This window comes from Coprobacillus sp. (assembly GCF_984815275.1).
On sequence record NZ_CFJNYH010000014.1, the window covers coordinates 1 to 57,671 of the forward strand.

Annotated in this window: 67 protein-coding genes and 3 tRNA genes; 6 read left to right on the plus strand and 64 right to left on the minus strand. The window is 30.6% G+C overall.

The annotated features are described in order from the left end of the window. Positions 1-25 precede the first annotated feature (25 nt). From AC5M21_RS06385 to AC5M21_RS06450, 14 genes are all read right to left on the minus strand, one after another. Positions 26-502, minus strand: coding sequence for a hypothetical protein (locus tag AC5M21_RS06385; protein ID WP_008790727.1), 477 nt, complete (start codon positions 500-502; stop codon positions 26-28). Between the two features lie 285 nt (positions 503-787). After that, positions 788-863 (minus strand) — tRNA-Ala (locus AC5M21_RS06390). Positions 864-884: 21 nt separating this feature from the next. After that, positions 885-961: transfer RNA gene (locus tag AC5M21_RS06395), tRNA-Ile, on the minus strand. Positions 962-980: 19 nt separating this feature from the next. Next, positions 981-1,057, minus strand: a tRNA-Ile gene (locus AC5M21_RS06400). 134 nt (positions 1,058-1,191) lie between these two features. Next, positions 1,192-4,170: a GGDEF and EAL domain-containing protein gene (locus AC5M21_RS06405; protein ID WP_008790728.1), complete on the minus strand. Its 2,979-nt coding sequence runs from the start codon at positions 4,168-4,170 to the stop codon at positions 1,192-1,194. A gap of 4 nt (positions 4,171-4,174) precedes the next feature. Continuing rightward, a complete protein-coding gene (locus AC5M21_RS06410) occupies positions 4,175-5,593 on the minus strand; it encodes an extracellular solute-binding protein (RefSeq protein ID WP_017144119.1) in 1,419 nt (472 codons plus the stop codon). Between the two features lie 64 nt (positions 5,594-5,657). Next, positions 5,658-6,326 carry an N-acetylmuramoyl-L-alanine amidase family protein gene (locus AC5M21_RS06415; RefSeq protein WP_017144118.1) on the minus strand — a complete coding sequence of 223 codons (669 nt, stop codon included), beginning with the start codon at positions 6,324-6,326 and terminating at the stop codon, positions 5,658-5,660. Positions 6,327-6,460: 134 nt separating this feature from the next. Further along, complete coding sequence (locus tag AC5M21_RS06420; RefSeq protein ID WP_008790731.1) at positions 6,461-6,784, minus strand: hypothetical protein; 324 nt, start codon at positions 6,782-6,784, stop codon at positions 6,461-6,463. A gap of 137 nt (positions 6,785-6,921) precedes the next feature. Next, on the minus strand, positions 6,922-7,545 hold the full coding sequence (locus tag AC5M21_RS06425; RefSeq protein WP_008790732.1) for an HAD family hydrolase: 624 nt from the start codon (positions 7,543-7,545) through the stop codon (positions 6,922-6,924). Beyond that, positions 7,532-7,870 (minus strand): inorganic diphosphatase, encoded by a 339-nt coding sequence (locus AC5M21_RS06430; RefSeq protein ID WP_008790733.1) that lies wholly within the window; start codon positions 7,868-7,870, stop codon positions 7,532-7,534. The genes AC5M21_RS06425 and AC5M21_RS06430 overlap by 14 nt, the downstream gene beginning before the upstream one ends. A gap of 2 nt (positions 7,871-7,872) precedes the next feature. After that, a complete protein-coding gene (locus AC5M21_RS06435; RefSeq protein WP_008790734.1) occupies positions 7,873-9,381 on the minus strand; it encodes a 4Fe-4S dicluster domain-containing protein in 1,509 nt (502 codons plus the stop codon). 91 nt (positions 9,382-9,472) lie between these two features. Beyond that, complete coding sequence (locus AC5M21_RS06440) at positions 9,473-10,537, minus strand: GNAT family N-acetyltransferase (protein WP_008790735.1); 1,065 nt, start codon at positions 10,535-10,537, stop codon at positions 9,473-9,475. 570 nt (positions 10,538-11,107) lie between these two features. After that, positions 11,108-11,446: a DsrE family protein gene (locus AC5M21_RS06445; protein WP_017144117.1), complete on the minus strand. Its 339-nt coding sequence runs from the start codon at positions 11,444-11,446 to the stop codon at positions 11,108-11,110. Positions 11,447-11,448: 2 nt separating this feature from the next. Further along, positions 11,449-12,435, minus strand: coding sequence for a DmpA family aminopeptidase (locus tag AC5M21_RS06450; protein WP_008790737.1), 987 nt, complete (start codon positions 12,433-12,435; stop codon positions 11,449-11,451). A 145-nt stretch (positions 12,436-12,580) separates the two neighbouring features. Between AC5M21_RS06450 and AC5M21_RS06455 the strand changes: the two genes are divergently transcribed. Further along, complete coding sequence (locus AC5M21_RS06455; protein WP_117598824.1) at positions 12,581-14,758, plus strand: DNA topoisomerase III; 2,178 nt, start codon at positions 12,581-12,583, stop codon at positions 14,756-14,758. 31 nt (positions 14,759-14,789) lie between these two features. On the opposite strand, the gene AC5M21_RS06460 is transcribed toward AC5M21_RS06455, so the two are convergent. Further along, on the minus strand, positions 14,790-15,290 hold the full coding sequence (locus AC5M21_RS06460) for a putative immunity protein (protein WP_017144116.1): 501 nt from the start codon (positions 15,288-15,290) through the stop codon (positions 14,790-14,792). Between the two features lie 215 nt (positions 15,291-15,505). Here AC5M21_RS06460 and AC5M21_RS06465 point away from each other — a divergent pair, with 215 nt between their 5' ends. The 3 genes from AC5M21_RS06465 to AC5M21_RS06475 are packed head-to-tail and all read left to right on the plus strand — an operon-like array spanning position 15,506 to position 17,476. Then, the gene (locus AC5M21_RS06465; RefSeq protein WP_008790740.1) at positions 15,506-16,348 is read left to right on the plus strand and encodes an AraC family transcriptional regulator; all 843 of its coding nucleotides are present in this window, start codon (positions 15,506-15,508) and stop codon (positions 16,346-16,348) included. Between the two features lie 13 nt (positions 16,349-16,361). Further along, positions 16,362-16,763, plus strand: coding sequence for an SRPBCC family protein (locus AC5M21_RS06470; RefSeq protein WP_008790741.1), 402 nt, complete (start codon positions 16,362-16,364; stop codon positions 16,761-16,763). Continuing rightward, positions 16,760-17,476, plus strand: a complete 717-nt coding sequence (locus tag AC5M21_RS06475; protein WP_008790742.1) for a DNA alkylation repair protein — start codon at positions 16,760-16,762, stop codon at positions 17,474-17,476. Before AC5M21_RS06470 ends, AC5M21_RS06475 begins: the two co-directional genes overlap by 4 nt. Positions 17,477-17,504: 28 nt before the next feature. Here AC5M21_RS06475 and AC5M21_RS06480 read toward each other — a convergent pair whose 3' ends face one another. The 5 genes from AC5M21_RS06480 to AC5M21_RS06500 form a co-directional block, all read right to left on the minus strand. Beyond that, positions 17,505-18,098 (minus strand): uracil-DNA glycosylase family protein, encoded by a 594-nt coding sequence (locus tag AC5M21_RS06480; RefSeq protein WP_008790743.1) that lies wholly within the window; start codon positions 18,096-18,098, stop codon positions 17,505-17,507. Positions 18,099-18,231: 133 nt separating this feature from the next. Continuing rightward, positions 18,232-19,281 (minus strand): BtrH N-terminal domain-containing protein, encoded by a 1,050-nt coding sequence (locus AC5M21_RS06485; protein ID WP_008790744.1) that lies wholly within the window; start codon positions 19,279-19,281, stop codon positions 18,232-18,234. A 3-nt stretch (positions 19,282-19,284) separates the two neighbouring features. Continuing rightward, complete coding sequence (locus tag AC5M21_RS06490; RefSeq protein ID WP_008790745.1) at positions 19,285-20,091, minus strand: MerR family transcriptional regulator; 807 nt, start codon at positions 20,089-20,091, stop codon at positions 19,285-19,287. A 173-nt stretch (positions 20,092-20,264) separates the two neighbouring features. Further along, on the minus strand, positions 20,265-22,334 hold the full coding sequence (locus AC5M21_RS06495; RefSeq protein ID WP_008790746.1) for a DUF11 domain-containing protein: 2,070 nt from the start codon (positions 22,332-22,334) through the stop codon (positions 20,265-20,267). A gap of 46 nt (positions 22,335-22,380) precedes the next feature. Beyond that, positions 22,381-22,701: an alpha-helical endospore appendage domain-containing protein gene (locus tag AC5M21_RS06500; protein WP_008790747.1), complete on the minus strand. Its 321-nt coding sequence runs from the start codon at positions 22,699-22,701 to the stop codon at positions 22,381-22,383. A 181-nt stretch (positions 22,702-22,882) separates the two neighbouring features. On the opposite strand from AC5M21_RS06500, the gene AC5M21_RS06505 reads away from it, so the two are divergent. Continuing rightward, positions 22,883-23,926: an alpha-helical endospore appendage domain-containing protein gene (locus AC5M21_RS06505; protein ID WP_008790748.1), complete on the plus strand. Its 1,044-nt coding sequence runs from the start codon at positions 22,883-22,885 to the stop codon at positions 23,924-23,926. A gap of 425 nt (positions 23,927-24,351) precedes the next feature. Here AC5M21_RS06505 and AC5M21_RS06510 read toward each other — a convergent pair whose 3' ends face one another. From AC5M21_RS06510 to AC5M21_RS06535, 6 genes are all read right to left on the minus strand, one after another. Beyond that, on the minus strand, positions 24,352-24,657 hold the full coding sequence (locus tag AC5M21_RS06510; protein ID WP_017144115.1) for a hypothetical protein: 306 nt from the start codon (positions 24,655-24,657) through the stop codon (positions 24,352-24,354). Positions 24,658-24,683: 26 nt separating this feature from the next. Beyond that, positions 24,684-25,280: a tocopherol cyclase family protein gene (locus AC5M21_RS06515; RefSeq protein WP_236916387.1), complete on the minus strand. Its 597-nt coding sequence runs from the start codon at positions 25,278-25,280 to the stop codon at positions 24,684-24,686. Between the two features lie 320 nt (positions 25,281-25,600). Next, positions 25,601-26,239 carry a hypothetical protein gene (locus AC5M21_RS06520; protein ID WP_008790751.1) on the minus strand — a complete coding sequence of 213 codons (639 nt, stop codon included), beginning with the start codon at positions 26,237-26,239 and terminating at the stop codon, positions 25,601-25,603. Positions 26,240-26,639: 400 nt separating this feature from the next. After that, complete coding sequence (locus AC5M21_RS06525; protein ID WP_008790752.1) at positions 26,640-27,320, minus strand: hypothetical protein; 681 nt, start codon at positions 27,318-27,320, stop codon at positions 26,640-26,642. A gap of 393 nt (positions 27,321-27,713) precedes the next feature. Next, complete coding sequence (locus tag AC5M21_RS06530; protein ID WP_017144114.1) at positions 27,714-28,214, minus strand: GNAT family N-acetyltransferase; 501 nt, start codon at positions 28,212-28,214, stop codon at positions 27,714-27,716. 62 nt (positions 28,215-28,276) lie between these two features. After that, positions 28,277-28,810, minus strand: coding sequence for a PadR family transcriptional regulator (locus AC5M21_RS06535; protein WP_008790754.1), 534 nt, complete (start codon positions 28,808-28,810; stop codon positions 28,277-28,279). A gap of 121 nt (positions 28,811-28,931) precedes the next feature. On the opposite strand from AC5M21_RS06535, the gene AC5M21_RS06540 reads away from it, so the two are divergent. Next, positions 28,932-30,317: an MATE family efflux transporter gene (locus AC5M21_RS06540; protein ID WP_008790755.1), complete on the plus strand. Its 1,386-nt coding sequence runs from the start codon at positions 28,932-28,934 to the stop codon at positions 30,315-30,317. A 575-nt stretch (positions 30,318-30,892) separates the two neighbouring features. On the opposite strand, the gene AC5M21_RS06545 is transcribed toward AC5M21_RS06540, so the two are convergent. From AC5M21_RS06545 to rpsE, 38 genes are all read right to left on the minus strand, one after another. Further along, positions 30,893-31,270 (minus strand): VOC family protein, encoded by a 378-nt coding sequence (locus tag AC5M21_RS06545; RefSeq protein WP_008790757.1) that lies wholly within the window; start codon positions 31,268-31,270, stop codon positions 30,893-30,895. A gap of 185 nt (positions 31,271-31,455) precedes the next feature. Next, the gene (locus tag AC5M21_RS06550; RefSeq protein WP_008790758.1) at positions 31,456-31,875 is read right to left on the minus strand and encodes a YolD-like family protein; all 420 of its coding nucleotides are present in this window, start codon (positions 31,873-31,875) and stop codon (positions 31,456-31,458) included. A 16-nt stretch (positions 31,876-31,891) separates the two neighbouring features. Further along, complete coding sequence (locus AC5M21_RS06555) at positions 31,892-33,397, minus strand: Y-family DNA polymerase (RefSeq protein WP_008790759.1); 1,506 nt, start codon at positions 33,395-33,397, stop codon at positions 31,892-31,894. Positions 33,398-33,989: 592 nt separating this feature from the next. Next, positions 33,990-34,289, minus strand: a complete 300-nt coding sequence (locus tag AC5M21_RS06560; protein ID WP_008790760.1) for a YciI family protein — start codon at positions 34,287-34,289, stop codon at positions 33,990-33,992. A gap of 686 nt (positions 34,290-34,975) precedes the next feature. Further along, the gene (locus AC5M21_RS06565) at positions 34,976-35,449 is read right to left on the minus strand and encodes a GNAT family N-acetyltransferase (RefSeq protein ID WP_008790762.1); all 474 of its coding nucleotides are present in this window, start codon (positions 35,447-35,449) and stop codon (positions 34,976-34,978) included. Between the two features lie 458 nt (positions 35,450-35,907). Next, positions 35,908-36,228, minus strand: a complete 321-nt coding sequence (locus AC5M21_RS06570) for an isochorismatase family protein (protein WP_083807019.1) — start codon at positions 36,226-36,228, stop codon at positions 35,908-35,910. Between the two features lie 12 nt (positions 36,229-36,240). Beyond that, entirely contained in the window at positions 36,241-36,864 is a 624-nt protein-coding gene (locus AC5M21_RS06575; protein WP_493531480.1) for a phosphatase PAP2 family protein, read from the minus strand. Positions 36,865-37,326: 462 nt separating this feature from the next. After that, positions 37,327-37,596: a helix-turn-helix domain-containing protein gene (locus AC5M21_RS06580; RefSeq protein WP_236916388.1), complete on the minus strand. Its 270-nt coding sequence runs from the start codon at positions 37,594-37,596 to the stop codon at positions 37,327-37,329. A 452-nt stretch (positions 37,597-38,048) separates the two neighbouring features. Then, positions 38,049-39,026, minus strand: coding sequence for a MerR family transcriptional regulator (locus AC5M21_RS06585; protein ID WP_008790774.1), 978 nt, complete (start codon positions 39,024-39,026; stop codon positions 38,049-38,051). A 391-nt stretch (positions 39,027-39,417) separates the two neighbouring features. Beyond that, positions 39,418-39,738 carry a type IV toxin-antitoxin system AbiEi family antitoxin domain-containing protein gene (locus tag AC5M21_RS06590; protein ID WP_008790775.1) on the minus strand — a complete coding sequence of 107 codons (321 nt, stop codon included), beginning with the start codon at positions 39,736-39,738 and terminating at the stop codon, positions 39,418-39,420. Between the two features lie 372 nt (positions 39,739-40,110). Continuing rightward, positions 40,111-40,422, minus strand: coding sequence for a hypothetical protein (locus AC5M21_RS06595; protein ID WP_008790776.1), 312 nt, complete (start codon positions 40,420-40,422; stop codon positions 40,111-40,113). A gap of 36 nt (positions 40,423-40,458) precedes the next feature. Further along, complete coding sequence (locus AC5M21_RS06600) at positions 40,459-40,656, minus strand: MerR family transcriptional regulator (protein WP_008790777.1); 198 nt, start codon at positions 40,654-40,656, stop codon at positions 40,459-40,461. A gap of 264 nt (positions 40,657-40,920) precedes the next feature. Beyond that, positions 40,921-41,445, minus strand: coding sequence for a GNAT family N-acetyltransferase (locus tag AC5M21_RS06605; protein WP_008790778.1), 525 nt, complete (start codon positions 41,443-41,445; stop codon positions 40,921-40,923). Positions 41,446-41,673: 228 nt separating this feature from the next. After that, entirely contained in the window at positions 41,674-41,979 is a 306-nt protein-coding gene (locus AC5M21_RS06610) for a hypothetical protein (protein WP_236916389.1), read from the minus strand. Positions 41,980-42,154: 175 nt separating this feature from the next. Next, positions 42,155-42,421, minus strand: coding sequence for a hypothetical protein (locus AC5M21_RS06615; protein WP_017144106.1), 267 nt, complete (start codon positions 42,419-42,421; stop codon positions 42,155-42,157). 426 nt (positions 42,422-42,847) lie between these two features. Beyond that, positions 42,848-43,240, minus strand: a complete 393-nt coding sequence (gene rpsI, locus AC5M21_RS06620) for a 30S ribosomal protein S9 (protein WP_008790781.1) — start codon at positions 43,238-43,240, stop codon at positions 42,848-42,850. Positions 43,241-43,256: 16 nt separating this feature from the next. Continuing rightward, positions 43,257-43,694, minus strand: a complete 438-nt coding sequence (gene rplM, locus AC5M21_RS06625) for a 50S ribosomal protein L13 (RefSeq protein WP_008790782.1) — start codon at positions 43,692-43,694, stop codon at positions 43,257-43,259. A 105-nt stretch (positions 43,695-43,799) separates the two neighbouring features. After that, positions 43,800-44,933 carry a hypothetical protein gene (locus tag AC5M21_RS06630; protein ID WP_008790783.1) on the minus strand — a complete coding sequence of 378 codons (1,134 nt, stop codon included), beginning with the start codon at positions 44,931-44,933 and terminating at the stop codon, positions 43,800-43,802. Beyond that, a complete protein-coding gene (locus tag AC5M21_RS06635) occupies positions 44,926-45,402 on the minus strand; it encodes an RNA polymerase sigma factor (protein WP_302280670.1) in 477 nt (158 codons plus the stop codon). The genes AC5M21_RS06630 and AC5M21_RS06635 overlap by 8 nt, the downstream gene beginning before the upstream one ends. 79 nt (positions 45,403-45,481) lie before the next feature. Then, positions 45,482-46,390, minus strand: a complete 909-nt coding sequence (locus tag AC5M21_RS06640; RefSeq protein WP_008790785.1) for a histidinol-phosphatase — start codon at positions 46,388-46,390, stop codon at positions 45,482-45,484. Then, positions 46,377-47,111: a tRNA pseudouridine(38-40) synthase TruA gene (gene truA, locus AC5M21_RS06645; protein WP_008790786.1), complete on the minus strand. Its 735-nt coding sequence runs from the start codon at positions 47,109-47,111 to the stop codon at positions 46,377-46,379. Before truA ends, AC5M21_RS06640 begins: the two co-directional genes overlap by 14 nt. Continuing rightward, on the minus strand, positions 47,108-47,908 hold the full coding sequence (locus AC5M21_RS06650) for an energy-coupling factor transporter transmembrane component T family protein (protein ID WP_008790787.1): 801 nt from the start codon (positions 47,906-47,908) through the stop codon (positions 47,108-47,110). Before AC5M21_RS06650 ends, truA begins: the two co-directional genes overlap by 4 nt. Continuing rightward, on the minus strand, positions 47,901-48,752 hold the full coding sequence (locus tag AC5M21_RS06655; protein WP_008790788.1) for an energy-coupling factor transporter ATPase: 852 nt from the start codon (positions 48,750-48,752) through the stop codon (positions 47,901-47,903). The genes AC5M21_RS06650 and AC5M21_RS06655 overlap by 8 nt, the downstream gene beginning before the upstream one ends. Continuing rightward, complete coding sequence (locus tag AC5M21_RS06660) at positions 48,728-49,558, minus strand: energy-coupling factor transporter ATPase (protein ID WP_008790789.1); 831 nt, start codon at positions 49,556-49,558, stop codon at positions 48,728-48,730. The genes AC5M21_RS06655 and AC5M21_RS06660 overlap by 25 nt, the downstream gene beginning before the upstream one ends. 100 nt (positions 49,559-49,658) lie before the next feature. Next, positions 49,659-50,531, minus strand: coding sequence for a MurR/RpiR family transcriptional regulator (locus tag AC5M21_RS06665; protein WP_008790790.1), 873 nt, complete (start codon positions 50,529-50,531; stop codon positions 49,659-49,661). A gap of 83 nt (positions 50,532-50,614) precedes the next feature. After that, positions 50,615-50,989 carry a hypothetical protein gene (locus AC5M21_RS06670; RefSeq protein ID WP_008790791.1) on the minus strand — a complete coding sequence of 125 codons (375 nt, stop codon included), beginning with the start codon at positions 50,987-50,989 and terminating at the stop codon, positions 50,615-50,617. Between the two features lie 172 nt (positions 50,990-51,161). Further along, positions 51,162-51,524 (minus strand): 50S ribosomal protein L17, encoded by a 363-nt coding sequence (gene rplQ / locus AC5M21_RS06675; protein WP_008790792.1) that lies wholly within the window; start codon positions 51,522-51,524, stop codon positions 51,162-51,164. A gap of 32 nt (positions 51,525-51,556) precedes the next feature. Beyond that, entirely contained in the window at positions 51,557-52,501 is a 945-nt protein-coding gene (locus tag AC5M21_RS06680) for a DNA-directed RNA polymerase subunit alpha (RefSeq protein WP_008790793.1), read from the minus strand. A gap of 41 nt (positions 52,502-52,542) precedes the next feature. Then, positions 52,543-52,938 (minus strand): 30S ribosomal protein S11, encoded by a 396-nt coding sequence (gene rpsK / locus AC5M21_RS06685; RefSeq protein ID WP_008790794.1) that lies wholly within the window; start codon positions 52,936-52,938, stop codon positions 52,543-52,545. A 14-nt stretch (positions 52,939-52,952) separates the two neighbouring features. Beyond that, entirely contained in the window at positions 52,953-53,318 is a 366-nt protein-coding gene (gene rpsM / locus AC5M21_RS06690; RefSeq protein ID WP_008790795.1) for a 30S ribosomal protein S13, read from the minus strand. A gap of 16 nt (positions 53,319-53,334) precedes the next feature. After that, complete coding sequence (gene rpmJ, locus AC5M21_RS06695) at positions 53,335-53,448, minus strand: 50S ribosomal protein L36 (RefSeq protein WP_017144105.1); 114 nt, start codon at positions 53,446-53,448, stop codon at positions 53,335-53,337. A 30-nt stretch (positions 53,449-53,478) separates the two neighbouring features. Further along, positions 53,479-53,700 (minus strand): translation initiation factor IF-1, encoded by a 222-nt coding sequence (gene infA, locus AC5M21_RS06700; protein WP_008790796.1) that lies wholly within the window; start codon positions 53,698-53,700, stop codon positions 53,479-53,481. A 17-nt stretch (positions 53,701-53,717) separates the two neighbouring features. After that, on the minus strand, positions 53,718-54,464 hold the full coding sequence (gene map / locus AC5M21_RS06705; RefSeq protein WP_008790797.1) for a type I methionyl aminopeptidase: 747 nt from the start codon (positions 54,462-54,464) through the stop codon (positions 53,718-53,720). After that, entirely contained in the window at positions 54,464-55,111 is a 648-nt protein-coding gene (locus tag AC5M21_RS06710) for an adenylate kinase (protein ID WP_008790798.1), read from the minus strand. Before AC5M21_RS06710 ends, map begins: the two co-directional genes overlap by 1 nt. 22 nt (positions 55,112-55,133) lie before the next feature. Further along, the gene (secY, locus tag AC5M21_RS06715; protein ID WP_008790799.1) at positions 55,134-56,435 is read right to left on the minus strand and encodes a preprotein translocase subunit SecY; all 1,302 of its coding nucleotides are present in this window, start codon (positions 56,433-56,435) and stop codon (positions 55,134-55,136) included. A gap of 1 nt (position 56,436) precedes the next feature. Beyond that, the gene (rplO, locus tag AC5M21_RS06720) at positions 56,437-56,877 is read right to left on the minus strand and encodes a 50S ribosomal protein L15 (protein WP_008790800.1); all 441 of its coding nucleotides are present in this window, start codon (positions 56,875-56,877) and stop codon (positions 56,437-56,439) included. Positions 56,878-56,891: 14 nt separating this feature from the next. Then, entirely contained in the window at positions 56,892-57,083 is a 192-nt protein-coding gene (rpmD, locus tag AC5M21_RS06725) for a 50S ribosomal protein L30 (RefSeq protein WP_008790801.1), read from the minus strand. A 14-nt stretch (positions 57,084-57,097) separates the two neighbouring features. Beyond that, positions 57,098-57,664, minus strand: coding sequence for a 30S ribosomal protein S5 (gene rpsE, locus AC5M21_RS06730; RefSeq protein WP_008790802.1), 567 nt, complete (start codon positions 57,662-57,664; stop codon positions 57,098-57,100). Positions 57,665-57,671: the final 7 nt, after the last annotated feature.

Below are 57,671 nucleotides of genomic sequence, written 5' to 3' on the forward strand. Positions count from 1 at the left end.
AGGTTCTGTTTCAAAATTTATTTTATTATTTCTTTTGTTGCTCCTGTTGCATTTGAGCGACTGGATCAGCAACTTGTTTCATGGATTGAACGATTTTTTCAACCTCTTTGATATCTACTTCTTTAACGGTCTCTGCTTTATAGCTTTGCACTAATTGAGCAAATCCATTACCACCACTCACGTAATGTCCTACGACAACATCTTCAAAATCAACAAATACTTTTCCTAGAGGGTTGTTATTCATTTTATGAGTTAAGACATCTAACAAACCTTTATTAGGACCTGTAGCTGTAACGTTAACAGTAATTTGTTTATTATTGAAGTGATTTGTGCACTTCACAGCAAACACGTTATACTTGGTATTTCTACCATCAACTTTTGCACTCTTTTCAGATGGAGCATATCCATTAAACTCCATAATAAGTAAACGCTCACTTAATTTATTGACAACAAAGTCAGTTAAAGCTAATTCTCTTTCGATAGTATTTACAATTTTCAACATATTTTCTTCACCTATTTAACCTTTTCTATTTTCTTTTTACTAGTTTCTATTTACTAGTTTCTATTTTCTTAACTTTTCAAATTTTTATTATTTTTTTGATTTGTAACGAGACTTAAATGTTTTGATATTTATATTGCTAATCTATTTGTTATCTCCTTTCTACAGCAATACACTTGATTTAATATCTGTAGAAATAAAGATTTATAATTACATTCATTTTTATAAACAAAAAACTCATGCAAACTATGTTATCTAAAACATAATTCACATGAGTATGTGTCTTATTGGTGGAGCTTAGCGGGATCGAACCGCTGACCTCCTGCGTGCAAGGCAGGCGCTCTCCCAGCTGAGCTAAAGCCCCAATTCCTATATAATTTATATATGGTGGGCCTGAATGGATTTGAACCATCGACCTCACCCTTATCAGGGGTGCGCTCTAACCAACTGAGCTACAGGCCCATATAATAACAGAAATTAATGGTGGGCCTGAATGGATTTGAACCATCGACCTCACCCTTATCAGGGGTGCGCTCTAACCAACTGAGCTACAGGCCCATTAATGACTGCCCTAATATATTAGCATAGCACCTATTTTTCGTCAATACTTTTTTGTATTTTTTTCAATTAAAATCGACTCTTCAAATTTACATATTCTTTCTATTTACTTAAGAAAAGAGATAAGTGATCACTTACCTCTTCATATCATTTAATTCTAATAATGCTTTCACTGCATTTTCATCTGGAACTGGTGGTACAAATTCCGCCTTTGCAAAATAGAAGCCTTGAACATAATCTATATTCAAATAGAAGGCTACAGTTAGCTCTTGATATGTCTCAACACCCTCAGCAATGACTTTCTTATTTCTTTCATGACAATAAGCGACAATATTTTCTACAATTTTCTGTTTGTCAATATCTTTATCAATGTCTCTAATTAAATCCATATCAATTTTAACATAATCAGGATTGACGATTAAAAGATTACGATTACTATTATAACCACTTCCATAATCATCCAAAGCTGTCTCAGCATTCCAGTGTGTTAAGATTTCTTTTTTAGCTTCAAAACAATTTTTATTATGTTCCTCATCTTCTGTAACTTCTAATACAACTTGACCTAGTATATCTGAATATTTCTTTTCCAAATTTTCTATTTCAAATAATGGTAGAATTTGATTAGATATAGAATTAATAAAAATCTTCTGTGTTGAAGAAACATCACCATTGCGATAATATTCTGCATAAGCACGCAGTGCTTCTTGCCATGTTAAAGTCTCTATTTTATTTAACTGAAGTTCAAGTTTTGCAAGTGAGATAATCTCTTGAGTATCCCTCAGTGTTGGATGTGTTGAACGCATTAAAGCTTCATAACCAAAGACATTTCCTGTATGCATCTCAATAATAGGTTGAAATGCATATTTTATCATTCGACCATCAATCAATTGATAATAGTCTAATCTTTTCTTCATAATATATGAATTATTCTCATAATCTGTAACATTAAACATTGCTATTTCACCCTTACCAGAATGTTTAACAGAATACATAGCATAATCAGAATAACGTTGGAGTTCTTCAAATTGAGTACTATCGCTTGGATACCATGCAATACCACCTGAAAGGTAAACCTTCACTTCTTTATGATTAGATAAAGTCAATATACTTTGAGCAATACCTTGTTTAAGAATTTTTAACTGCTCATTTATATCTTCTTTTGTATCATAACCATAATAAAATAGATAGAATTCATCACCAGATGTTCGTGAAACAATTGTACTTTCAGGTGAAAACTTTTTAAATATATTTGCTGCTCCTTTAATATACGCATCTCCACAATCATGGCCATATTTATCATTAATAGATTTCAAATTATCTAAATCCATCATAACTAATGCCGCAATTTTTAGTTTTTGAACATCTATACTGAATAATCTTTTCATTTTTCGTTGAAATGCACGACGATTGATGAGTCCTGTTAAAACATCATGATCTCTTTCATGTTCAATAACTTGTCGTTCTTTAATCATATCGCTAATTTCTTCAACCAATCCAACATATTTATGTTGATTTTGTGTATAACGTAATCGTAAATATATATTTTCATTTTGGGATTGAATATGATAGATATATTCATTTGCATTTTGAGTTGGTGATGCACAATTATCAAACACTTGAAATAGTTTTTTAAATTCTTTTGGAGTCATCGTCTTTGTATCAACATGATTCATCATAAAAATATCAAAGAACCCATCAGTTAGAAATAATTCATCCTTATCAAAATCCACTTCAAATCCAGCTAGATTTGTATTAGCCAAACGAATAATATTTGTAAAACGTGTTGCAGAATCTAATACATCATTACTCATCTTTTCAATTGCTTGAATAAGCTGATCAATCTCAATAATATTTGTTTTTTCTATATTAACATGTGATACTGCCTTTGAAGAATAAGAAATGCGACGAGCCAAATCTATAACTGGCTCCGCAATAAATCTTGCAAGAACAAATGATAAAGCTGCTCCTATGAGAATGATAAATGCTATAACAACATAAAACACACTCATAAGATGTTCTGTAAAACCATATAGTTCGCTCTTATCAATAATCCCCATCAATACCCATTTTTGACTTTCATATGGTGTATTACTATTATAAAGTTTTAATATATGAGGAGAGCAATAGATTGAATTATTGATATAAACTTCATTTTCACCTGACACATTAAGTATCGAAAATTGATCAATTTCACGTGAATAATAAGGTCCATTTAAAAACATTGATTGATATGTATTCTCTTTTGTTTGTAATGCAAGCATATAGCCACCATTACCACTATTTGATAATTCATCATAAGCTAATGTTTTTTGTAAATAAGCAAATGAAATATCAATTCCTATCATACCATATATTTTTTGATTATAAATAAGTGGTAAGACATAAGAAATTCGATAATTCTCACTATTATAGAGTTTATAAGGCTGTAGCCAGCATCCAACATCTTTTATATCAAAATCTGGATTTTCTAAAACCAAATGAAAGTTTTGAAATAATTCTTTATATTTATTCATATCTTCTTGACGAAATTCAAAAGATGGTTGCCAAGATGTATCAGTTGGTATATTTAAATTATCAATCAATTGCACTGGACAACGCGCCAATAACAAATCAGAATTTCCTGATTCATATGAACCTTCTGGATCATTATCCATAACATAAAAACCAGGATAATGCTGTGTATCACTTGCTGTGAATTGACCATCACTTAAAAGAATATACGCACCTGTTGTTCCATGATTCCTCAAAAGTGTAATCACTTCACCTGATACTTTCTTTAATAGCAATTGACTATCATCAGATGAATGAGAGAGTTTCTCTAATGATATTTGATTTGTTTTTACTAAATTTTCAGTAATAGCATTAATTCTATCTATTTCCACATCTAAATTAGACCATTTTGAAACCATTGAAGTTTGTAAATCATGAGAACGATTTGAAACCTGTTGATCAAAAAGATTTCGACTATTATCATCTAATTCACCAAGAATATCATAATAACTCGCTATTCCTACAATAAAACATGCAATTAAAGAAACCAGTAAACACATTGGTATAAAAATACGTCTAAATAATGAGTTCTTCTTTATTTTCGAACTTTTCTTTTCTCTCATCAGTCTATCCTACGATATCCTTTAATCCCTCATATACCTCTTTATACCATTTTTCAAAATTTTCATTATTATCGTATGCTGCAAAAACTTCATCCTGACTCTTACCTGATTCCAAAGCATGTTCAACTTTTTGACGATCTGATTTTGCTTTATCTTGTAAACATTTTTCTAATTGGGAACGAAGTTCAGTTCCATTTTCAAAGGCTTTTGTTGTGTAAAGTTCCATATTATTAACAGTATTCACTGAAACCTCTATAACTTCTTTCATTAAATCAGAATGAATATCTGTTGTTTTTTCAATAGTATCAATTTGATTTGCTTTTTTTGTTACTGGAAGATACCCTGAATCTATTGAAAATTGAATGTTTTGTTCCTGCTGTGTAAACCACTTTAAAAATTCTACAGAGCCTTCAATATGGGCAGCATCACCATTTGTAACAACCATACCTGCCCCTTGTTGAACTGCATATCTTTTCCCATCTTTAAACAACGGAACTTCCATAACCTTGACTTCTATTGGATAGCTTTCTTCATCATTGACAATAACTTGATTTGGAAAAAATGTTGCACCAGAAGAAGATCCAACAAAACTGATAATGTTTCCAAGTTTCACATCATCACTTCTAAATCGACCTTCAGCAGCAAAATATCCATGAATATATGGTGTATAATAATAATCCCATAATTTTCTAACAGCTGTTTTATCAAAGTCTAATGTTGCTTTACCATCTTTGACTTGAATAATATCATGACCTAATTGCTTCAATCCTATAACAATATAATTGGCAAACGCATCTCTACCAAAAAATGCTTTTCCATCATTTGGTGTTGATGTCAATCCATCAGTATACTCATAATACTTCTTTGAGACCTCAACCAATCCTTCAATTGTTGATAAATCTTCTATTTGAACTCCAGTGGCATTCGCAAATTGATTAAAATCAGTCATATTCAACATCATAATTTCTGTTGATTTCGCAGTTGGAAAAATTTTTAATCCCCCATTAAACTGTCCTTCTTCAATATAACCAGGAATATATTGAGAAAGTTCTTGTTCTGTAAAATGTAAACTTAAATCCTCAACAATTCCTAAAGCATCAACTTGATATGCAGTATCAGCATATGCTGCAAAAATATCTGGAACTTCTTGAGCTCCCACTTTTTTATTTGCTGCATCTCGTACACTTTGACCAAGTTCATTGACATTACCAAAACCTGTAACTTCAACAATAATACCCTTTTCTTTCCCTACTGTTGCATTAAATGATTCAACCAAACCATTAAATGATTCCATTTGCTTGCCAGTATAATAGTTCCATAATTTAACTGTTATTGGCTTATCTGGGTCCAAATAAGTTTTTGATGTACACCCCATACACAAAAGAAGTGCTAAGCAACATATCATTTTTAAACTTCTTTTCATAATAAAACTCCCCTTCATTCATAACTTAATCATACCATTATTCAAAGGAGTTTACAATATTTTCCTATCCCCCAGAGGACAAGGACTTCTGATAATTCTCAATTCCATCACTTATAGCCACTGCTAATTTCTTATGATATTTAGCGCTTTTTAATTGTCCACGTTCATTTGCATTAGAAAGGAACCCACACTCGACCAAAACGCCTGTGGATTGTGTAGCACGCAAAACATAAAACCCACAAGAAGAAGTAGGCTTCTTTGTTCCTGTAACAGGTTTCATACTATCATGTATACATTTTGCCAAACGCTCTCCCTCTTGGCTTTTTCTATAATAAAAAACTTGTGACCCCCAAGCCCCTGAAGATGATGAATTTAAATGAATACTTAAAAAAAGATCAGGTTTATATTCATCTATCTTCAAAACTCTTAAATACATATCATCTTGTTTTGAATAGTTATAATTACGTCTTGTCATATCCTGATCATCAGTACGTGTCAGATAAACAGTTGCCCCTCTAGACTCCAATTCACTTTTTAAAGCATAACAAATCTTCAAATTTAATTCATCTTCATTGACTTTTCCAACACTTGCGCCATTATCTAATCCACCATGTCCAGGATCTAACACAATAACTTTTTTAGCTAGACTTTGTGATGATGAAACACTGACAACTGGTTTGTACATCAACGAACACAATGCAAACAACATAATAAACGGTATTACTTTTTTCATATCATCACCCATATTATCATATGTTTTGATTACAATCGTATTCCATAAATCAAATATTTTATACTTTCTCAAATAAATACTTGTGAAAATTTAAAAAAGCATCTAAAATTCAATAATTCTAGACGCTATTTTTATTAATATTCTATTTCGTCAGCACCAAAAAGAGTTTTTACACACGAAAGCGCTTCATCATAATGAGAATATGGTACATAAAACTGATAAGTCTCTAACATTGGTCCTATCTTCAATGACATTCCTGCTCCCATTGAACTGGCACAATAATAAGGAACATGATGTTCTTCTAAGAGTTCTTTTAACATATCGGCATCGGCCCAAAGTTGTTTCTTTTCTATCAAGAAACAATCATCATCTAAATGTGCCTCTTTTAATTTTTCACCACATTGTAAACAGATATCCTGATCATAAATCAAGTGACATTTTTGACAATAATATTTCATTATTACTCACTCCTTTTCTCACTCATATTTCAAGTATATTTTTATAGATAAAATAAGTGCTGATATAACTTTGGATATTCCTGAAATTCTCTTTTTTCATCTATATAATCCTGATGTTCTTTTAAGTCATAGATATCTTATAAAAGTTTTAATAACTCTAATGGTGTTTCAAATATATAAGTTGGCTCATCTATTCCCTTACTAGAAACACTTCCCCACTTTGCATATCCAAAGTCCATATGTGCATTTTGTGAAGCCAAATAATCTGAAAGAGCATCACCAATATAAATTGCCTCACTAGGCTTGACATTAATCCTTTTCAAACACTCAAACAATGGTTCTGGATCAGGTTTATGTTTATCTGTATCATCAGCTAATATAGCAACCTGCATGTATTGATCTAAACCTTTATCAACAAAATCAATTTGATACTGTTTTGTTGTTTTAGCAGAAACAACAGCTTGAATAATTTTCCCATCAAATGCTTTAAATACATCTTCAAAACCATCATATAAAGTTGCTCCTTCTTCATATTCATTAACATATTGAACCCATCTTGCATAAGTTTTTTCTTTATCTTTAACTTGTAGTTCTTCCATAACCTTCATACCAGGATATGGTGCAAACTTTAATACGTCTTCAAATGTCCAGTCTTCGCCTGTTTCTTCTTTAATAATTTTTATTAATGGATACATATTCATATTTAATGTATTTAAAACTGTTCCATCTATATCATAAATAATTGCTTTATATTTTTTCATCTGTTTCTCCTACTTTTCTTATGAGTTTATGTTCGAAATATTGTTCTTGAAAGGCAATGGCACTTTCAATCTCTTCATCAGTATATTTATAAGACGATGCTACGACCCACTTGTCTTCAACATCATTTATCCTATGAATAACAGCAATCACTTCACCTTCAAATTTATCAATAGGTTTTTCAACCCCAAGAATATATGCATCTTGTTCTTCACCATCACCACCCATAACATCAGGTATATAACCATAATTAATAGGATAATATAAATCTGGATGTTCAGGATGATAAGTTCCCATTTTCCTATCAACAATCACTTTTACGCTCATTGTTAATCCTCTACAAGTTCTTTTAAACGACCTGCATACTCACTTTCCTGAGACCCCTTCATATCAGAAGAATTCTTAAATTTATTAACTGCGCCTTTAGCTCGTACAATTGACTGTAAAGTTCCTGCTCCTGCAATACATCCACCAGGACAAGCCATACCTTCCAATAAATAACCATCATAAATACCTTTTTTTGCATCTTTTAACATTTGTCTGCATTTCTGTAAACTTTCTTCAGCATGAACTTTGACATCTAAATCTGGATGTTCTTGATGAATACAATTGACAACTGCCTGAGCAACACCACCACTTATAGCAAAGCCACGTCCATCAGCACTTGCTCCAGTTAATTCTTCTGTTTCAGTAAAATCATCAAAATGAATATCTTTGGCTTCAAACATTCCCATAACTTCTTCAAATGTCAAAACAAAATCAACATCACTTCTTACAGATTTTCGAGATGCTTCCAATTTTTTAGCAGCACATGGACCAATAAATGCAACTTTACAATGTGGGTGGTCCTGTTTAATCATTCGAGCAGTTAAAACCATAGGTGTTAATGCCATAGATATATAAGATTTAAATTCTGGAAAGAGTTTTTTCGCCATAACTGACCAGGCTGGGCAACATGATGTTCCCATAAAGGGCTGTTGATTTGGAACCTTTTCTAAAAAATCTTCTGCTTCTTCAATAGTACACAAATCAGCACCTATTGCAACTTCTACAACATCTTCAAATCCAATGGCTTTCATTGCGCCTTTTAATTTCTCAGGTGTCACTTTTGGACCAAGCTGTCCAACAAACGCTGGTGCAATAGCAGCAACAACTGAATATCCCTGATTCATTGCTGTAATTAACTGAAAAATTTGCCCCTTATCACTAATTGCTCCAAATGGACAATTCACTAAACACATACCACATGATACACATTTATCATAATCAATATCAGCATGACCATGTTCATCTGTTTGAATTGCATCCATACCACAAGCCTTAGCACATGGACGTTCCATTTTCATAATAGCACCATATGGACAATTCTTTATACATAATCCACACTTAATACATTTTTCTTGATCGATAATACTGCGCCCATTAATAATGTCTATTGCTCCTTTTGGACAGACCTCTTTACAAGGATGAGCCAAACATCCCTGGCAAGCATCTGTCACCTTAATCACATTATCTGGACAAGCATGACATGCAAACTTAATAATATTAATTAAAGGTGGCTCATAATACTTTTCAGCAATAGCACTTTCACTAATTCCAGTTGATAAAATAGTATGTTGATCAACAGGTCGCAATGGTAATCCCATTGCTAAACGTAATCTTTCACCAACGATTGCACGTTCTAGGAAAATACTTTCACGATAAGTCGCAACTTCTCCAGGAATAATCTTATATGGCAATTCTTCAATGACCGAATAATCTCCATCATATGCCATACGAGCAATTTCAGTAAAAATCTTTCGACGAATATCTGTAACTGATGAATAGACTCCTCTCATAACTCCATACCTCCTATTTCTCTTATATCATAACATTTTTACGTTTCAAGCAAAATAGAAAGAGTCTATAAGATAAAAAAAGAAAGACATTTTAACAAGTCTTCCTTACATATGTGATTATTTGGTCATCATAATTTCTTTTTTGAAATCGTAATTTTTCCAACAAACGTTGTGAAGCTATATTTTTCTGAAAAGGTTTAGCATAAACATATTGAACATTCTTCTCAATATACAACTGCTGTATAAACTTTTCAAGAGCAATTCCCATAATACCCTGATTCCAATAATGAACATCTAGCCAATAAGCAAGTTTTACAACATTTTGGCTATCAAAAAATCCACCTATACATCCAACAATTTCCCCATCCAAAAGAACAGCTTTCACATCATCATGAGACTGACTCAATATTTCCACCATTTTTACACATTCATCTAATGTTTTTGGAAAACCTTTATCCATATATTGATATAGTTCATGAGAAAAAGAGTGTTTATAAAATATTTCTCCATCATTTTTATTCCAACAACGAAATGTGATAGGCAGATACTTTTGATAAAGGATATCTCTTGCATCTTTTATATTTTGATGAGGATAGAGTAATTGATGATTTTCAAAAAGATAACGAATATATTCATAACAAGCTTTATCTAATGATATTTCAAGTCCTTTTTCAATGCGTTCTAGATAGGGTGGTATTCCTTCTTGATCCCAAGCAATTTTATCAGCTAAAAATAAGATCATATCATATGATGACGGACTCGCTTTTAAAGTTGTATGACAAGCAATAGCACTTAAAATACGTTCATCCCAAATATCAAATATATCTTGTGCAATCCATTGAGAGACCATTTGATGTAGCAAAAATGGATATTTCTCTTCTGCTTTATCTAATAAATAATTATTTTCAATAGCCATTTTTTTCATATCATTTGGATTTATTATCACACTTATGTCATGTAATAATGCACTTTGTAAACAGATATCCTCATTCACATGAAATTGTTTAGCTAATTGTTGGCTCTTTTGAGCAACTGCTAATATATGTTCTTTTGTTTTAATCTTATGATGTGAATCTAATAACTGACAAACATTGAAAACAAGACTTTCATTCTTTTCTATCATATTTACATCTACATACGCATTAAAATCAATCATCTTACTTACTCCTCTTCAATTTTATGAATAATAATGACAACAACTTGTAATGAGATATCTTTTCCTAGACAATCCAAACATTCTTCCCAATATATATAGAAAAACTATATGATCCAACCTATTTTCTCAAATGATAAGATATAGGATGTGTCTCTATATCAATGATTTGTTTCAATCAAAAACTTAACATTGATTTCTTTCCTTCCAAAATGAATTTAATGATTTCTTCTGTTTCAAAATGATCATAATCACCATCAGGATAATAATATATAATCCTCTGTGCCTCATTTCTCTTTTAGCACTCTAATCATTTTTCTTCACCATAAATCTTGATAAATTTAGCAAATGTGCGGACTCTTAACTTATTGAGCATATGATTATCACATGGAAACTTATAGCATTCAAAGCAACCATTAAATCTTTCTTTTTGACAGCATTGAAAACACTGACACTACTCTTTATCTTTACATCCAACTTTGCGACAACCTGGACAATCTTCTGCTTCACTACAAAGACAGCAAGCTAATCCACAATAAACCAATCCTTTTCTTCATTCACTATATTTTCTCCTTATGGCTTAATATAAGCAAATCCCTGATTTTGTTTGACAGCCAATTCAACAACGCCAGCTCTCACCACAAATACACCAAATATAAGTTGATGAGATGATAATGATTGTGCATTTAAAGCATTTTGACATGCAACAACCGTAACACCATTATCAATCATAAAAAGGATATCATGCTCAATATCACTCTCTTTTTTTAAATCAGTGACTGCAATACTATTTGCTAAAACCTCAATTTCAAATAATTCATTATTTTCTTGCGCATATGATAACATGTTTTTCACATTTGCTATACATTTTTGCCATTTCTCTAATTCGTCTACATGATAAATAACTTTCATATTCATTCTCCCCCATTATATTTATTTTTCATCATATCCTTAAGACTATATCGTATATGCTGATCTCTACCAATACATGTCTTAGAATACAATAAAGAATTCATAATTGCCTCTTCTCCAGCATCAATGGCTGCCCTAAAAACAAAATCAATACAATTTTCATGAATCTCTTGAATTGTCAAAAAATCCTGATGATATTGATGTGGTATCACTTGAGCTGTTGAAAAAGCAATCGCAATATCTCCACTCCCATTCCCAAGATGTGAACCTAAACGACTTAAGGGTACACTCATTCTTTTACAAACCCTTTTTAATTGTCGTGATGACATTGGAATATCAGTTGCAATAACCATTATAATTGAACCCTGCTCAAGAATATCAGAACTACACTCCTGATGAAAAGGTATAAAATCTTTCATTAAACCAAAATTGGATAGTACCAAAATACCAATAGTATAGTCTTTTTGATTCAGTGTCACAATACGTGAACCTGAACCAATTCCACCTTTCATCTCAAAACATGACATGCCACTTCCAGCACCCACGCTTCCCTGCTCAAATATAATATTAGCATTTTGAATGGCTTCAAAAACATGTTGCTGCGTAATTGCACATGCTCTAATATCATTTAAATAACCATCATTGCATTCACCAACCACAACATTAACTGTACCAGTCTCTTTACCGATTGTTTTATCAATTGATAACATATATTGAACCAATGCCTGCTGAACAGTTCCTACACTTAATGTATTTGTCAATGCAATAGGACTTTCTAATGTTCCCAACTCATTTATCTGGAGCAATCCTGTTGTCTTTCCAAAACCATTAATAACATGACTCGCAGCAATCAATTTGTTTTGAAAGATATTATCATGACTAGGTAACACCACAGTCACACCTGTATGCAAATGTTCACTTTCTAAAGTACAATGTCCAACTCTTATACCCTTTACATCTGTAATTGAATTATGTTTTCCTTTTTTCATATATCCCTCTCTTTTGATCTCAATGTATCTTATTATCAATTATACTTAATAATTCGACAAAAAACAATCAACACTTCTTCACACGTTTTTCTTTAAAAGATAAGAAGATGTGTTACAATAGAGAATAAAGAAATGAGGGATTGATATGTCAAAAACATTAGTATTAGCTGAAAAACCATCTGTTGGTAGAGATATTGCAAGAGTTTTAAAATGTCATAAAAAAATAAATGGAGCATTAGAAGGAAATCAATATATTGTGACTTGGGCATTAGGTCATTTGGTAACATTAGCTGATCCAGAAGCTTATGATAAAAAATATAAAAGTTGGAACATGGATGATTTACCTATTATGCCTAAAAAAGTTTCACTTGTTGTGATTGGAAAAACAGCGAAGCAATATAATGCGGTTAAAACCCAAATGTTACGTCAGGATGTCAAAGACATTGTCATTGCGACGGATGCAGGTCGTGAAGGTGAGTTGGTTGCAAGATGGATTATTGATAAAGCTCATGTCAAAAAACCTTTAAAACGATTATGGATTTCATCAGTAACAGATAAAGCTATTTTAGAAGGCTTTAAACATTTAAAAGATGCTAAGAATTATGAATCATTATATCAAAGTGCTTATAGTCGCAGTATTGCAGATTGGTTTGTTGGTATTAATGCAACACGTGCTCTCACATGTAAATATAATGCACAATTATCTTGCGGAAGAGTTCAAACGCCTACCCTTGCTATGATTGCAAAACAAGAAGATAATATTAAACATTTTGTATCTCAAGATTATTATGGAATAAAAGTTCTTGCAAATGATGTATGGTGGACTTGGCAATCTGCGCAAAAAGAAACACGTATTTTTTCACATGAAAAAGTAGTAACACTTCAGCAAAAAATTTGCAATCAACCACTAAAAGTGACTGATGTGAAAAAAACCTCTAAAAAAACTTATGCACCTTTGCTTTATGATTTAACAGAACTACAGCGTGATGCAAATAGGATATATGGATATTCCGCTAAAGAGACGCTTTCAATTATGCAAAACCTTTATGAATATCATAAGGTTTTAACATATCCTCGAACTGATTCTCGTTATTTAACAGATGATATTGTTGAAACAATTAAAGAAAGATTAGAAGCATCACGAGGTGGTGACTATGATAATATCATTCATAAGATTTTAAAGAAACGAATAAAGAAACAATCACACTTTGTCAACAATAGCAAGGTGAGTGATCACCATGCGATTATTCCAACTGAAGAACCAGCAATGTTAGGAAGTTTTACTGATGGAGAAAGCAAAATATATGACTTGGTTTTAAAGCGTTTCTTATCTGTTCTTTTACCTGCATATGAATATGAACAAACGATAATGACTGGTTCTATAGCAAATGAAATATTTATGACTAAGGGAAAAACTGAAAAAGCTATGGGTTGGAAAGAAGTTTATGGAAAAACTTTAGATGAGGATGAAGATGATCAAACGCTTCCAATTATTCAAATACAACAAACATTACAAGTCACTGAGATAAAAGAAACAACAGATCAAACACAGCCACCTGCTTACTTTAATGAGGCTACACTTTTATCAGCAATGGAAAATCCAGTTAAATTTATGCAAGCTTCTTCTAAAACTTTAAATGAAACTTTAAAGAACACTGGTGGTTTAGGGACTGTTGCGACTCGTGCTGATATTATTGATAAGCTATTCAATACCTTTCTTATTGAAAAAAGAGGACAAGATATTCATGTCACTGCCAAAGGAAGACAATTATTATCACTTGTTCCTAATGATTTACGTTATCCAGAATTAACTGCCAAATGGGAATTAGAACTCTCACAAATTGCTCAAGGAAAGAAACAATCACAAAAATTCATACAAGACATTCGTCAATATACAGAAGTTATTATTCAAGAAATCAATGAAAGTCAAGCAACTTATAAACATGATAATTTAACAACAAAAAAATGTCCTGAATGTGGTCAACCACTTCTTAAAGTCAATGGAAAAAAGGGTGAAATGTTGATTTGTTCCAATCGTGAATGTAAGCATCGTGAAACTTTATCTTTGGTAACAAATGCAAGATGCCCTAATTGTCATAAAAAATTAGAACTTGTTGGTTCCGGTGATAAACAAATGTTTGTCTGTAAAACATGTGGTTATCGACAACAAATGAGTGCTTTTAAAAAAGAGCGTGAAACAAAGAAAAACATGGCAAATAAGCAAGATGTCAAAAAATATTTAAAACAACAAAAACAGGCATCAACTAGTGTTGAAGATTCACCATTTGCTGCTCTTCTTGCTTTAAAGGACAACTTAAAATAGAAAGAAAAACATTCATCGACTGAATGTTTTTTTAACAATACCATTTGACTTTCACAGGATTGACTTCATCATTAACAGCAATCAATTGAAAAGAATAAAGGATGTCCTTAAATTTTTCTTTAGCAAGTTGATCATATTTTTGCTTTGATTCAAATAATCCGACTTCACTATACACAATTGCAGCAACTGCATAAAAAGTAAATCCCAATGCATTTGTTGGTGTATCATATGTTGCACATGCTGTTAAAATAGCACGTATAGCTGCCATATTAACAGGATCATGAACATCTTTTAAAATGACTTTTGTATCTTTGAGAACTTTTTTTAATTCTTGAGATGTTCTCTCTTGATTGATATATTGTCGTGAAGTCTGGATTGCTATTTTCATATCCTCAACAAAAGCATGATGACATAACATGAGTACATGTTCTTCCACATAATCCAATGCCCATTTTGCTAGTGTACTTGCACTTTGGGTTTCAATCATATTCATTAAAGATACAAGAGTTGTATCATTAATATTTCCTAACATTTTTCTTAAGCCTGCCATAATATTTAAGATGATTCTATAATAATCTATATAAGAATCATGCGACTCCTTTCTTTATTTATAATCATAACATATTTTAAAATCACTAATAGTTAACTTTTATTCTTTATTTTCTATAACTCTCTTTTTTTATATCTTTAATGAGAGGTCATTTTAATTATAAAGTGTTATACTAGAAGTAGATGATGGAGGTACATATGGAATGGATTGATCGTTTTAATCAAGCAATTGATTATATAGAAGAACATCTCATAACTGAAATAAATTATGAAGAACTTGCCAAAATAACAAACTGCTCTAGATATCATTTTCAAAAAATATTTCTCTATATGACAAGTATATCACTCAATGAATATATTCGTAAACGTCGTATGTCTCTTGCTGCTGTTGATCTACAAGATCTCAAAATGAGAATTGTTGATATAGCTTTTAAATATGGTTATGAATCACCCACCGCCTTTAATCGAGCTTTTCAATCAATACATGGAATTGCCCCCTCAACACTCAGAAAAGAAGGAATTGAACTTGTTGCTTTTCCACCCCTTCATTTTTCATTTTCTATTCAAGGATTAGAAGAACTCCATTTTAGAATCGAAAATAAACAATCTTTTCAGATTATCGGAAAAAGTTTTCCTTTAAATAAAGAACTATCAGAAAATTTCTTAAAGATTCCTAAACATTGGAATCAAGCTTTAGCTGATGGCACATTAAAACAATTAATGGAAATAAACAATTGTATGCCAACAGGACTATTAGGAGTCAGTATACATTATCACGACGACTGGAGATATTTTATTGCAGTAAGTTCAACACTATCCCATCCACAATTTGAAGAATATACAATTGATAAGGCAATGTGGGCAGTCTTTTCAGGTCAAGGCAGCAATAAAACTCTTCAGGATTTAGAACGCCGTGTTATTACAGAATGGTTACCAACCTCAGGTTATGAGTACGCTGATATCCCAGATATAGAAGTTTATATTAAGGCGGATCCTCAAGATGCTATTTATGAATATTGGTTGCCAATTATAAAAAAATAAAGGAGTTATAAATATGGTCATGACAAATATTAAAGCAACATTTGCATGTGATATCAAAACAGTATGGAAAATAATCACTTCACTTGAAGATTATGCCTGGCGAAGTGATATTTCAAAGATTGAAATTGTAAAACCACATCAACAATTTATTGAATATACAAAGGATCTTTATCCAACGATATTTACAATTACAGTATTTGAACCTTATCAACGTTATGAATTTAAAATGGAAAATAGTCGTATGATAGGTTATTGGACTGGTTTATTCAATCATAAGGATGGTTTCACAACAATTAATTTTACTGAAGATGTTACTCCAAAAAAGACTTATATGAAGCCATTTGTGAAAGGCTATCTCAAAAAGCAACAACAAACATATATTCATGATTTAAAGAAGGTATTAGAGACTCTATGAATTATCAAGACATTATTCATCAACTTCATAACTTATCTTCTGAAAAATATAAATCGCATATCATAAAAATGGGAATTCCTGCATTAAATTGCTTAGGCGTTCCTCTCCAAGATATTCGTCAGCTTGCAAAAACAATTGGACATTCAAATCAACTTGGCTTTCAATTATGGAAAAGCCAATATCATGATGCGAAATTGCTAGCAGTTTTGATTTTTGAATATAAGCAGATGACATTTGATGATATTAATCTTCTCATAAAAGATGTTATATCTTGGGATTTATGTAATCATCTTTGTAAAAATCTTATTATCAAGATAAAGGGATATCAGTTACTGATTCCACAATGGGTAACATCTCAGCATATTTATGTCAAAAGAGCAGCTTTTGTTTTATTAGCATGTGATGTGATTCACAATAAAAACATCCTTGATTCAACTTTAGATACTTATCTTCATTTTATTAGAGATTATTCACATGATGAACATATCCATATTAAGAAAGCAATTTCTACAGCTTTAAAAGAAATAGGCAAAAAAGATTTTGACTATCATGAAAAAGCATTATTATTATCATATGAATTGATTCAAGATGGAGATAAAGTCCAAAGATGGATTGCTAATGATGCAAAAAAAGAACTTGAAAAACTTGTGAAAGTTCAAGGGCGATCAAGATTAATATCACGTCATTCATTAATGGGTAAAGAGGAGCATTAAAGGACAAAATGATTTTGTCCTTTTTGTCTTAATAAATAATTTTCATCATTGTTTGAATATCCTCAGAAGCCATTTGGAATTTTGATTTTTCAATCAGTATATTAGCCCCTGTCATAATATATGAAGGAATGATTCTTACATCATTAAAATAGAATTCACTATCTCTAAGTTTGTATGTAGACATAGCTGGAATAACATTTTTCTTTGTTATTTTCTTTGTAATCATATTAAAAGCTTTTTTAGAGACATCTCCCATCAGCATAATTACCCTTACATTTGGAAATAAAGCAATTTCTTTTTCTAAAAATAGCAGATTAGCTTCAATAACTTCTCTTGGAATGGTGTATTCTGTTTTTGGTATCTTTACAGCATTTGTGATATAAACCCCTAAATCAAGTATGTCCTTAATTGAAGATACATTATACCCAGCTTTTTGAAAAAGTGGTATTGTTGTTTTGAGATAATCTGCATCATATTGTCCATAAAAATCCTGATATGGATCTGCTGGTACAACTTCATTAATCATGATTGCTTTTATTGATAGAGGATCAACATCAATATCATTAAATTGAAAATGTTTTGAGGTATCATTGATTTTCTCTAGTTCTTTTTTTATATTCACATTTTCTGCTCCTTTCTTTTTCCTAAGATTACTCTCTATTGATTATAAACTATTTTATCATAGTAAACTTGACAGAGTCTGTCATGAATATGAATAAATTTGTCTAAAAACTCTAAAGAAAATAAAACCTTAGTTAAAGATTATGAACCGTTTTTTGGAGTCTTATATAAAGATTCTTTTCAATCATATAAATATCTTGGATTGATTGGGACATCTTTTTTAAGAGTCTTACATCACCATCTAAAGATAACTGCCACAAATCATCAGCAAGCAAATCCCACTGATGTGAAACATCTATAAATTGTTGGCCTATACTATTTAATATGTCAGCATTCACTATTAATGAAGCCTCAATTAGAAATTCACCATAGAGTTGGCGAAAAATACCTCCTCCAGTTCCCCCATCATGAGAAATTTGAAAATAATTCGTTACTCCTGCTGTACGTAGCTTATAATCACTAAACTGTTTCCATTTAAGAATCTCTTTAGAAAATTTCCAAATTCCATTGATGCCTAATAACTGTGCTGGTGGATTTAACATAGTTTCACAAGTTTCCAAAATGGCTTCTTTTATTGTTAATTTATCAATCTTTTGATAATCATGAAAATCAAACATCAAATACTTGTATGAAGCTGGAAAAGGTCTATGTGAACTACAACGTGCTCTTTCTAACTCATCATAATGAACAAGATGATAGTCTTGATTGATCTTACCTGTAGGAACTCTAATAGGAAAATCATGATTATCTCTATCACTAACCCAAAATTCTCTTGTTTCGTCATCATATCCATATAAAACAACCGCATGTCCCCCAAAATGACTATTTGGATTCATACCAAGATAATGTAAATAAGGCATATCAACATAGATTAATACTGGATGATTTTCATCTATCATTTTCTTTGTCATGTTAAATATACGTGTATAATCTTTACCAGATTTACACTTAATTGTGATATGTAGACGCTTGGCTAATTTTTCTTCAAATTCAAATACTTTCGTTCTCCCATTAATCATTGGAGATATAGATTGATTTAAATATAAAAAAGATAAACCCGATGCAATTCCAAAAATCATAGCTTCTGATATAGGATAATCATAATAAGAAAGAACTTGTTTCAGTGCATTTGTAATACAATGTTTACCTCCTTGAGGTATAAAATCCTCAATAATTTTTTTCATACATTACTCCTTTGTTGTTTCTAAAGGTAAAAGAATTTCAGTTACATAATTATCAGGATTCCCCTTGAAGATTGTACCTGGTCCCTTTATATAGATTTCTCTTGATGGTGTGAATGTTTCTATATGATGTGTATTCACATACTCAAACATTGCCTGATATGCCAAATATAAAGTCTCATAACTTCCATAGTGTGTAGTTCGTAAAGCTTTCACTTGAGGTAATATCTTACAACGAATGGCCTTATTATCAATCTCTTTTTTTATAGGTACACATAATTCTATATCAGCACTTTCGACACACTCTTCATCAAAATAACAATTAAAATGATACCCATTTTTGTTATTTTTAACTGCTTTATAAAGTTGTGGAACATATTTATCAAGTTCTGTATATTGACCTCTAAAGTGAATAGAGGCAACCAGTATTTCATCTATTGTCACAGTATCAATTTGATAATGATTGCAACATGTTTTGTTATGAAAGGTTGATAATTGTGTGTTCATTCTTTTTATAAATTCTTTTTCTTTAGAAATATTTGTTTCTATAATTTTAATTTTTTCATTTAATATATACATAAGATCATCATGACTGTGAACATTTTCAACTACATCCTTAATTTCCATTATTGAAAAATCTAAAGATCTTAAGTATTTTATCAATTGTGCTTTTTTAAGATTATCATCATTATAATAACGATATTGATTCTCTTCATTTCTAAAAGCTGGTTGAAGAATCCCTTCTTGATCATAATATCGTAATGCTTTTACAGTTAATCCAGAAATTTTAGAAAACTGATTAATTTTGTACATATTTACCTCCTCTATTGAGAGTATAAACTATCCCCCACATGGTAATGTCAAGAAAATTATAACTTAATCCTATTCTTTTCTCAAGAATGGAACTTGCTGGTATCAATTATTCATAAAGAAACTGAATAGGTTGGCACCTATTCAGTATACTTTATAATCATTATTGTTTAGCCTTAACAATCTATATGAGATATGCTTTGAAGTTTTGCCTGTAGAACAGATTCTAACCTTGCAACTGATCCTACTAAGGATTTTACAGAATCATTTAACATTAATAGTTGATCAGAACGTATATCATCTATACTTACAAATTTTTGAATTTTTTCACCTTCAGCATTTAAAATATGAGAAAGTGCTGTTTCTTGCATTGCAACTGATTGAATAATGTCTGTAATCGCCTGACATCTTGCTGTCAAAATATGAACAACAATTGTAGAAGTGTTATTATCTGGATTTGGATCAGGCGTAGAAGATACGACAGTGGCTGTATTACTAAATGAAGACATTGCACTTGTACTTACAGTTCCACGTATAGCAATAAGTCTTGTTTCTTGATTCATAAGCGTTCCAATATTAAGACTCCCTGTCCAAGGTAAGAAAGTGACTCCACCATCAACTGAGTATTCTGCGTTTAAAAATAATGAAGGAATAGTATCATTTAAAGTAACACTTTCTGCTGATGATGGTCCTGCATTATGAATACTTATTTCAAATGTCAACAGTTCACCAGGAGTTACAGGATTAGGACTGGCCGTCTTTATCACAGAAATATCTGCTAATGTTTGTATAGTTACAGCAACTTCATTAGAAGTCACTTCAAAAACTCCTGGAATACCACCTTCTACTGGTGTGTAAGAATATGTGATATTTGCACTATTAAGAGTTGGATTAACAGCTGGTACAGAATCAGCTCTTGCTTCAAAAGTAACAGTAACACTTCCCCCTCCAGGAATATCTGGTAAAGCGAAACCAACGTTAGGATTAGCCGTCATAAATGATATATTATTAATAACAACACTTCCTGTTACAAATGTTAATACGTCTGGAATTGTATCCTGAAAAGATAAATTTGTAAGTGGACTTGTACATTGATTTGTGAGTGTTATGCTATACTCAACAGTTTCTCCCACATTAACAATTGATTTATTTACTGTTTTCACAGGAATAAATTCACGAACTAATATCTCTGTTAAAGAAATATCATCAATAGCATAATCATTTCCAATAACCTCTGGCCCCTCACTTAGGAATTCAACTGTTAAACTCGTATTATTTTGAGAATTAATAACTGTCCCTATTTGCTTCCATTCTGGAGCATTTGTATTAACTGGGATAAGTGCTCCTAAAGTTGCATCATATATTATATTGTTATTTTCATCTAAAATACGAACTCCCAATTCAGGATTAGGATATCCTGTTACCTTAAACAGATTTAATATCCATGCTGTGAAAAGATAATTCGTATTTGGCTGAACCAAAACAAGACTTCGAAAAAAGACCGCACCTGGATTAAAACCATTTACAATCATCATTCTACCAGTCTCATTTCCAACAGTGTGATCAGCTATTCTCCACCAGGCACCAATGGTGGAACTCATTGAATCTGTCATTATATTTTGAACAGTGTATTCTCCATCTAATGGTGTAAATTGAGATGGATTAGGCAATACATAAGTGAAATCGGGTGTTACTCCTGGATATGGTTCACTAGGTGCACCAGTATTGGCTGGTGTTCCTGCAGTAAATTCACCAAAAGTCCCATTATCAGCATCTGTTATTAAATTCACATCAGTTGTTATTGCACAGTTATCTAATATTTCTTCAATAGGTGTATAAATGACAGGTCCATTTAAGAAATTCTGATTTATTAAATCAGTTCCTGTGACTGTTACTAAAAGTGTATCTGGTGTTAATGAATCTAGATTTGTTGATCCAATGGGTGGATTCATAACAGAAGTAATAGGTGGATTGACTCCTTCTGGTATTGTTCCTACAATAGCATTATTAAAGTCACCAGGGCTTGCTACACCACCAGTAGTTCCATATGATTCAACAATTCTATATTGACCATTTGGTACATTTATAAAGACATAGTTCCCATTTGTATCAGTAAGCACAGTTAATCTTACATTCGTTGTAATGTTTTGTAGAACAACAGGAATATTTGATATTCCTGAATCCCCAGATGTGATTGTTGCACTTCTATCTCTATCAAAAACAATTCTACCTGAAATATTTGCCATAGTATAATTCACCTCCTTCCTCGTTATTATTTGAATTGAAAGGAAGTTAAGATGTTTTATTTCCTCCTAATAAATTGAATTGTGAGACAGTTTCAGTGATAGGACTATCTAAATCAAAAAGTTCGAGTTTTGCTTGAAGTAGCATTTCTAATCTTGCTATGGTATTTGTCATATTCTCAACAGATTTATTAACCATGAGGAGTTCCTCAGGTGTAACTCCTTCCATTGCAACAACAGCTTGAATTTTTTCTCCTTCTGCATTTAAGATATGTGAAAGGGCTGCTTCCTGTAATGCTACTGATTCTATTAAATCTGTAATAGCCTGTTCTCTTGAACCCGTTCCAGGAGTAATAACTGGCATTCCCATAATAATCACCTCCAATCCTTTCAGTTGAAGTTTTTGGCTTAAAATCTACCATAATCCTTCATCTTATACTATGCAAAATACAAAAGGATTGTTCAGTATAAAAATAGTCACCTTCCATTATTTTCTTCATATAATAAAGTGATATATCATCAAAGAAATTGTATAAATTGGAGGTATTAAAATGGATATACTCAATTTAGAATTGATAAAAACTTTACCACAAAATCATCACTTACTTTATAAAGGAATGGCATTTGATGGTCAATTTTATTATTTAACAGTTCCTGAAGAAAAAATGATTTATGTAATGGATAACCAATACAACTTTATAAGAAGCCATAATGTTTCAAGACCTTTTGCTGCAATTTGTTATAATAACAAAAAACAATGTTTCTTTGCAGTAGATATAAGAGAAAAAGATTATATTTATCAATTAAATAATCATTTAGAAGAAATAAATTATTTTTATATAGATAAACCAAAGACAACAACATCAAAAATTCATAATCTTTCATATAATTTAAATCATGATACTTTAGTTGTTGTTTATAATGAATTTGTATTAGAACTATCAGATAATCATTCAATTGTTCACATCATTGATGATGAGAACATAAATCACTATTGTCAATTGACTATTTTTCCTCCATTCCATATTTCAATTATTCAATCCAAAGGAAAACAATATTTATGTCTTTCTACAACTGATAAATGTTGCATAAAAAAATATTGTATTCCCCATGAATATAGAATTAATGACTTTATTTTAAACCAAACTTCTGACTCCCAAAATCTTGAGCTTATTATATTAGCAACTCAGTGCTCATGTCAGCCATGTTTACTTCACTGTATAATCAATATAGAGATATGTCCTTGTAATGATTGTGAGCAATCAGATAAGTGTCAAGAGACAAAAAGATGCAACTGTCAACATTCAAATCATTGTTGTATGCCTTGTATTAATCAAAGTATCTGTGATTTAATTGAATCAATTGCTCTTCAAGAAACTGCACTTTCTCATATTTTAAATGCTGAAGGAGAAAAATTGCAACACGCTATAAAAATGGCTAATAACATATGTGAACTCATAGAGATTGATAACTCTGTTCAAATGACAATTAACAATGTGATGCTACTAGAAAATGTATTATATACAAAACTCAATACATTACAAAATCTGTGTTTACCGAAATGTTCTTGTTTAGAAAAATGCGGACTTCAGTAATATGCAAAACATAAAAGATGTTCATAATTGAACATCTTGAAGTCCATTATACTTTCTTAAATAGTTAGACTTTGTAACTATCGTATGGTATGTTGCCCATTTTTTATCTTGAAAAGAAAAGGAATCTTTTATGACATTATCTTTTGAAAATCCTAATTTCTAAAACTTTTAGTCATATAGTTTATATCAAAAACATTTAATAATACCAATAGAACATCTGTTTTTTCAAAAGCATATTGTTTTGATTCCTTTTGAATTTTAAGTCATAAATCATTTGAGTTTTACTCTGTTATTAGGTATAGTATACGATTTGTACACTATAAAGCATAAATATTTATAATCCTTATGATCAATATAAGTTCTTAATTCCATAATATATTCTTTCATCCTATATTAAGTTTTATTATTTTACAATAGATAAGTAACTACACAAAAAAGTTATCATTTTCTATCCCACAATGATCAAATAAAAGATTCTCCTTACATTGTTGATGTTCGTATATCTTCATTTCAACTTGCCCTAATAAACTCTCTTCAACATTACGCAACATAATACCATTTTCTGGTGCATCTAATGTATAAGTTAATCCTGTTTTGATTTTGAATTCAATTCTATACTGATGTTGTTTAATCACTAAATAATAGATATCACCAATGATTTCTCTCTGGGTGATACTTGCTCCATAATATGAAGCAATCTGATATTGTTGACCATCAATAACTATAACCATTATAATACCTGTGAATGGAAAAAATTTCAGTGGAATTGTGGCACACGATAGAAATAGAATTGCTTTTTTTGTAAGCAGCAGTTTGATTGAACCCATATATATTTCTTTGGAAAAGAATTTCCCCAATCTTTTTCTTGATAAATAATACCTTGAATATTATAAATCTGATTTTGATATTTCATGTAACCATGTGTTTGACTTTCTAAATTAAGAATCGCATGATTACATTGCATATTTTTAAGATACGCAAATGGTCCCATAATTGTTGGTGCATATTTTGTTGTTTGAATATGCAAAGGCATATCTAACTCTAAATCTATGACTGTTGATAATTTTGAATCTTCAATATGAATATAATGTTTTTTAAATATTGAATTTTTTATAGATATAGAAAAAGGCTCTTCTTGATATACAAAATCTTTTATATCATAACTTACCTTTTCCATTGATTGACATAATGTATGAAACACTTGAATAAATGCTTCCTGTTTATCTTGTGTTTTTGCTATTCCAATAATAACAGCAGCTGAAACTTGATTATCTACCACACGAAAATACCAACCTTCAAAGGCTGGTATTTTATGACTTTGATGCAATTGCCATTCTTGTTCATATGAAATCATAATATCACCCCAATAATGATATGTATCATCACAAGTTATTATTCCTAAAGATTTCATTTGAAATAAAGTTTTATGTATGAGTTTCTTCCATTATTTTCTCCAACACACTTTCTAATATGATTCACAAAATTCACAATTCTATAATTCCAGATTTACTTTCTATTTATCTTTAAATTTTATTTCAAGAATTCCTATGGAATATCATTCTAACAATGTTTGAAAATTAGGAACAATTACACTACAATGTAAAACTTCATCTTCTTCCTAATAAAACTCATCATATTCAAACCATACAATTGATTATGCTGGTTCATACCCTATTAATATGTATACTTTTTTAGAATCTGCTTTGCTTTCTTAGCAGTTGTTGTGTTTTTAGCGTTTAAACATGTCTTGATAAAATCTAACAACCTTTCATCTTTCTTTCTATCCAAGAGAGACTCAAAATATTCCATACTATAAAAATGAAAACGATCTTTTTGCTTATCAGTATAATCTTTTATCATATTTTCATCTAAAAACAATGAAATAATTTCTTCCTCTAAATCAGGACGATATTGACTCATAATAATAATATCCTTCATTGCTTCTAGACCTGTCAAAACTTTAACATCTTTAATTTGAGAAAAATACTCTTTTTTAATCTTATCAAATTTATTTTGACTATCGACAGGAATCAGATTTGTAATAATCCAATGAAAAATATTACGATGATAAGAATTCTTATGATAACGCAAACTTACAAATAAATCCCAGTATTCATAAAAGAGTTCTGGATTCGTTAAACTAACTGCATTGATTAAATAATAGCTACGATAATAAACATTAATATGTGTTTGTTCTATGAGATTTTGAATAAGTTTCTCACGTATATCCTTACTTTCTACAACTACTGATATATAATCATCTATATGAAATTCTTTTTCTTGAAATGCTTTCAATATCTCTTCGTAATTCAATAATATATCCTCCTTTATTATTTCCATACATATTTATGATCATGTAATGAATAAATTATATCTTTTTACTTTTGACTATAAAGTATTATAGGCAATCTCATCGTATGATGAAATATTTTTTCTTTTTTCAAATAAACCATATCAACTAATTGTTTTCCATCTTCATACATTGAATGGCAATCATCATCTCAAACAAACATTTCAACCATATATCCAATTCTAATTTTTTATATTTGGAAACTAATGTGTTCTATGAAAACTATAATTTATCATAAAAGTTCTCTGCACATTCTCAATTCTCAACTGTGATATGAACATGATCAATGATTGAATGGATAGTATTCCCTCCATAAACTTATATATATTTTTCACTTTATATAAGCCATAAATCATCTAATTCTCAATAATTATAATAGTATGCATTATTACAAATAAACTCTATATCTGCTTGATGACAGTAATCCTCAAATGTCTTCGTTCTATTATCTTCTTCAAATTGATAATAACATATATAAAGCGTTTCAAAATATTCTAATTGCTTTCTGAATTTCTCATTAACATCTTTTTCTGAAATAATCTTTTTGCATTGTTTCACTGCATTTTCCATAGCTTCTTTTGTAATAAGACACCCATTTGGGAAATGATGTGATCCCCAGGCTAGAATCTCAATCCACATATAAAAAAATAATTCAACTGTTTTTGTATCACACTTTTCACTTAAATAAGCTTTTTCAAGCATATTCCTTGCATAATTTACACCAAATTTATCATTTTTATATAATTCATAAAACCATCTTAATTGAGGCATTTTGTTTTCTAAACACTCTGAATAAAGATAGTCTCTTAAAAACACATCCAATGCATAAGGAATTCTCCCATTACCACGCTTACAAAAATCATATCCTTGTTCATCACAGAGCTCCTTTGTGAAGTGAAATAATACATCACGCAGCTTATCCTTATCCCATTGAGAAAGAGAGATAACATAATCTTGAATATACTTATTCGCTTGTTTTTTTAATCCTCTTTCATATAACTGATAATATTCCAACAAACTATTTATAAATACATGATAATCCATTATTCCACCTCAACTCTCTATATCCTACATTTTCAGATGATAAACTTAAATCCTAGAACAATAAAAATTTTATCTTTTATTATTTTTCTACAACTTGTTTACGAGTCAATCAAATCATCCCTACACGATACACATAAATAAGACCTTCATAATTTTAATCACATATTAAGAATTATAAAATCACTAATAATCATTAATATTATATCATTACTCCAGTATTTAAGCATTTCTTTTTTTATATTCCCACTATTTCACTATGTTCAAAACGTAATGAAATACAAAACATAAAAGTAAGAAATAATCTCCTCTATAATTTCAAATCAAGAGATTGCTTCTTACTATTACTTATTTAATCTTCATTAAAGATGATAAAACTTGATATTGTAAAAACTATTAGAAAATAAGTTCATAAGCAAGTTTCGGACTATCTTGGAAAATAACTGTACCACAATATTTATAACCTTCTCGTTCTAAAATATGTTGCATTGCTTTATTATGGGGATCTGTATCCACGCGAATAGCAAATACATTTTTAGATATACATAATTTTTTTACAAGCTGAAGAGTTGCTTTTGATGCTCCTTTTCCTCTCCCCTCTTTTCCAAAAGCCATCCTATGGATAACAGCGTAATCATGAGAGCTAAACCAGCTTCCATTGATATTGTTATAAGCAGGTTCACCAGCAAAATCAATGCAAAGATATCCAAATGGTAAATTATTGAAACTTAGTATATAACCTCTTTCTTCTTGAATATCTTCAATGACTGTATCTATATTTGGATAATTTTCAGTCCATTGTATAAAACCTTGTTGATTCTGATATTTTCTAGCATCATTAATAAAAGTAAAACACATTTTCGCTTCATTCATTTTTGCGAGTCTCATTTCAATCATTACATACCTCCTTACAGTCATATTTTTCAGAGCAAACTTATTCATTTAGACAATTTTAATGATTATGACAATATATATTTGGCTTTCATTTCAGTTAACCATGTTTCAATTGCTTGCACTAATATATATTGTTGTTGCAAAACGGCTAAACCTGTTTCAGGAATATCAGATAATGCTACTTTTTCATCAAGATTTTCTTCTAAATACATTTTAAGAGTTTTAATATTGTCTTCAATACGTATTAAGCAAGATTTTTGACCTTCTAATGGAAGACTAGATAAATTAACAATAACCGCATTGAAATCTAAAAAAAAGTGAATAGGATGTGATGCAATCTCATACATAAGAGTTTCAAATTTCTTTTCTCCATTTTTAGTAAGTGAGTAGATTGCTTTCTCTGGCATTTTTCCAACTTTGACACAATGGCTACTGATATAACCTTTTTCTTCAAGTTGAATAACCTTTTTATAGATTGATGGTGTACTAATTTTTACCCATTTAGAAATATTACGATACTCTACTAATTTTTGAATATCATAAGCACTTAGTGATTCTTTCTTTAGTATTCCTAATACAATTAAATCTATAGTTGCCATAAGTTCCTCCTTTTTTATTGACAAATAGTATAATTTATAGTAGTATAACTTTCATCTTCTGTATACTATAATTTATAGTACTATAAGTTATTTCTTATGTCAAGCGAAAGGAGAATGACACATGAATCAAAATAACAAAAAATTGGAATTACTAGGCAGTATTCCAATTCAAAAAGCACTATTAACTCTTGGATTACCAACTATGATTGGTATGCTCATCAATGCACTCTATAATATAGTTGATACCTACTTTGTTGGTGGACTTGGAACACATCAAATGGGTGCAGTTACGGTCGTATTTCCACTAGGGCAGATTATTGTTGGTTTAGGACTATTATTTGGCAATGGGGCCGCTGCTTATCTATCAAGACTTCTTGGATGTGGAGATAAAGACACTGCCAATAAGGTTACAAGCACAGCTCTCTATAGCAGTCTCTTTGTTGGAGCAATTATGATTATTTTCTCAGTCATCTTTTTAAAACCCATTCTTAAACAGATTGGTGCCATTGATAATGTTATGCCTTATGCAATGACCTATGCTCGTATTTACATTACATTCTCTATTTTTAATATATTTAATGTCACAATGAATAACATTGTCTCAAGTGAAGGATCTGCAAAAACAGCAATGAGTGCATTATTAGCAGGTGCTCTATTAAATGTTATATTAGATCCAATTTTTATTTATACATTTGATTATGGAATTGCTGGTGCTGCCATCGCTACTGCTATTTCACAAATTGTCTCTACTTTCGTTTATTTACGTTATATTCTACTTAAGAAAAGTATCTTTAATTACAGTATTAAAGAATGTCAATTTTCTAAACAGATTATGTCAGAAATTTTAAAAATAGGAATTCCTACGCTTATTTTTCAGTTACTCACAAGTCTTTCTATAGGAATGATGAATGATGCAGCAAAAAATTATGGTAATTCTGCACTTGCAGCCATGGGTCCATTAACGAAAATAATGTCAATGGGAAGTCTAGTTGTCTTTGGGTTCTTAAAAGGATTCCAACCAATAGCAGGATTCAGTTATGGTGCAAAGAAGTTTGATCGTTTGTTTAAGGCTATTAAAATATCTATATTATGGTCTACGATATTTTGTGGAATTTTTGCTTTAATTAGTATAATATTTCCTACACAAATGATGTCATTATTCACTAAAGGTGATATAGAAATGGTTAAGATTGGTTCAGTTGCATTAAGAGCTCAAGGAATTACTTTTATATTCTTTGGCTTCTATACAGTGTATTCATTCCTATTTCTTGTTATGGGGAAAGCAAAAGAAGGATGTATTTTAGGTGCATGTAGACAAGGTATTTGCTTTATACCTCTCATACTTATCTTACCAAAATATTGGGGATTATATGGTATTTTGTATGCTCAACCAATTGCTGATATACTCTGTGCTGTTATCACTGTATTTATGGCTATTAAACTTCATAAAGACCTAATTACAGCAAAAAAACAGTTTCTTTCAAAAAATACAGTATCATCGATTTGATGTGAGTGGTAATCATGAATTTAAATTATAAATTGAAAAAACCAATCATCTGGATAAAATTCAATGATTGGACTTTTTCATCTTGAGTTACTATTTCCTTTATTCTCATCATTCACTTCCGTATATTCTTTTATTGTATAACAACATTTTCAATGACTATATCTGCTTGACTCAATAGAATGATTTTCATTATATTTATCTATTTCATAAATCAATTTATACAGAGAATAGATATTTTCACTTTCATCTCTTTCCAATATTCAGTTTTCTCAAAAAATAGGATAAGATCTAAGAGATTAGTAATCTTATCACCATCCCATACATGATTGTGCCAAAATACGCCTGCTTCTTTCATTGGTCCAAGACTTTCTTGATACAAAGTATAACGAATTCTAGAATTTTATATAATCAATACTATAGATAAGTCTTTACACTTTCACTCATTTTATTTTAAATATTGACAAGGGCTTAAATTTCTTAATGACCATCAAAAAACAAATTATTTTATTTCAAAATGCATATAAGTAAAATTCGAAATCATCTATGTTATATTCATAAAATATAGATATTTTGTTTTATGTGCTCAAATACCAAGTATATCCAAACTTATCAAGTACTTCCGCTCCACCATCGTTATCATGCGGAACTGGATGTGGTAGAAATTCCTGAACAAGTGTACCACCTTCTGCGAGTTTTTCAGATACTTCTTCAATCACTTTTCTAGATGGTAACACAAAACAAATTGCCATACCTGAAATCACTACTGCTCCTTCTATATCTGCTCCCATAATACACCCATCATATTTAGTAAAAGTAATAGTTGCATGCATAATAGGATTATTAGGATTATTTTCTCGTCTTACAAAAACAGTTTTTCCACCACCAAAAACTCTGGCATAAAATTCAAATGCTTCTTCACACTTTCCATGAAATGTTAAATAAGGAGTTAACAAAAGAACCACCTCCTGTTTGTTGAACTTCATATATATTATTATATATTTAATAATTCATTATTTCATTGTAAAAATAAGACATAGGTTTAAATATTGAATATTATAAGATAAAAACACATCAATGAATATCATTTTCTTATTGAATTATAAAAAATCAATACCATCTCTAGATTTATATTCACTAATTAAATTGAAGATAATTCAATGTCATATATATCATTAATTATTATCTTGCTTCCATTTGATAATAAAATAATATTTTCATAATCATCTATCTTTTTAACATGTTCTATAACAGTGATATATTTACCACCTTCTTTTTTAGAATCTGGAATAAAATATGTTATTGTTACATTTGGACAATTCTTTATATTTTGACGAATTCTCTGTAATGCATTATTAATTATTTCTTGTTGACAGGTATCTAACTCTTTCTTTTCAGTCGTTAAACGTTCTGTTTCTACAATACGTTCCTTATGGCCTGTTAATGCTGCAAATGGTGCAAATTGCGCTGCTCTATCACGTGTGGACATTTGTGGGTGCTTCTTTGAAATATGACGTGGCATATTGATAATATCATCATATTTATGAATATCTTCTTTCATACGACACCTCCAATATTTAGGCCTTATGCCCTCCAATAGTTCCATTACGTGTAATTGCTGTGGCACCTTCTTCAAGGTCCATAGCCTTTAAAACAGAATTCTTTCCATATTTTTTCTTTATTTCTAATGTCGCTTGTTGCAGTCTTTTATCTTTTTCCAATTCTTCTTTTTGTCTTTTTCGTTGTTTTTCTAAAGCATCATAGTCTACAAACAAATCCATCTGTTCAATGACTTCTTGATTTGCAACTAAACTTTCATCGAGAACATGATTCGCAGAAATATGAATTCTTCTAATATAAAGTCTTTTATCTACAATTTTGTCATAAACATCTAATACTTTATCAATCATTAATAATGAAGATGATGTTGACATTCCAAGATGAATTGTTTTGTGGGCATGTTTAGGTATTTTACGACCATAGTAATCTGTTGTGACTTCACCTTTATATTTGGATTGATTATGTGAAAGATTGCCTTTATCATAACCTACTGTCAATGTTATCTGATCTGTAACAAGTTGCTTATCAACAAGATTAAGAGCAAGTTGGTCAACCATCTCTTTGACAACTAGCCTTGCTTTCTCAAAATTGTAAGGCTCACTCAAAACTTGCCCACTACCAATACTTTGATGATCAGGTTTATATGACTTAATATCTTTCATAGAACATGATTCATATCCCCATGCATGGTCAATCAGCAATTCTGCATTAATGCCAAATTCATCATATAATATATCTTCATTATGTATAGAACATCTTGCAATGTCTCCCATCGTATATAATCCTAATTTCTCTAGTCTTTTCGTATATCCTCTGCCTACTCTCCAAAAATCTATTAATGGCTTATGATTCCATAAATATTGTCGATATCTCAATTCATTTAACTGAGCAATTCTTACACCATCCTCATCTGGTCTAACATGTTTAGCAACTATATCCATAGCAATTTTACATAAGTACAAATTTGTTCCAATCCCAGCTGTTGCTGTCATTCCAGTTGTTTGAAAGATATCTATTATCATTCTTTTTGTAAACTCTCTTGCTGTCATTTTACTATTTTTCAAATAGCTCGTTATATCTGCAAATATCTCATCAATTGAATAAACATGAATATCCTGTGGAGATAAGTATTTTAAATAGACTTGATAAATTCTTGCACTGTAATCAATATAAAATGACATTCGAGGTGTTGCAATTATATAAACAAGTTCTAAATTGGGATTTCTCTGTAATTCTTGTTCATCAAAAGATGTACCCGAAAATTGATGTTTTGTTGCTTTTTTCATTCTTTGTTTATTAACTTCTTTTACTTTTTGTACAACCTCAAACAATCTTGCTCTCCCACCTATACCATACTTTTTTAAGGAGGGTGAAACTGCTAAACATATTGTTTTTTCTGTTCTACTTGAATCAGCAACAACTAAATGAGTTGTCAATGGATCAAGACCTCTTTCCCTACACTCAACAGATGCATAAAAAGATTTTAAATCAATTGCCACATAGATATGATTATTCCTTTTCACCTGTTACCTCCTAAAAATATCATATTTGTCTTTTAAACCATACATAACATGTTATACCGTTTCAAAGTCATATTTATAAATTTAATGAATTATCTCACTAAATTGCAGTTTAAAAGAGTTGGTATAATCATCTCATATCTATTATTGACAAACACTACTAAAAAAGTCACCCATATTATGAGGTTTTAATAGTTTTATGTAACTTGTAAGGGAAGACAATAGAACAATATCTTTTTAACCCATTATGCTTAGTATTTAAGTATACATGATATCACATATAATACATTATCACTTCTCTTAGTAATTTGTGATAATTTCTTTGTTAATATATCTTTATATGTAACCTATTCTCTTGTCGAATATTTAATAGAAATCAACTCCATTTTTATAAACAAATCATATCATATAAAGTTGCATATATCAATATATTATGCAACTTTATAAAAATGAATAATTGATCATGTCTCATGTCTTGAAATAAAAAATGGTATTTCATCAACACCCTAAAGATGTGGATGAAATACCTATCAGAATAAAATAAAAACTTAACTATAATCATATTTTTCTATTAAAAATGACTTTTTATCTGAATTTACAGCAAATAGTTATTTTCTCGATTTGCAACTTGGAAATCAACTAATTTGTATGTTGCATATCCTCCGATAATCAAAGGTTCCATGAGACAAAGTTTTTCTGCTTCTTCACGACTTTCTGCTTTTAAAATATACATACCAGCCATCCCTGGATAACCTTTAAAAACACCACAAATTTCCAACTTCCCCTCATCATCTAACCTTCTTATGTTATCAACATGTTCTGTGACAACTTTTTTTGTTAACCTATTATAACTTTTGCTCTTCTCAAGCATTACCATGTACATCAATTTACCCATACAACTTTCTCCTCCATGAATTCTAATTTTTTTATAAAACCGCTACTGTTTTTCATTGTGCCCAATAATCTATACAAGGATTATTTTCAGCACCAATAATACTTTCTCTTTCAAAATCATAATCAAGAAAAGCTTCACTATTTAAATAAAAAACATTCTTAAGATAAAATGTAATTATAGTTTTAAAACACAGTTCTACAGAAGCATGCATTTTTTGAAAGCCATCGTCTGGCGAATAATGGAAAATAGTTTACTTATTGCTATTTGTTATCATATAACAGATATAGCAAGATGAATAGTCAGCTAATAGAGGAATAATTGTTCTCATTTGGAATTCTCTTATATCGTCTGAAACTAACATTTGTAAGAGAGTGTAATACTCACTTTCTAATTATATAATATGTATCAACCTATAACCAGGTATAAAATCCATATATTTTTGATTTTCTGTATTTCTATATGTTCCTGCTACTTCTCCATATATAGTTTGAAAAACTTTAGGAACAATAGAAATGATCTTATTCAAGGTTTAACTCCATGTCTGACTTGCAATCTCCAAACTATCTTTATAACCATTTCTCATTTTATCTGACAAAGAAAGATACTCCTTTACTAATGCATTTATCATTATTTTGCAATTCCTCCTTAACTTCTCATTTCCTATCAATAAGATGGAATTCGTATTATTAAAAATGACAAAGCATAATATATTCTTCCTCATTTTCATTTACAATTACAAATCCTATTTTTTGATACAGTTTAATAGCATAGTTTTCTTTTTGTACAGCAAGCGATGCTTGTTTATACCCTCTGAATCTCAAAATACGGAGCATTTCTTTCATTAAATCAGTACCTATTCCCAATCCCCGATAATCTTTATATAGGGCTATCGCAAGAGATGGGGTATCATTGTCTATATGTCCATAATCATTCATAATGCGTCCCCATACTAGACCGATAACTTTCTTATCAATTTCTGCAACCAAACCTATATCATCTTCTCTCTTTCCAAAGTCAGTTATATATATCTGTAATTCTGGCCGATTAATAATTGATCTCGATGGTGCAGGCACACCCTCTGGTACAAAGATTGCTTCGTACAAAAAATCTTTAAGCAAGCTATATTCACTCTCTCTTATTGTTCTTATTTTATAGTCCATAACCGCCTCCTGCAAAATTCAATTTATTAAATTATTTTTAATAAAACTTCAATGACAATAGTATGAATACAGATTCCTCAAATTATAGTCATCACTATTACTGGATTAATAGAAATGATATGACTTAATAAAATCATTAACCCCCAATACTATAGATGCACCACCTTCTATTCTACAATGTAAAATAATATTTTTCACTCCACTATATATCTATATAAATGGGATCCTTCCTTTTATGATTATAACCAGACCAAAAACATTAAATAAACATCCTATAATAAAAGTAATTTTCATAATCTTAATATTCTTCAAATTCTTATTTATCAATCCAAAACCAAATATATGTTTCTCCCCCAATAATTTAAACTGTTTATTTTTATGTCATCACAACATTCTCCAATATCAGGCTGTGAAATCATCAAACCACATAATATGCTCACTTTCACAAATTTATATTTTTAGACTATTTCTGAACTCAAAATAACATTTGCAAACTTCTTGTTTAATGAAGCCATATATACATTTTGAATAAGCGTCGCTGGTAATGTAACACCATTCCATTCTAAATCTTTAGTTGCACAACCATCCGATATCAGTGTAATTTGATAGCCATAATCTTTAGCAGCTCTAACAGTTGTATCAATATATATATGTGTCATCATCCCACAAACAACTAACTCTGTTATCTCACTCTCTATCAGTTTATGATGCAAATTTGTTTCATAAAAACTATTTGGATAATGTTTTTCAATAACTGTTTGTAAGTGGTAAACAAGGATTTCGCCTTCTAACTATTCAAGGGATTTATTTATAGAATTATAGAACATTACTAAACTTGTACTCAGCAACACACCACCAATAATATCCGTAAACCAATGCACACCTGATATTAATCTTCCAATCACCATAAGTGAGGTAAATACCAAAATAGCATACTTAACAACTTTTCTTACCTTTTCATTATGAATACGCTTATTCATTTGTATAATGGCTGTTGGCATAACACACATCACTAATAGTGTTGTTGATGAAGGATAAGACGCTTCTAGATAACCATTAATCAATACTGGTCTATAATTGATTGCAAACACCTCAAATAAAATATATGTGGTAAATACTATGATGTAGAAACCTCCAAGAATCAAAATATCATAATCTACCTTGAACAAGTTTTTTCTTTTTATTAACTGTACAAGTCCGAGTATTGCAAATCCTAGTACGACAGACACTGGTAATAATCCCAACCAGTCAGTAATGACATATATCAGCATATGTGTTCCAGTAAGATTATGAAAGAATTCATTAAACGTTGCAAAACCTACTGCGGAATCTCTTGGTCCTATCATCTGTACATCCACATAACAAATTGCCATTGTCCATAAAATAAACAAGAGGAATAAACCTCCTGTTATCACAAAATTTTTTCTCTGTTTTTTCATTTTTTATCCATCCTTTCGTGTTTGGCTTTTGCCTAAACACAATATAGTCGATGGCATAAAAATATGAAAGAATTGGTGCGTCACATATCTGATACGATTCGTGTCATGTCCATTTTATAAGCATCAAAGTCTTTATAATCATAAAAACCAAAATGAAAGTCCCTGCATATGGTTGACGACTAAGCATAAAAAATAATGTTGCTAAGACACTCAAACTTAAAGATAGTTTGCTTTTTATTCTAATCCAAAAAAGTGTTGTACAATTTTGAAGCGCCAATGTTATAACTCCACATAATATCAATCCAATGACAATAATCATATAAGGAACAATTATGTAACTTTCAGCTTTGGTATAAGATAACAAGGAAACGGATTCTATTACATCTCCAGTATTTTGTGCGAATATTGGTAGGAAAAAATATGTCGCTACTGAACAATCTAGTAAACCAAATACCAAATCTCTAAAATGATGGATTCTTTGTTTACTATCCTCTTGTGCAACAGTAAAGATTTCTTCCCTTGAAAGTAAATCATCAAGGGATATTGCAAAAAATTTGATATTTCTTTTAAAGAATCAATGCTTGGATATCCTCTACCTGATTCCCATTTTGAAATAGCTGTTCTTGATACAAACAACATTTCAGCAAGTTGTTCTTGTGTCAAATTTTTATTCTTTCGAAGTTCCTGTAATTTCTCATTAAACTCCATTCTGTCATCTCCTCGCTATACAATGTTGCATTCCAACTCAACTGATTCTAATTAGATATTATCTAAACCTATTATAACAGAATTGTTGATTTCTTAAAAAACATTTTCATCATATCAATGACTATAATACTTCTTTCTATCCAATTAACAACATGTTCAAATTGTACACCAAAAATTATCTATTTCTCATTATGATAAACCATTCAGCTTCATATAAAAAACAGTTTATATTTTACGCCAAAAGCTACATTAATCTCTGTACAAGTTTGTTACCTTACTACAAACTCCACACATACACACTCATGTGCGTATATGCAAACAAACAAAAAACCCATAAATGGGTCTTTCGTGTATGTACATAGTTGTATGTAAGCATTGAAACCTAAGTTTTCTATTATACTATTGATACCAAATATACTTTAAAATAAACACCTGTCAAATAACTTTTCTCTCTATTTTTCATCTTTTAACTTTATAGGAACATATCTTTGCATTTGTCGATATCCAAGTCCTTTTTCTATATCCTGTTGATACGCATTGTTTTCATCTAAATACGGCATATTAAACATAAACTTTCTATTCTTATCTATTTCAAAATTAGTATTTTCAATCCATTGAAATATTTTCTCTTGAACTTTTTGAATGCTCTCATCATCTTCATCTATACTAACAGCCATAGCATATAAACCACCTTTAAAATCAATGATTTCCATCGGACTAACATCCTCTTGTTTGATATCATCCTTAATTGCACAAATCATTTCACCTAAAGTATCATCTACTACCATTGTGAAATCCAAACAATCAAATATAATCGTTCGAAAAAGGTGATAGTGCTGCCATAATTGAAACATGTATCCACCATTTTTAAAAATATCTTCCCATGAATGGATTCCCGTAGTTATTGCTTTAAATGAAGGAACTCTAACAACCATGATATCGGGTACTTTTTTATCTAATTTATTTGTGACTTCAATAAGACGGGAAACATTGGATGGCTTCCCTATATAATCAACATTGGTAATCTGCATCTCTATCTCTTTTGCTTTGTCATATAATTGTTTAATGTCCGACTCGACCGTAAAGTTTAATGTTTCAATTTCTTGTATGAAATCAAACACTATTTCTTTAAGCTGATACAATAATGATATTTCATCATCTATACTTTCTATTTTCTTTTTTAATACATCTAAAACCACCTCTGATCCAGTTGTATCAAAGATACGCTTAATGTCCTTGATGCTTATATTTAATTTACGTAGTATCAAGATTTGCTCAATTCGCCTAATTGCATCCTCATCATACATTCTATAGGACACTTCATCACTACGGATACTTGTCAATAACCCTATATCTTCATAGTAGCGTAATGTTCTCGCTGTAATATCATACCTATTGGAAATATCTCTAATCTTTATTAATTTGTCCATAATATATGCTCTCCTTCTAAAGTATAATTATATTATATAGGGTTCCCTAAAGGAAGAGTCAATATTTATATTCAAAATAAGCAAATCTTGAGAGCATATTCGCTTTATTGCTATTACTGCTGTCTCTATCATAATAATCCCGCTAGATACAGTTTAATTTTTCTATAAACTTTAAAGATTTCTGCATATTGCATAAGTTTAGAAATATTCTTATATTTTTTAAAATATTCCTTAAATGCTACTTGTTTATCTTGGAATTAATACTTATCCTGAAAATATCACAAATTGTTCTTTCTAGATCATAACAACGAACAATATGTCCATTAGGGTTAGTTACTTCTATGATACCAATTTGATATCTATCCTTAATAGAAGTGTATTCTTTAATTCCCTATTTTGTTAAATGATTAACTTTATATCCATATGGTAGTGTCACTAAATAATATAATGGTTCTCTATCTGACATATCCAACAAATAACTTGGTGATTCATGGAAAAAAACAGCTTTAGAATATTTATATGATAAAACATAAAAATAATCTATCCATAAATCAGTATATATATACAATCCTCTAGTAATCCTTTTATAGTTATTCTTTTTTAAGAATTCTAAACAGTATTGTTTAGAAACACCTAAATCAATTATATCTTTTAGCATAATAATTCCTTCATTATCATTTGAATATCTCACCATGATTTCACTCTCATTCATTTTATCACCTTACTTTCATACTATATATTATAATTAAACGTAGTTTAAAGCTAAATATGATGATATTATTCATAGAAAGAAAATAAACAATGTTAGTAAAGAATTGAAATTCTTTAAAAAATTATTTCTTATTTGTCGTTTGTAATTACAAAAAGAAAACTAGATTTTTTCAATATATACATTATTTCATCATACCAATGACTATAATACTTCTTTCTATCCGATTAACGATATGTTCAAATTGAACACCAAACAATCTCCTATAAAAACATCATATATTATATACTAAAAGTTACGCCAAAATTCTGCGTAAAAATATGAAATTTGTTACCTATTTGTTAAACTATGTGTGTCTACCACCATCACACACACTCATGAAAGCAACAAAAAACCCCATAAATGGGGCTTTCGTGAGTGTACATAGTTGTACGTAAGTGTAGAAAACAGGTGTTTTCTATCTGCTTTATAAAGTAATGGAATATATTTATCTAATTCTGTATATTGACCTGTAAAACGAATAGATGCAACCTGTATTTCATTTAGTGTAACAGTATCAATTTGATAATGATTTAGAGATGTTTTCTTCTGATTCACTGATAAATTCGTATTTATTCTTTCAATCAATTCTTTTTCTTTTGAAATATTTGTTTCTATAAGTTTTATTTTTTCATTGCGTACACACATAAGATCATCATGATTCTGAATATGTTCAACAACATCTTAGATTTCCATTATTGAGAAATCTAACGATCTTAAGGACTTTATCAATTGTGACTTTTTAAGATCTTCCTCATTATAATAACGATATTGATTATCTTCATTTCTAAATGTGGGTTGGAGAATGTTTTCTTGATCATAATAACGTAATGCTTTTACTGTTAATCCAGAAATTTTAGAAAACTGGCTAATTCTATACATATTTACCTCCTCTGCTCACAGTATAAACTATCCTCCACACAGTAAGGTCAAGTAGATTATAACTTTTTTGATATCTTTAAATATTATCTAATAGATATCAAAACCTATTTTGTGAGTTTTATATCATAGAAATAATCTTTTTATGTAAACATAAACTTTTAATAGCAATTCAATAAACTCGTACAAGCCTGTAAACTTGCTTATATCATATGCCAAAAATAATAAGTCTTTTCATAAATAGAGTAGATGCTCAAAATTGAACATCTACACATCACCTCTTTTTAGATATGCTGTTTTTGTAACTGTCATATGACATCTAGCCCATTTTTCATCTTGAAAAGAAAAGGCATCTTTTAGAATAGAGTTTTCAATAAAACCTAATTTTTGATAACATTTTTTAGCTCCATAATTTATATCAAAAACATTTAATGACACTGAAAGTACCCCAGTTTTTTCAAAAGCATAGTTCAATGCCAATGCTAACATTTGAGTTCCATAACCTCTTCCACGTATCTCATTATTTAACATAATAAATTTAAGAAATCCTGTCTTCTCAGCAACATCAACAATATATATAAAGAAGCCAATTGGAATATCACTTTCATCAGTTACAGTATAAGCACATTGTCCTGATGCTTTTTGAAAAGTAAGTAATAAATGATTTAGGTTCTCCTCTGTTATTGGATATGGTATCCGATTTGCACACCATAAAGCATGAATTCTTTCATTATTTATCCATGACGATAGATGCTTATAATCTTTTTGATTGATGTAATTTCTTATGTTCATGGCACATTCTCCCTCTCATAATATGCTTTTATTATAACATTATCTTTTATTCATTTATAGGAAATGAATAACTAATCAAAAAAAATTACTTTCTATTCCACAATGATTAAATGAAAGAGATTCCTTACATTGTTTATACTCATATAATTTTATGTCCACTTCGCCCAATAAACTTTCTTCAACATTACGAAGCATTATACCATTTTCCGGTGCATCCAATATAAATGTTTATCCTGTTCTCATTTTGATTTCAATTCTATACTGTCGTTGTTCAATAACCAAATAATAAACATCTCCTATTCTTTCTACTGTGTTAAGAACTGCACCATAATAAAAAACAAACTGATATTGCTTATCATCAATAACCAAAACCATAATAATTCCTGTAAATTGGAAAAGCTTCAATGGAATTGTTGCACATGACAGAAATAGAATTGCTTCTTTTTGTAAACAGCAGTTTGATTGTAACCATATATCTTTTTGGAAAAGGGTTGCTCCAATCCTTTTCTTGATAAATGAAACCTTGAATATCATAAATTTGATTTTGATATTTTAGATAATCATGTGTTTGACTTTCTAAATTAATAATTGCATGATTACATTGCATATTTTTAAGATATGCAAATGGTCCCATGATTGTAGGTGCATATCGAGTTCTTTCAATATGCAAAGGCATGTTTAATTCTAAATCGATAATTGTTGATAATCTTTAATCATCAATATAAATATAATGTTTTTTAAATATTGAATCCTTTATAGATATAGCAAAAGGTTCTTCCTGATATACAAAATCTTTTATATCATAACTGACTTTTTCCATTGATTGACATAATGTATAAAAAACTTCCCACTTGTCTTGTGTTTTAGCTATTCCAATAATAACAGCAACTGAGACCTGATCATCAACAATACGAAAATACCAACCATCAAAGGCTGACATTTTCGTGTTGTTGATGTAATTGTAATTCTTGTTCATATGAAATCATAATATCACCCCAATAATGATATGTATCATCGCTAGTTATTATTCCTAAAGATTTCATTTGAAATAAAGACTTTTATATAAGCTTCTTTTACTCTATTTTCTAACATTCCTTCCAATTGAATTGGTTTATAACAATATTTAATTATCTATATTCTATTTTATCCTTTAACACATCTTTATTCTTGCAACACTATCTAACATAAATATCCCTCTTATGAATATTTTTAATGATTCTACACTTTTTATCTTCTAATTTATTTATCATATTGTGTTTTTAAATAAAACATAGTTATTGTCTAATCAGGATCAGCACAGTACATATATATTCACCAAACTCACACAAACAGCAAAAAACCCCATAAACATGGGGTTTCGTGAGTGTACATAGTTGTACGTAAGCGTTGAAAACTGAGTTTTCTATCTCTTACTAAATTGTGGTGCTCTACGAGCTGCTTTAAGTCCATATTTCTTTCTTTCTTTAACACGTGAATCACGAGTTAATAATCCAGCTGCTTTTAATACTGGTCTATAATCAGAACCAGCTTCTAATAAAGCTCTAGAAATACCATGACGGATTGCACCAGCTTGACCAGTGTATCCTCCACCATAAACATTAACAGACACATCAAACTTACCAGTTGTTCCAGTTAATTCAAGTGGTTGGTTGACGATCATTAATAATACATCAGATGGTAAATAATCTTTTGCTTCTCTACCATTGATAACGATTTTTCCTGCACCCGGTGTTAAAATAACACGTGCTACTGAAGACTTTCTACGTCCAGTTCCTCTGTATTGTACATTAGCCATTTATCTCTCGTCCTCCTTATCCCTTGATTTTCATTTCTACTGGTTTTTGTGCTGCGTGTGGATGTTCACTACCAGTGTATACAAATAATTTCATCCCTTGTTTTCTTCCAAGTGTGTTATGAGGTAACATACCTTTAACAGCTGCTTCTACAAATCCTGTAGGGTCTGCTTCTTGGAATTGGCGAGCAGTTTTCACTTTTAAACCACCTAACCAACCTGAATGATGATAGTATTTTACTGAATCTAATTTTTTACCTGTCATCACTACTTTTTCTGCATTAACGATAATTACATAATCACCAGTATCTACATGTGGTGTAAATGTTGGTTTATGTTTTCCTCTTAATACAGTTGCTACTTCTGATGCTAAGCGACCTAAAGTTAAACCTTCAGCATCAACTACATACCATTTACGTTCAATTGTGGCTTCTTTAGCCATAGTTGTTTGTCTCATTTTTAATCCTCCTGTAGTTTCCGGGGCTACAAACGTTAAAATAAGGCACTTTCTATTATAGCAATATCGTTGATTTTGTCAATATAAATTTGAATATGTCTTCTATCATTTATAAGATATTTCATTTAATGATATAATATAGTAATCTTGTGTATTTGTAATAATCAAGTAGTTATCTTCTGTAATAAAACATTCTATATATTCTTCTGTTCCTAAATAATCTAATTCTTTAACTTTATTTTCATTAAAATCTACTATAACAATTTTTTTATTGTCAAAAGAACTAAATACAATATATCTATTCTTAAATACAGCATAGTCATATGTTTTAAAATTAATATCAATTGTTTGTTTTCTATTTTGATAAATATCGTTAATTATTGTTTTGTTTTCATCAAACTCCAATGTAAAAGTTGATGCTGATGGATAGATACATTCAACATTTAAATTTGTTGATTTTAATGTCGTTAAATCAATAATACAAGTCTTGTTATTATTATTAAATGTAATCAATTTTTTATCATCTAAAAAACTAAATTCATTGCTATGTGCATAAGCAGGCAAATCTTTTAATGCTCTTTCTTGATGTGTTTTGGTATTATAAACAGTCCAATACTTATCTGTCTTATTAATTAATATATATGTTGTTTCTGGTGATATAGCAAAATTTACTGAATCATTATCTTTAGTTAATTTTTTAACATCCTGGTTTTTTAAATTCAATGAACATAAATTGGTATCTGATGAACCAAAATACATAATATCTCCATTGAGATACATAAGTGAATAGACAATATAACCTTTCTCATTAAATGTTAAAATTTGATTCTGATAACGAACATAGTCAAATGAATAATTTTGATTTTGATATACTCCTTCCATATGTTTGATTTCCTGTTCAATATATTTTCCATTTTGTAAAACAAAGATATTATCTATGACTTGTTCATTGTTACTTTCATGATAATAATACAAGAATGAATTTATAAATGTACATTGTTTGTCTATTTTATAAATTGGTTCAACTGATTTTATTTGAAACTGCTGATAAATCCATGAACGAAATTCTTCATTATACGCATAAATTACAGTAAAAGATGAAAAACACAATATCATAATAAGTCCTGTTATAACTAATTTATTCATATAAAAAACTTTCTTTTTATGTGGCTGACTTAGCATCTCATGTTTCCAATCATTAGGTGTTTGAATATAATCAAATTCTTTAAATTTATTCATAAAAATCACCAACCTTTTTTCTTAATAGTTCTCTCCCTCTTTTTAAATATGACTTAATTGTATTTTGATTCATCTGTAATATTTCACTTATTTCTTGAATATGATATCCCTCATAATAATATAAATATAAAATATTTCTATATTTCTTTGGAAGTTTTAAAACTTCAGGAAGTAATGTCAATTCTTGTTTGTTGTCAATCATAATGATTTTATCTATATCTATAGTCAATCTATAAAACACTCTTCTATAATTCCGACACTCATTAATACAAACTCTTATAAGCCATGCTTTAAGATGTTCTTGACTACAAAATTCAATATCTTTCTCAAATAACTTCATAAAAACATTTTGATAACAATCTTTTGCATCATCACTATTACGTAAGTTAACAATGCATATTCTTGTAATCATATCACTATATGTTTCAAGAACATCTTCAAAACTCATTCCCAATATTATCTTTTGCATCGCCATTCCCTCCCCTCATTATCAATACAATTGAGTATAATAAAAAGTTGCAAAAAAAGAAAGATTTTTTATCTTTCTTTTATCTTATATCATATTCAGATTGAAATTTCTTAAAATCTCCTTGTAAAAAATCAAAATGATCAATTAAATGTAACCGATGATCTTGTGCAAACTTTATCATTTGATTGTACATAGCATCATTAAAATCGGATGGATCATGTGCATCAAATCCTATGATAACATCATTTCCAACTTCGCTTGCTATATCCCAAAAATGAGCATTTGGATATAAAAATAATTGTTCACCATTAATATTTTTAAGTCCCCTACGCATTCCACCGGCATTAATTTCTAATGGAATGTTTAAATCCTTTGCCTTCTGGCAAATTCGTCTTGAGACAGTCTGTACATCTAAATCGAACTGATTATATCCTATTAAGAATAAATCTGGGTGCGCTAAATAACTAAATAAGTTTGTTTCAAGAGCCTTTTCAACATCATTACAATAGAGATAAATATCTTTCTTTGTCATTTTCTCTTTACCAAAATAATCATTAGAAATACAATGTTTATGAAAATGATGCCCTAATATCAAATAATCAACCTTATGTTCATATAATAGTTTTTGATAATAATCAAAATAAACAGAGAGTCCTTCTGCTTCAAATCCTTTATAAATTTTTATTTTATCTTCATATGACTTTTGATATTGTGATAAAAGTTCTAAATGTGTTTCCATATCTCTATATGGCATTCTCATATTAGGACCATCTTTTATAATAGCTTTTAATAAACTCAATAAACTTCTCACTCCTCTTACTGAAGGTAAGGAGCGAATTAAATGCTTTCGATAATGAGGAAAAGGAACATGACAGCACATTCCCAATTCTTCTATTCCCATATCTATAGCAGCCTGAATCATATCTTCCTCATTACCATTTGCATGGCCACAACGATATGTATGTGTATGATAATTAGTCTTCTTCATAATATACCTCTTGTAAATATAATCCCTGTGGTTTAGCTTTAAATAAACATTTCTTAGTTCCACAACTTTCTAACATTTCTGACAATATTTCCTTGGAAATGCGTTTTGCACCTACTTGAATAATTCCTCCAACAAGATGTCTGACCATATATCTTCTAAAACCATTGCCAATGAGACGGAATGTTATTATTCCATCTTCCTCTACAATATCAAAAGTATATAGTGTTCGAATAGTATTTCCATACTGGTCATAACTACAAAAAGATGCAAAATTATGTTCACCTATAAATATTTGGGATGCTTCTCTCATGAGTTCTATATCAAGTTGTCTTCCATATTGGAAAACATAATTTGTATCAAATGGATTATATTCTTTTGTACTTAATAAATAACGATACTCTTTTTTTATTGCACTATAACGTGAATGGAACTCATCATCTGTATAAGATGCATCTAATATATATATATCATTTGGCATAAAGTGATTAATTGCTCTTTTCCATTGTTGTGGTGGTAAGTCTTTTTTTGTATCAAAATGAAAAACTTGATGGACTGCATGTACCTTGGCATCGGTTCTTCCAGAAGCATGAATAATAACTTCTTCCTCATTTATCTTTTTCAATGCTTTCTGTATTTCTCCCTGTACAGTTCTTTCTTTATCCTGAACTTGAAAGCCATGGAATCGGCTTCCATCATAACTGACAACACATTTTACTCTCATAAAACAATACTCATAGTAATTAAAACTGTACACATAGCTAAAACACTTAATAACGAAACTGTATCAGCCAATTGCCAATGAAGCTGTTTATATCTTGTACGTTTTGCTTCTGGATTATAATTACGACTTTCCATTGCGTTTGCTAAATCTTCTGCTCTTTGAAATGCAGATATAAAAAGTGGAATGATGAGGGAAACAATAGACATAATTTTATCTTTTAAACGCCCTTCTGAGAATTCAACACCGCGACTTGCTTGTGCTTTCATAATCCTTTGTGTTTCTTCCAAGAGAGTTGGAATAAAACGTAAAGCAATAGAAATCATCATTGCAACTTCATGAGTAGGAAATCCTACTTTCTTAAATGGAGATAAAAGATGCTCTATTCCTAATGTTAGATCTAATGGCTTTGTGGTCGCTGTCAAAACTGTTGTCATAATGATAATGAGAATAAGACGTATAAATATATATGCTGTTTGTAACAGAGCTTGGTCATAAATTTTAATGAAACCAAACGAAAACAATAGATTTCCTCTTTGAATAAATAAGAGATTAAAAAACATTAAGAAAAGCATCATAAATAACATTGGTTTAATTGCTTTTAATATCTGTGAGATTTTAATATGTGATAAAATAATCATGAATATAACAAAGAGACCTAAAATTCCATAACCTAAAAATCCTGCATCAAAGAAAACAGCAATTAACAAAAGTAATAATGATCCAATTTTCAAACGAGGATCTAAACGATGGATAAAACTATCAATTGGTAGATATCTACCAAACATCATATTATTCATTAATTTGCCCTCCTATTTCTTCAATTAATTGATTAATATCTTTAAGTGAAGGATCAATATGATAACCATTTGCATTTAATTCTAAAATAAATGATGTAATCATTGGCAAATCTATACTTAGTGATGTTAAATATTCCGTTTCTCTAAATAATTCATCTACAGTCACATGTTTCTCTACACGCCCTTTGTTCATGACCACAACATCGTCACAATATTCTAAGACTTGATTCATGTCATGAGAAACTAAAATAACTGTTTTTCCCTGTTGATTAATTTTTTGAAATAAATTGAGCATTTCTTTAGCTCCTTGAGGATCCAATCCAGCTGTTGGTTCATCTAGTATGAGAATATCTGGATTCATTGCTAAAATTCCGGCTATAGCGACTCTACGTTTTTGACCACCTGATAAATCAAAAGGTGACTTTTCTAAATATGATTCATCTAATCCAACCAATTCTAGTGTTTCTTTAGCAATTTCAATAGCCTCTTCTTCATTAACACCAAAATTCTTTGGTCCAAAGATAATATCCTTTAAGATTGTTTCTTCAAATAATTGATACTCAGGGAACTGGAAAACTAACCCAGCTTTTTTTCTTAAAGGTTTTAATGTTTCTGGTTTATCTGTTGCTGTAATCAAAATATCATCTACCTTTATTTCACCTGCCGTAGGTAATAATAATGCATTTATATGCTGTATAAGCGTAGACTTACCGCTTCCTGTATGTCCTATTAGAGCTGTCATACTACCTGTTTTGATATTCAAATCAATGCCTTTTAAGGCATGATAAGAGAATGGTGTATTTTCACTATATGTATGTTCTACTTCTTTGAATGTAATTGACATAATTCTTTCACCAACTTTTCTTTATCTATATAGTCATTCACTTGAATTCCTTTACTTTGAAGACCTTTTGATATTTTATATGCAAAAGGAATATCTAAAGATAGAGATTCAATTTGTTGTTGTTTCATTAATACATTTTCAGGTGTTCCAGTATCAATAATATGTCCATCTCCTAATAAAATGACATAGTCAGACATGGCTGCCTCTTCAATATCATGTGTAATTGACAAAATAGTCATATTTTTGTCTTTATTTAATTGGTGAACCAATGCGTTGATTTCTGTTTTTCCTTTAGGATCAAGCATACTTGTTGATTCATCTAGAATGATAATAGATGGGCTCATTGCTAAGATTCCTGCAATAGCCACACGCTGCTTTTGACCTCCGGAAAGCTTAGTTGGTTCATGGTCTAAAAATTCTAACATATTTACCTTCTTAGCATACTCATGTATGATATCATCCATAAGTGCTGGATCAACACATGTATTCTCTAACCCAAACGCAATATCATCTCTAACTGTAGCACCAATGAATTGATTATCTGGATTTTGAAATACAATTCCTATCTGATTTCTCACTTCACTTAAGGTTTCCTCTGTAAGAGTTATACCTCCAACAATAATATCACCACTCTTCTTTTCTAATAATCCCATTAAGAGCTTAGCAATAGTACTTTTGCCACTTCCATTGTGTCCCAATATAGTTGTATATGAACCTTTTTGAATTTCAAAAGATATATCTTCAATTGTTTTTGAACCTTCTTCATATTCAAAAGATAAATGCTTAATTTCTATTATTTTCTCCATGGTTTTTCCTCCAAGTATTACAATTTTATTATGATTATTAAATCTTGTCAACCAAATACATAAGAAAAGGGATTTTTCTAAAATCCCCAATATATCATACTTATTCTTCATCAATATATTCAAATCCAGAGATACGATCATCTATTTCTTTAGCAATATTAATCTTCTCATCTAGATTCTTCTTATAATTTAATGAGAAGATACATCCATACAAAATATCAAGCAAACACTTCACGGATGTTGAAGATGCAAAGTCACCAATTTTTGTATGTAACATTTCACGTGATGATATTCTTAAAGCAACATCAGCTAATCTTGAAAGTTCATTATCTGCAATACTTGTGATTGCAATCATTGGGGTTTTCTTTTCTTTAAGCATATGAGCGATCCTTAATACAAATTCTGTTTGACCTGAATATGAAATTAAAATTGCACAGTGCTTTTGATTACTCATGGCTGCTTGAACTTTAGCATCACCTGGCAAACTGCATATATGTGTGTGTTTATGAATAAAAAACATTTTCTCTGCAAAAAGCTGAGCTAATAGAACTTTTTCAGAAACTCCATAAATATCAATTTCCTCAGTATCTCTTAGCAATCTCATAGCTTTATACAAATGATCATGGTCAAGTAATGAAATAGTATCTTGGATAGTTTCAATTTCAAGTGTTGATATATTGTGAGCAATTGTCATGAAATCATCACTCACAACAAAAGGTATACTTGCATCAACCTCTTGTGATGAATATAAATATTCTAACTCTTTCAAGTAATCTTCCTTAAAAGCATTCCATCCTGAGTATCCAAGTTTTTTTGCAATTCTTATTAACAATGGGGCAGATGTGTAGGTTTGTTGCGCTATATAACTTACTGACATGTCTCTTATCTTCTCACCCTGTTCAAGAATATATTTGACAATAACAGCTTCACTTGTTGAAAAATGTACTTTTTCAATTTTATGAGTAATTAACATGATATCACCCCTTTTGATTATTATACTCTTATTTTTGAAAGTGTAAATAAAAAGTCTTATGATAACTCATAAGACCTCTTGATTTAATGTTTCTTTTTAGAAAGTTGCTGTTCTTTTAAAGCATTTGTCATTTCACTTAAATGTTCTTTTTCTTTGTTCAACTCTTCATACATTTCTTCAGTGTTTAATTTTTTATGTGGCTCTGCAACTTTTTCTTCACCAAATGTTTGCTTTAATGAATCTTCTGCTTCAACTACCAATTTTTCTCTTAAAACCTCTAATGACTCATGTTTCTTTTCTTCTTCAACCTTCTTAGTTTCGATTTCTTTTTCTAATTCTTCTTTATCTAAAACGACATCATGACCTCTAAATGCCTCATCAGTCACTTCTTTGCCATCCTCAAAATGACTTTCATATGCCTCTTTAGCTTCATTAATAATTTGTTCTTGTGTTTTCATATATATCTCCTTCTTTCTTTTGACACTGTTATATTATTCTTATTTTCATAAAATGACCATACTTTTCTCACAAATAGAAATAACATTAACAAAATCAATTGAAAGTATTGGCTATTTTTGTTAAAAACGTTAACAAAAAAAGTGATGTATTATCATCACTTCAAATGTATTATTAGAATAAACCAATAATAGCCATTGGTGCATTATCACCTTTACGATTATATGTTTTTAAAACACGAGTGTATCCACTACTTTTTTCTGCAAATTGAGGTGCAACCTCATCAAATAATTTTTGAACTGCAGTTTTACCAGTTGCTGGATCTACAACATCTTGTAATATTTCAGCAGCTTGTCTTCTTGCATGTAAATCTCCACGTTTAGCTAAAGTGATTAATTCGTCAACGATTGAACGAACTTCTTTTGCTCTAGTTACTGTTGTTTCAATTTTTCCATACATGATAACATCTGTAGCTAAGTTACGTAACATTGCTTTTCTATGAGATGATACACGCCCTAATTTTCTATTTTGTGCCATAGATTAGTGCTCCTTCCAATATTTTCTTAGAATTAATCGATAGGTTTAAACCCTAATCCTAATTCCACTAATTTTTCTTTCACTTCTTTTAAAGATTTCTTACCTAAGTTTCTAACTTTAATCATATCGTCTTCACTCTTAGCAGCAAGTTCTTGAACTGTTTGAATACCAGCTCTCTTTAAGCAGTTATAAGAACGTACAGATAAATCTAACTCTTCAATTGTCATATCTAGTACTTTGTTACTTGTATCTTCTTCTGTTTCGCTCATAACTTCCATGTTCATAGCCATATCAGTTAATTCAACGAACATATTTAAGTGTTCCACTAAAATCTTAGCAGCTAATGCCAAAGCTTCATGTGGTTGAACTGATCCATCAGTTGTAATTTCTAAAGTCAATTGGTCATATTTTGCACTTTGACCAACACGTGTTGGTTCAGTTGCATATGCGACTTTTACGACTGGTGAATAGATTGAGTCAGTCGCAATTACACCGATAGTATTGATCAATTTCTTGTTTTGATCAGCACTCATGTATCCTCTATCTCTATGAGCATACATTTCCATATAGAAATGTGCTCCTTCAGCAACATGAGCGATTTCTAAGTCATTTGAAATCATTGTGACATTAGATGGACATTGAATATCAGCACCTGTTACAACAGCAGGTCCTTTCACATCAATAATCATTGTAACATCATCATCACCATCAATTGAAAATACCAACTTTTTGATATTTAAAATAATTGAAGTGACATCTTCTACTACACCATCTACTGCTGAAAATTCATGGATGGCTCCTTGAACTTTCACAGCATGTACTGCACAACCTGGAATAGATGATAATAATACTCTACGCAATGAGTTTCCTAAAGTTGTTCCAAAACCTCTTTCTAATGGTTCGATGACAAACTTACCATAGTTATCACTTTCATCATATTCAGCGACATTAAAATTTGCTTTTTCAAACTTTTGCATTATTTCCCTCCTCACTTAGAAATAAATACTTGTTTACTTCATTATCCACGAGGACGTTTTGGTGGACGACACCCGTTATGTGGAATTGGTGTTACATCATTAATTGCTGTAACTTCTAATCCAGCAGCTTGTAAAGCTCTTACAGCAGCTTCACGTCCTGGACCAGGACCTTTTACACATACTTCTACAGATTTCATACCATGATCCATAGATGCTTTAGCAGCAGCTTCAGCAGCCATTTGAGCTGCATATGGAGTTGACTTTCTTGAACCTTTAAATCCAAGAGCACCAGCACTAGACCAAGTCAAAACATTACCATGTTCATCAGTTACAGTAACAATAGTGTTATTGAAAGTTGAATGTACATGTGCGACACCTTTTGCTATATTCTTCTTAACGCGTCTTTTACCACGAGTATTTGTTTTTGCTTTTGCCATTTTCGTTCAACCTCCTATTTCTTCTTACCAGCAATTGGACGAGCTTTACCCTTACGAGTACGAGCATTAGTTTTTGTTTTTTGTCCACGAACTGGAAGTCCTTTACGATGACGAATTCCTCTATAGCTACCGATTTCCATTAAACGTTTAATGTTTAATGCAGTATCTCTACGAAGGTCTCCTTCAACTTTAAATTTTTCTACTTCTTTTCTAATTTTTCCTTCTTCTTCTTCAGTTAAATCTTTAACTCTTGTATCTTCACTGATTCCAGTAGCTTCACAGATTTTTTTAGCTGTAGTTGCTCCAATACCATAGATATAAGTTAAAGAAACTACCACACGTTTATCACGTGGGATATCAACACCTGCTATACGAGCCATGTTTTACTTCCTCCTATTAACCTTGTCTTTGTTTATGTTTAGGGTTTTCACAGATTACCATTACTTTACCCTTACGTTTAATTACTCTGCATTTGTCACAGATTGGTTTTACAGATGGTCTTACTTTCATCTTAATCTTTACCTCCTTTTGGAAGATTTCCTATTTATGTCTAAATGTAATTCGCCCACGTGTTAAATCATATGGAGAAATTTCTACGGTTACTTTATCCCCCGGTAAAATGCGAATGTAATTCATACGGATTTTACCAGAAACGTGAGCCAGGATAACCGCTCCATTTGCCAACTCTACTTGGAACATTGCATTTGGTAATGTTTCTAGCACAGTTGCTTCTACTTCAATAACGTCATCTTTTTTTGCCATTGATTATAAACTCCCTTTTAAAGTTTTGTCAAAATCTCATACCCATCACTTGTAATCACGATAGTATGTTCATAGTGAGCTGCAAGAGATCGATCTCTCGTGACAACAGTCCAATCATCATCTAAGACATCTGTTTCACATCTCCCTAAATGAGCCATTGGCTCAATTGCAAGAGCCATTCCCTCTTTTAATCTAGGTCCTCTGCCAGGTGCACCATAATTTGGAACAGCTGGATCTTCATGAACTTGGCTGCCAATTCCATGACCAGTATAATCACGTGGTGTTGAACACCCATGACTTTCTAGATATATTTGTACAGCATGAGATATATCTGATAAACGATTGCCAGGTTTGACTTGAGCAAGACCTGCATATAGCGATTCTTCTGTCACTTTCATCAAATGAGCAGCATCTTCACTAATCTGACCAACAGCATATGTCCAAGCACTATCGCCATGATAGCCTTTATAACATGCGCCTACATCTACTGAAATAATATCTCCTTCTCTTAACTTTGTATTATCTGGAATCCCATGAACAACAACTTCATTTATAGAAGTACATACTGCTCCCGGAAAACCATATAAATTAAGAAATGAAGGTGTGGCCCCAGCATCACGAATAATCTTTTCACAGAATACATTAATATCTTGAGTTGTAACTCCAGGCTTAATATAATCCTTCAAGTGATCATGAACAAGTGCTACAATACGACCAGCTTCTCTCATTAATTCAATTTCTCTTTGGTCCTTTGTTACAATCATTATTTACCCTCCAAGCTTTTTTCAATGCTTTTAAAGACGTCTTCCATAGGTTGGTCACCATTAATATTAATGATTGTCCCTTTCATTGTATAATAATCAATCAAAGGTTTTGTTTGTTTGTTATAAGTATCAAGTCTGATTGTGACAGCTTCTTCGCTCTCATCTTCTCTTTGATACAATTCTCCACCACATTTATCACATACACCTTCAACTTTAGGTGGATTGAACTCTACGTGGAATGTTGCCCCACACTCTTTACATGTTCTTCTTCCAGATAATCTTTTAACAAGTTTATCTTGAGGAATATCTAAATTAATAATTGCATCAATTGTAAAGTCGAATTCTTTTTCAATACTTTCAAGCTCTCTTGCTTGAACGATTGTTCTTGGGAAACCGTCTAAGATAAATCCATTTTCAAATGTATTCTCTTTCAAGTATTCCCTTACCATTTCAATTGTATAATCGTCTGGTACAAGGTGCCCAAATTGCATAAAATATTTTGCAATAACACCATATTTTGTTTGTTCACTTAATGCTTTTCTGAATAAGTCTCCAGTAGATATTTGTGTCAAACCAAACTTATTAACAAGTTTGTCAGCTTGAGTCCCTTTACCAGCACCAGGAGGCCCCATTAAAATAATGTTCATGTTCACACACTCCTTTATTATACTATTTTCTAATGTAACCATGATACTCTTTACGAGTAATCAATGTTTTAATTTGTTTTGTTGTTTCCAAAGCAACACCAGTAATGATAATTAATCCTGTTCCACCTAATGTCAATGCAGCATTAGATGTTTGTGACCAAATAACTGGAGTCATAATTGGGATAGCAGCAATAATCACTAAGAAAATTGATCCTACAACAGTAACTCTATTTAAAACTGTGCTAATGAACTTTTCAGTATCTAACCCAGTTCTTACACCAGGAATAGCACCACCATTCTTTTTTAAATCTTCACTAATTTTATGTGAATCAATTTGTAAATTAGAATAGAAGAATGCAAATAACACAATCATAACGAGATATAAGCAAAAACCTACTGGTTCTTGATAATTTAAAATTGAATCAATTGTTTTTGTAGTATTATTTTGAGCCATAAAACTGATAATTGTTCTTGGAGCAGCCAACACTGATGAAGCAAAGATAACTGGTAACACACCTGAACTATTAATTTTAATAGGCATATGTGTTGAGTCTTTTGTTCTCATTGTTGTATTAGAGTTTGTTGCATACATAATTGGTATTTTGCGAACAGCACCTTCATTGAAAACAACGAAGATAATAATTGCTAAATACACAATCACAAATAGCACATACCATAAGATACCAAGAACCATTGTCTGAGTTCCTTTATCAAAAGCAACTAAACTATTAAATGTAGAAATAAAGTTTGCTGGTAAGCTTGAAACAATTCCAGTAAAAATTAACAATGATGTACCATTTCCGATTCCCTTTTGAGTAATTTGATCACCAATCCACATTGCTAACATACTTCCTGCCATCATAACAACAATGACATAAGCGTAAGTCCAAACTGATGATGAATTCAAAATATTATACATATTATCATACGCATATGTTAATGAACCACCTTGAACAGCTGCTAAGATTAAAGTTACATAACGTGTAACTTTATCTTTTTTCTTCTTTCCAGTATTCCCCTCTTTTTGCCATTGCGCAAGAACAGGAATAACATCCATAGACAATAATTCAATAATAATAGATGCTGTAATATAAGGAGAAACTCCTAGTGAAAAGATTGAAAATCTTTCAAGCATCCCACCACCAAGCATGTTCATAATTCCCAAGATGCCAGTATTTGTAGCTCCAGCTGTTAATGCATCAGCATTAATAGAAGGAATTGTAATAGCAGCACCTAAACGGAATACAAACAACATACCTAATGTAAAGATAATTCTACGACGTAATTCACCTTTTTTAAAAACATTCTTAAAAAAGTTTAACATCTTAGATCACCTCAGTTTTTCCACCTGCAGCTTCAATAGCAGCAACAGCTGACTTAGAGAATTTGTGTGCTTTAACAGTTAAAGCAACTTTTAATTCACCGTTACCTAAAACTTTTAAACCATCCAATTCCTTTTTAATTAATCCACATTCCATTAATGCAGCAGTATCTACAACAGCTCCTGCTTCAAATTTATTTAAATCCTCAACGTTAACGATTGCATATTCAACTCTATTAAAGTTTGTGAAACCACGTTTTGGTAAACGCATGAATAATGGAGTTTGTCCACCTTCAAATCCAGGTTTCTTTCCACCACCAGCTCTTGCCTTTTGACCTTTTTGTCCTTTACCAGCAGTTTTACCAGTACCAGAACTTGTTCCACGACCAATACGCTTTCTTTCTTTACGCGCACCTTCTGTATATTGTAATTCGTGTAGCTTCATGTTTTTTACACCTCCTACTTACTTTCTTCGATTTTAACAAGGTGTCCTACAGTTTTAATCATACCTTGAATAAATTCATTGTTGACTTTTTCAACTGATTTGTTCATTTTTGTTAAACCTAACGCTTTAAGAGTATCCTTTTGATTCTTTTTTGCACCAATTGGACTTTTTACAAGCGTAATGATAACTTTTTCTTCTTTTGCCATTTCTTACGCTCCTCCTATCCGTAAATTTCTTCGATTTTTTTATCTCTCAATTCTGCAACTTGTTTAGCAGTTTTTAATGATGCTAATCCTTCCATAGTTGCACGAACCATGTTGATTGGAGTTCTAGATCCAAGTGATTTAGATAAGATATCTGAATATCCAGCTAATTCAACAACAGCACGAACTGGTCCACCAGCAATGATTCCAGTACCTTGAGATGCAGGTCTTAAGAATACATTTCCTGAACCAAACATACCATTCACTTCATGAGGAATAGTTCCATGAACCATAGGTACATTGATTACATTTCTCTTAGCTGCTTCAGATGCTTTTCTAATAGCATCAGGTACTTCGTTTGCTTTACCAGTTCCGAATCCAACACGTCCCTTTCTATCACCAATAACAACTAATGCTGCAAAGCGGAATTTACGTCCACCTTTTACAACTTTAGTAACACGGTTAATAGTAACAACACGTTCTTCGAATTCTTTTTCAACTTTAGGTCCGTTATTTCTTCTAGGACCGTTTTTTCTAGGTCCATTTCTTCTTGGCCCATTTTCTCTTGGTTTACGTTGTTCCATTCTTTAA

Excerpts from the sequence above, each read along its gene's own strand:
- AC5M21_RS06385 (WP_008790727.1), bottom strand. The coding sequence starts at position 502 with ATGTTGAAAATTGTAAATACTATCGAAAGAGAATTAGCTTTAACTGAC.
- AC5M21_RS06405 (WP_008790728.1), bottom strand. The coding sequence starts at position 4,170 with ATGAGAGAAAAGAAAAGTTCGAAAATAAAGAAGAACTCATTATTTAGA.
- AC5M21_RS06410 (WP_017144119.1), bottom strand. The coding sequence starts at position 5,593 with ATGAAAAGAAGTTTAAAAATGATATGTTGCTTAGCACTTCTTTTGTGT.
- AC5M21_RS06415 (WP_017144118.1), bottom strand. The coding sequence starts at position 6,326 with ATGAAAAAAGTAATACCGTTTATTATGTTGTTTGCATTGTGTTCGTTG.
- AC5M21_RS06420 (WP_008790731.1), bottom strand. The coding sequence starts at position 6,784 with ATGAAATATTATTGTCAAAAATGTCACTTGATTTATGATCAGGATATC.
- AC5M21_RS06425 (WP_008790732.1), bottom strand. The coding sequence starts at position 7,545 with ATGAAAAAATATAAAGCAATTATTTATGATATAGATGGAACAGTTTTA.
- AC5M21_RS06430 (WP_008790733.1), bottom strand. The coding sequence starts at position 7,870 with ATGAGCGTAAAAGTGATTGTTGATAGGAAAATGGGAACTTATCATCCT.
- AC5M21_RS06435 (WP_008790734.1), bottom strand. The coding sequence starts at position 9,381 with ATGAGAGGAGTCTATTCATCAGTTACAGATATTCGTCGAAAGATTTTT.
- AC5M21_RS06440 (WP_008790735.1), bottom strand. The coding sequence starts at position 10,537 with ATGATTGATTTTAATGCGTATGTAGATGTAAATATGATAGAAAAGAAT.
- AC5M21_RS06445 (WP_017144117.1), bottom strand. The coding sequence starts at position 11,446 with ATGAAAGTTATTTATCATGTAGACGAATTAGAGAAATGGCAAAAATGT.
- AC5M21_RS06450 (WP_008790737.1), bottom strand. The coding sequence starts at position 12,435 with ATGAAAAAAGGAAAACATAATTCAATTACAGATGTAAAGGGTATAAGA.
- AC5M21_RS06455 (WP_117598824.1), top strand. The coding sequence starts at position 12,581 with ATGTCAAAAACATTAGTATTAGCTGAAAAACCATCTGTTGGTAGAGAT.
- AC5M21_RS06460 (WP_017144116.1), bottom strand. The coding sequence starts at position 15,290 with ATGTTAGGAAATATTAATGATACAACTCTTGTATCTTTAATGAATATG.
- AC5M21_RS06465 (WP_008790740.1), top strand. The coding sequence starts at position 15,506 with ATGGAATGGATTGATCGTTTTAATCAAGCAATTGATTATATAGAAGAA.
- AC5M21_RS06470 (WP_008790741.1), top strand. The coding sequence starts at position 16,362 with ATGGTCATGACAAATATTAAAGCAACATTTGCATGTGATATCAAAACA.
- AC5M21_RS06475 (WP_008790742.1), top strand. The coding sequence starts at position 16,760 with ATGAATTATCAAGACATTATTCATCAACTTCATAACTTATCTTCTGAA.
- AC5M21_RS06485 (WP_008790744.1), bottom strand. The coding sequence starts at position 19,281 with ATGAAAAAAATTATTGAGGATTTTATACCTCAAGGAGGTAAACATTGT.
- AC5M21_RS06490 (WP_008790745.1), bottom strand. The coding sequence starts at position 20,091 with ATGTACAAAATTAATCAGTTTTCTAAAATTTCTGGATTAACTGTAAAA.
- AC5M21_RS06495 (WP_008790746.1), bottom strand. The coding sequence starts at position 22,334 with ATGGCAAATATTTCAGGTAGAATTGTTTTTGATAGAGATAGAAGTGCA.
- AC5M21_RS06500 (WP_008790747.1), bottom strand. The coding sequence starts at position 22,701 with ATGGGAATGCCAGTTATTACTCCTGGAACGGGTTCAAGAGAACAGGCT.
- AC5M21_RS06505 (WP_008790748.1), top strand. The coding sequence starts at position 22,883 with ATGGATATACTCAATTTAGAATTGATAAAAACTTTACCACAAAATCAT.
- AC5M21_RS06510 (WP_017144115.1), bottom strand. The coding sequence starts at position 24,657 with ATGGTTATAGTTATTGATGGTCAACAATATCAGATTGCTTCATATTAT.
- AC5M21_RS06515 (WP_236916387.1), bottom strand. The coding sequence starts at position 25,280 with ATGATTTCATATGAACAAGAATGGCAATTGCATCAAAGTCATAAAATA.
- AC5M21_RS06525 (WP_008790752.1), bottom strand. The coding sequence starts at position 27,320 with ATGGATTATCATGTATTTATAAATAGTTTGTTGGAATATTATCAGTTA.
- AC5M21_RS06530 (WP_017144114.1), bottom strand. The coding sequence starts at position 28,214 with ATGATTGAAATGAGACTCGCAAAAATGAATGAAGCGAAAATGTGTTTT.
- AC5M21_RS06535 (WP_008790754.1), bottom strand. The coding sequence starts at position 28,810 with ATGGCAACTATAGATTTAATTGTATTAGGAATACTAAAGAAAGAATCA.
- AC5M21_RS06540 (WP_008790755.1), top strand. The coding sequence starts at position 28,932 with ATGAATCAAAATAACAAAAAATTGGAATTACTAGGCAGTATTCCAATT.
- AC5M21_RS06550 (WP_008790758.1), bottom strand. The coding sequence starts at position 31,875 with ATGAAAGAAGATATTCATAAATATGATGATATTATCAATATGCCACGT.
- AC5M21_RS06560 (WP_008790760.1), bottom strand. The coding sequence starts at position 34,289 with ATGGGTAAATTGATGTACATGGTAATGCTTGAGAAGAGCAAAAGTTAT.
- AC5M21_RS06565 (WP_008790762.1), bottom strand. The coding sequence starts at position 35,449 with ATGGACTATAAAATAAGAACAATAAGAGAGAGTGAATATAGCTTGCTT.
- AC5M21_RS06580 (WP_236916388.1), bottom strand. The coding sequence starts at position 37,596 with ATGGAGTTTAATGAGAAATTACAGGAACTTCGAAAGAATAAAAATTTG.
- AC5M21_RS06585 (WP_008790774.1), bottom strand. The coding sequence starts at position 39,026 with ATGGACAAATTAATAAAGATTAGAGATATTTCCAATAGGTATGATATT.
- AC5M21_RS06590 (WP_008790775.1), bottom strand. The coding sequence starts at position 39,738 with ATGAATGAGAGTGAAATCATGGTGAGATATTCAAATGATAATGAAGGA.
- AC5M21_RS06595 (WP_008790776.1), bottom strand. The coding sequence starts at position 40,422 with ATGTGTGTACGCAATGAAAAAATAAAACTTATAGAAACAAATATTTCA.
- AC5M21_RS06600 (WP_008790777.1), bottom strand. The coding sequence starts at position 40,656 with ATGTATAGAATTAGCCAGTTTTCTAAAATTTCTGGATTAACAGTAAAA.
- AC5M21_RS06605 (WP_008790778.1), bottom strand. The coding sequence starts at position 41,445 with ATGAACATAAGAAATTACATCAATCAAAAAGATTATAAGCATCTATCG.
- AC5M21_RS06610 (WP_236916389.1), bottom strand. The coding sequence starts at position 41,979 with ATGATATTCAAGGTTTCATTTATCAAGAAAAGGATTGGAGCAACCCTT.
- AC5M21_RS06615 (WP_017144106.1), bottom strand. The coding sequence starts at position 42,421 with ATGAACAAGAATTACAATTACATCAACAACACGAAAATGTCAGCCTTT.
- rpsI (WP_008790781.1), bottom strand. The coding sequence starts at position 43,240 with ATGGCTAATGTACAATACAGAGGAACTGGACGTAGAAAGTCTTCAGTA.
- rplM (WP_008790782.1), bottom strand. The coding sequence starts at position 43,694 with ATGAGACAAACAACTATGGCTAAAGAAGCCACAATTGAACGTAAATGG.
- AC5M21_RS06630 (WP_008790783.1), bottom strand. The coding sequence starts at position 44,933 with ATGAATAAATTTAAAGAATTTGATTATATTCAAACACCTAATGATTGG.
- AC5M21_RS06635 (WP_302280670.1), bottom strand. The coding sequence starts at position 45,402 with ATGCAAAAGATAATATTGGGAATGAGTTTTGAAGATGTTCTTGAAACA.
- AC5M21_RS06640 (WP_008790785.1), bottom strand. The coding sequence starts at position 46,390 with ATGAAGAAGACTAATTATCATACACATACATATCGTTGTGGCCATGCA.
- truA (WP_008790786.1), bottom strand. The coding sequence starts at position 47,111 with ATGAGAGTAAAATGTGTTGTCAGTTATGATGGAAGCCGATTCCATGGC.
- AC5M21_RS06650 (WP_008790787.1), bottom strand. The coding sequence starts at position 47,908 with ATGAATAATATGATGTTTGGTAGATATCTACCAATTGATAGTTTTATC.
- AC5M21_RS06655 (WP_008790788.1), bottom strand. The coding sequence starts at position 48,752 with ATGTCAATTACATTCAAAGAAGTAGAACATACATATAGTGAAAATACA.
- AC5M21_RS06660 (WP_008790789.1), bottom strand. The coding sequence starts at position 49,558 with ATGGAGAAAATAATAGAAATTAAGCATTTATCTTTTGAATATGAAGAA.
- AC5M21_RS06665 (WP_008790790.1), bottom strand. The coding sequence starts at position 50,531 with ATGTTAATTACTCATAAAATTGAAAAAGTACATTTTTCAACAAGTGAA.
- AC5M21_RS06670 (WP_008790791.1), bottom strand. The coding sequence starts at position 50,989 with ATGAAAACACAAGAACAAATTATTAATGAAGCTAAAGAGGCATATGAA.
- rplQ (WP_008790792.1), bottom strand. The coding sequence starts at position 51,524 with ATGGCACAAAATAGAAAATTAGGGCGTGTATCATCTCATAGAAAAGCA.
- AC5M21_RS06680 (WP_008790793.1), bottom strand. The coding sequence starts at position 52,501 with ATGCAAAAGTTTGAAAAAGCAAATTTTAATGTCGCTGAATATGATGAA.
- rpsK (WP_008790794.1), bottom strand. The coding sequence starts at position 52,938 with ATGGCAAAAGCAAAAACAAATACTCGTGGTAAAAGACGCGTTAAGAAG.
- rpsM (WP_008790795.1), bottom strand. The coding sequence starts at position 53,318 with ATGGCTCGTATAGCAGGTGTTGATATCCCACGTGATAAACGTGTGGTA.
- rpmJ (WP_017144105.1), bottom strand. The coding sequence starts at position 53,448 with ATGAAAGTAAGACCATCTGTAAAACCAATCTGTGACAAATGCAGAGTA.
- infA (WP_008790796.1), bottom strand. The coding sequence starts at position 53,700 with ATGGCAAAAAAAGATGACGTTATTGAAGTAGAAGCAACTGTGCTAGAA.
- map (WP_008790797.1), bottom strand. The coding sequence starts at position 54,464 with ATGATTGTAACAAAGGACCAAAGAGAAATTGAATTAATGAGAGAAGCT.
- AC5M21_RS06710 (WP_008790798.1), bottom strand. The coding sequence starts at position 55,111 with ATGAACATTATTTTAATGGGGCCTCCTGGTGCTGGTAAAGGGACTCAA.
- secY (WP_008790799.1), bottom strand. The coding sequence starts at position 56,435 with ATGTTAAACTTTTTTAAGAATGTTTTTAAAAAAGGTGAATTACGTCGT.
- rplO (WP_008790800.1), bottom strand. The coding sequence starts at position 56,877 with ATGAAGCTACACGAATTACAATATACAGAAGGTGCGCGTAAAGAAAGA.
- rpmD (WP_008790801.1), bottom strand. The coding sequence starts at position 57,083 with ATGGCAAAAGAAGAAAAAGTTATCATTACGCTTGTAAAAAGTCCAATT.
- rpsE (WP_008790802.1), bottom strand. The coding sequence starts at position 57,664 with ATGGAACAACGTAAACCAAGAGAAAATGGGCCAAGAAGAAATGGACCT.